The organism is Clostridium lacusfryxellense (genome assembly GCF_018861735.1).
GTDB lineage: Bacteria > Bacillota > Clostridia > Clostridiales > Clostridiaceae > Clostridium_AD > Clostridium_AD lacusfryxellense.
In genome coordinates, this window is sequence record NZ_JAHLEB010000001.1 from 173,015 (window position 1) to 230,685 (window position 57,671).

A 57,671-nucleotide genomic window follows, 5' to 3' on the forward strand; every position below is an offset into this window, starting at 1 on the left:
AGTTTTATTCTCATGGTTACTGTTAATGCATTAGCAAACATTTTACCCATTAATGGTATAACAACTGGTGGAGTTTCAGATTCATATCCTAATCTATTTGCACCTGCTGGAATTACCTTTGCAATATGGGGAGTAATATACCTATTGCTCGCTGGATTTGTAGTTTATCAACTGGGCCTTTTTAAGGGGGCTGATACTAAAGCTATAGTTAAGCTTATTGGCGGTTATTTTATTATATCTTCAATAGCCAATGCGGCCTCGATATTCAGTTGGCAGTATAAGATCATTCCACTTTCCATGGTTTTAATGATTATAATACTGATTTGTTTAATTAAAATCAATATCAAAATAAACTCCACACAACTAAGCATGAAGGAAAAATTATTTGTAAAACTTCCTTTCAGCGTTTATTTTGGGTGGATTACTGTAGCAACAATAGCTAATGCCACCACACTGTTTGTTAGTATAGGCTGGAATGGTTGGGGCATATCTGAACAAATTTGGACAATAGTTATTTTATTTGTTGGCCTTATTATTGGTATGATTACAACATTAAAAAATAAAGATATCCCATATGGCATAGTTATATTTTGGGCTTATTTAGGTATACTTATCAAACATGTTTCCTCAAGTGGGTTTGCTGGTAAATATCCTGGAATTATCACTACGCTAATAATTTCATTAGTTGTTATTTTCATAAACATATTATATGTTGCAAAGAAGGTAAGAAATATTGTTTAACTGCTATTATAATAACACAATTATAATATAGTTTAACATATCTAGTTAGAAATGGAGTGATAATATGAAAAATTCAATAGCGGTACTTAATAGTATAAAAGGTGGATTAATTGTATCCTGCCAGGCACTCGAGGATGAACCTTTGCATAGTTCCAATATAATGATGCATATGGCAAAAGCAGCTCTTATGGGTGGAGCAGTTGGTATTAGGGCAAATTCTCCAAATGATTGTTCTGAGATTAAACAAAATGTTGATTTACCTATGATAGCAATTTATAAGAAGGTTTATGGTAATTGTAATGTTTTTATAACACCTACAATTGAAGAAGTTAAAAAATTACTATTTATTAATCCAGAGATTATTGCAGTTGATGCTACAAATAGAGCTAGACCAGATGGTAAAATACTTAAAGAGTTTTTTATGGAAATAAAACAAGTATACCGTGGACTCATAATGGCAGATGTCTCAAATGTTGAAGAGGGCATAGAAGCTGAAAAAATAGGCTTCGATATTGTATCAACAACTCTTTGTGGTTATACAAATTATACGTTAGATAAACCAAAACCAAATATTGACTTAATAAAAAAATTAAAAGAAGTATTAAAGATACCAATTATTGCAGAAGGAAATGTTGACTCGCCAGAAAATGCTGTAAAATGTTTGGATGCAGGGGCCTATGCTGTAGTTGTAGGTGCAGCTATTACTAGACCACAACTAATTACTAAGAAATTTGTTGACACTATTAATTTTACTAATAAAACCACAACTAATTAATTAGCTGTGGTTTTAAGGTTAAGATATTACCAATATTTTATACATATATATAATCACTCATAACTGATTGAAGACCATGACTTTCAATTACATCAGATATTTCTGATACTGTTCGCTCATCCGAAATCTCAAATTGTTCATCACCTTTAGCATCTTCGTTATCACTATGACCTCCTATTCCAACTGAAACTCCAGCTGAAATTTTAGTTGCTGCAAGCCCAATTACATTATCACGAAAACCAGCACGTTCACGGGTTGATATAGTAATGTTTGCAAAAGGAATAAATATTCTATATGCAGTGATTATCTGTAGAAGCTGCCTCTCATGTACATCCTTTGGATTAATTTTATCATTATTGATTATTGGACGTAACCTTGGACATGAAAGAGCAATTTCAGCATGTGGATACTTCCGTTGAAGGAGGTATGCATGAAGTCCTGTTGCAAAAGCATCCTTTCGAAAATCATCTAGTCCCAGAAGTGCAGCAAATCCAACACCGCGCATACCACCTTTTAAGGCTCTTTCCTGTGAGTTAAAACGATAAGGGAAAACACGTTTGTGCCCCTCTAAATGTAATGTTTCATATTTATCTGCATTATATGTTTCCTGGAATACAGTAACAAAATCTGCACCACATTCATGAACATATGCGTATTCATCTGAGTTCATTGGATATACTTCAAGACCAACTACCTTAAAATATTTTCTAGCTATTTTGCATGCTTCACCAATATACTCAACATCAGACATACTACGACTTTCACCAGTGAGAATCAATATTTCTTGTAGTCCAGTTTTAGCAATACATAACATTTCTTTTTCTATTTCATCTGCATTAAGTCTTGCACGTTTAATTTTATTGTAGCAGTTAAAACCACAATAAATACAATAGTTTTCACAATAATTAGAAATATAAATTGGAGTAAACACATAAACTGAATTACCAAAATGCTTATGTGTTTCTACTTTAGCACGCTTAGCCATGTCCTCAAGAAAAGGAAATGCTGCAGGAGATAATAAAGCTGCAAAATCTTCACTATCTAATACGTCTTTATTAAGAGCACTAAGCACATTGTTGGCTGTATATTTTTTAGAATCATATTCCTGCATTTTTGAGATAACTTGATCCATAACACTAGATTCAATTACCTCCATACCTTCCATATACTTCATATGATCAACACGTTCTTCCATTTATAATCTCCTCCTTAATCTTCAATAAATCCAGTTAATGGTGATGAAGCCGAGGCACCGTTATAAATTACACTACCAAGCCCTGAAAGATATGCGCCTCTTCCTGCTTCTATTGCCTTTTTAAAAGCATTCGCCATAGCTGGAATATTACCGGCGGTCGCAATTGCAGTATTAGCCATAATGGCGCTAACTCCCATTTCCATAGCTTCACAGGCCTGAGATGGCCTCCCGATTCCTGCATCTACAATGATTGGAAGTTCAATTTCATCAACTAAAATTTTTATAAAATCACGTGTACATAATCCTTTGTTTGATCCAATAGGTGATGCAAGTGGCATAATAGCTGCAGCTCCTGCATTTACCATATCTCTTGCAACATTTAAATCTGGATACATATAAGGCATTACTATAAAGCCCTCTTTTGCAAGAATCTCGCAAGCTTTTAATGTTTCATAATTATCTGGTAGCAGGTATTTTGAATCACGAATAACTTCAATTTTAATAAAATCTCCACATCCAATCTCTCGCGCTAGACGTGCAATACGAACTGCTTCCTGAGCATTACGAGCCCCTGATGTATTTGGAAGTAATGTAACATTTTTAGGTATGTAATCCAAAATATTAGCGCTACCGCCCAAATTAGCACGACGTAATGCTAAAGTAATAATCTGCGCACCAGCATTTTCAACAGCTGCATTTATTAAATCAAGTGAATATTTTCCAGATCCTAATATAAATCGAGAATCAAATTCATGTCCACCTATAATAAGTTTATCAATATTATTTTCCATTTTTTATTCTCCTTTATTTTCCTAATCTTTCACTTTATACTTCTTCTATCCCGAGTATTAATCTTAAAAAAACGTATTTGCCTGATTTGCATATTCAAATCAGCCTCCGCCCATAAAACTCACAACTTCAATAACATCGCCGTCAGTTAATATTTTTTCATCATATTGAGTTTTTGACACAATATAATCGTTGCATTCAACTGCAATACAAGGAATTATATAACCTTCTCGTGTTAGATAATCAGATAACCTCAAATTATCTGCATTTCTTATTTCAATGCCATTTACGTGTATCATAATCTCACCCCCTAAAGTCTGGATACGACAAAAAAAGGTCTCGCGAAGAATTACACCCGTGGTGGTGTACCCCTTCGCGAGACCTTAGTCATCACTCTTTAAAACATTGTACCAACATAATTATATAATGTCAACATACTAATAGATTTGATTCTTTTTCAAAAATTTTTAATAGTTATGTCTTTAATACAAATTATACCCTTTATGATTTCATTAATTTATCAATTCTAGCCTGGTCAAAGCCCACAATAATCTTACCATTAATATCTATAACCGGAACACCTCTTTGACCCGATTTTTTAATCATTTCCATAGCAGCTTCTCTGTTTTTTGATACATCAACATCTTCAAATGCAAAATTTTTAGATCTTAGATAATCTTTTGTAATAGTACACCATGGACATGAGGGAGTTGAATATACTTTTATTAACATAAATTACCTCCTGGAAAATTAATTTTTAGGTAAGTATTTGATACCCCCTATAGGTATAATATATGCAATACATCCTAAAGGTGTAACAAGTATCTAAAAAATAATTATTATATTGACTTAATTATATAATATATAAGATATTTTAGTAATTAATGAATATATTTTGTAATGGAAGGTGATTTTATGTATGATGTAATTATTATTGGAAATGGTCCAGCAGGTATTTCAGCTTCACTTTATACTTCAAGAGCTAATTTAAAGACACTTGTAATTGCTAAAGCTGAAATAAATAGTTGTGAATTCTTACCACAAGAAAGAAAACCTCGAATGGTAAATATCGGATTAAACATGTTAGAAGAAGAGGTTATCTCTATTAAAAAGAGTGATTTTTTTGAAGTGGTTACTGCAAACAATAAATTTATAGCTAAATCATTGCTCATAGCAACTGGTCAGACTAATAAAAATTTGAAGGTTGATAGATTAAGTGACTTTGAAGGTAAAGGGGTAAGTCACTGTACTTCTTGCGATGGGTTTTTCTATGATGGGTTAAAGGTTGGGGTGCTAGGGTTTAAGGATTATGCAATTTATGAGGCTTTAGAACTTAAGGCCTATACAGAGGATATTACTATATTTACTAATGGAAGAGAGCTTGAACTTACGGATAGTTTCAAGAGTTATGAGAAAAGCTTTAAAATAAACTATAAAGGTATAAAGAGACTAGAGGGCAATGATTTTCTTGAGAAAATTATTTTTATTGATGATAAAACTGAATCCCTAGATGGAATTTTTATAGCCTATGAAAGTGCAGCAACTGTTGATTTTGCTAACAAGTTAGGTTTAGTTACTAATGGAGAATCTATTTCTGTTGATATAAACCAACAAACAAATGTTAAGGGAGTGTTTGCTGCAGGAGGTTCTACTGGCGATCATATGCAAATTAATAATGCAGTGGCGCAAGGTGCTATGGCAGGCAAAAGTGTAATTGAATATGTAAGAAATATAAGTAAAAAATAAAGCTCCGATTTGGAGCTTTATTTTTTTAATATTAAAAGCAAGTCCATATCAGAGATCAATAGTTTATAGGTAAAATAATTGTTATCTCAGTACCTTTTCCCATTTGACTCTTTAGTTCTACGAGGAAAATAAAATTGTTATTAAGTGTGAAAGTTCAAAGGTTTATATAAATGGTGAAAAAATTAAGAATCCAGATCAAAGCATGGGATATTTAATAATTAATATGCTATGGAGTTATGGTGATGAGATAGAATTAGTTATGGATATGCCAGTTAAAATAATGCATGAAAATCCTAAAGTTAAAATTAACCTCTAGGTTGGCTTTAATCTATGCTATTTATGAATGGTTAGAAGTAAATCAACCTAATTCAGAATTTCAAGGTGAATTACATCTGATACTAAAGGTCTTATGAAGTATACTTAGAATGTAACATAAACAGTTCAAAGATTTGATTCTACCTACTATCCATTCTTAGCGAAGCAACGAAAATAATGACCGGATACAACAAAAGGGCGGCTGTTGTAGCAGGCAATATGGTCGAATTATTAAAAGCATCTATATAATTGTAAATTGTTAACGATAATATATTTAGAAACATTGTGATGTAACTTATCTGTACAACAGATCTTTTTTTGAAAATAAAGAAAGTGATGAACAAATTATACAATAGATTTAACAAAGAAAGGATCATTCCATATTTGCCTGCTTCATTGTTTTGTATGAAGTACACAAAAGAGCTTAGAATTAAAACGATAGTGTATAAAAACCAGTTCAATTTCCAATGAATTAGTTCTCCTCGCAATGACTCTGATTTGAATATCTTTTCGAATTGATCTACATATTGTGTTTTCATCATTTGCACACTCCTATTTCCAATATGCTTAAATTATATCATAAATAGGGTCTTTCTATAAGCAAGATTACCAAAGTACTAAATCTCAATAAGCATTCATATTGTATCTTTGAAGTTTTTCTTATATATAACTTGCACGCCTCTTAATATAGGTAGTTCAACATTGTAATATTTAGGAGCATGAGATAATAAGTCTGCAGTTTGTACTTGAAGTAGATAAGGCATATTTGACTGCCCAATGAGTTCAATAGCCATAGAAACTCCTTCTGCTGTAGCTATTATTTTATAGTCATGGCATTTTATAAGCTTACATACTATTGATATTAGCTCATCTTCATATTCAAGCCTTTTTAGTATTAGCTTTGATAGTACTGCACTGATTTCTTCATGTCCCCAAAATCTTTCAGCCTCATCAGCAAAAACCTTTGCATAAGGCTTTCCAATATCGTGAAATAATGTAGTAAGTTTTAATATTAAATTAAAGTCCACTTTATTTACTGTTTCCTCTATGTGTTCATATACATTATATATATGATTAGGGTGAATTTGAGTGCAGTCAACACAGATTGAAAGCTCTGGAACTAATTTAAGAATTTCTTCTCGATTATTTTTTATGTTTTTACTTGATAAAAGAATTTGGTTTAACCTTTCTTTATCTTTTTTATATTGCATGATTAGCACCATTCCCTTCAAAATATTTTGTTTGAATAATTACTTTTTTATATTTTCAATTCATTATAAAATATAAACATTTATATGTATAATATATGTTATTGACGTATTTATAAATAAAATATATGAATGAGGTTAGAATATGAATTTACATGCACTGAGGTTATTTTACACAGTAGCAAAGATGGGTAGTATAACTATTGCAGCAGAGCAATTAAGAATTAGCCAACCGGCAATTACTTCTCAAATTAAAAAATTTGAAAATGAGAATAGCATAACATTATTTTTACCACAAGGTAGGGGGATTCGATTAACTGAAATAGGAAAACAGTTGGCAAAGGAGGCAAGTTTAATTTTTCAACAGGAAAATAGAATGGAAACCCTTATAGAGAATTATAAACAGGGTAAAACAGGCACTTTGAAAATAGCCGGTAATTATCTTACATCTAATTTTTTATTACCTAAATGGGCAGCAAGTTTAAAAAAACATAATGAAAATGTTAATATCAAAATTACAACACTTAATAGTGATGAGGCAGTTAATAGCCTTATAAGTTATCAAGCAGATATAGCTGTACTTGGTGGTGGAGCAACTAATTATTTCGACAAGATTGATGTAAATGAAATAATTGAAGATGATATATGGTTTGTGTCTGCTCCTGATCATAAATATGCTAATAAGGTAGTCAGCTTAAGTGAAATTATGTTAGAACCTTTTATAATGAGAGAAAATGGGAGTTATATGAGATCACTTTTGAAATCTATTTGTATCACAGCTGGTATTTCTTTTCCTAATACAATGCTTGAATTTAATGGATTGCATGAAACTCTTATGGCTTCTATGGCAGGCTATGGTATAAATTTCTGCTCATCCATAGCGGTTAAAGAACTTGTTGATATAGGAAAATTATCAAGAATACATGTTGAAAATATTAATCCTAAAAACAAAATTGTAATTTGTGTGCGTAAAAATGATAATAGATCACAGTTAGTTAAAGATTTTATCACAATTATCGAAAACCAAACCTTATAATTGCAACCGGTGTTTCATATGTTAGTCTAACAATCTAGATGTAAAATAAAGTAAAATGAGATATAATGTAAATATGGTAATTAGTATATAGAATAATAGCAATAAAGTTGATATTTATCTTGGATAATGAGGCAACGGGATATTATTTTATAATATAAAAAGGAGGAGTATTATGAATGAAGAAACAGCAATAGCATATGCAGTAGTGGCTATAAATGATATGTCATGCTCAAATGTTATTACACAGGAGACAACATCAGGATTAAGCATAATAACAGTTGAAAATATACTTAAATTTTTACCAGGTGAGATGTTGTCATTAATGGAACGTTTTACAGAGAAAGAGATAATGAAGGAAGCGGAAAGTTTAGAATGAGATTAAATTTTATAATCTTTTAACGAATAGAGGGGGATTTATATGGATTTTAAAAATAATTTTTCAAAAATCACTAAGTCGCTAAGTGAAAGTGCTTCCAATGTTGTACAAAAATCAAATGAATTAATAGCAGTATCTGCGTTGAATGGTGAGATTAATGATGAAGAAAAAAAGAAAGATATTATTTATATTGCCATAGGCAAGGTAGTTTATAACAGCTTTATTAACAAAGCAGAATTAAGTGAGGAAATCAAACAGAAATGTGAAGCTGTTCTTGAGCACAATGAACAAATAAAAATAATTATGGAAAAAATAATTAACGTAAAAAGAATTAAAAAGTGCCCTAATTGCGGAACGGATATGAATATTAGCATCAAATTTTGCCCTGATTGTGGAGTTATGCAGAAATTAATTGAGGATGACAATATAATATAAATATATATTAAATAAATGTAATAGAAAAAGCTTATTCCATAGAGCAATTTATGGGATAGGCTTTTTCTATACTGAGGGAAATTATTTGCCATATATAAATACCTTTATAGCATCTGTATAGATGATATATTTAGATGCTTTACACTTTATTGACAATACTTGTCCTTGAGAATAGAATAAATATAAAATAAAAAATGTAGTAGGATAATTATAAAGAATAGAAGGAGCTGATTTTATGTATAAAGAAATTTCAAAGTTGATCTTATATAATGATTTGGGAGATAACTGCATTTTATGTAATTTAGCAGATATTATTGAGGATTATAACTCAAAGAGCTGCACTAATGAAAAGATTGTAACCCGTATTTATAGGGAAATGAAACGTATTTTGGATTTAGCAACAAACTATGGGTTTGATAAAAATATATGGCACAATTATTTAGTTTTTCTGCTCATCACCAACGAAAATTCTTTTAGTATTACATGTGAAAAAGTAGGAGATAGTGATGGAACGGTGAATCACTTCGCAAAAAATGATTTTAAAATATTCAAGAACCTCTTTGATTATGATTTTTCGCATATTGAACAGGATTTAGATATAGATTGTTTTACGACTATTTCTAATTATAAAGCTATTGTAAAAAAAGAAAGAATGTATAATAAAAATGTTAGTGAGAAAGTTCAATATATCAGTACTTGCATTGAAAATGCAAAAGACGAGGAAGAAGTATTTCGTATTATAACAGGATTTTATAAAGATTTTGGTGTTGGAATGTTTGGACTGAATAAAGCATTTCGCATTGGTCACGCAGTTGGAAAGTTAGAATTTTACCCAATTACAAATATGGATGAGGTCATATTAGATGATTTAGTGGGGTATAAATTCCAAAAGGAAGAACTTGTTCTGAATACGCAAGCATTTGTAGAAGGAAGAACAGCCAATAATGTTTTATTGTATGGAGATAGTGGTACTGGGAAATCTGCAAGCATAAAAGCAATCCTTAATCAATATTATAACAGTGGTTTGCGAATGATTGAAATCTACAAGCATCAATTTCAGGATTTATCAGCTATAATAACTCACATTAAAAATAGAAATTATAAATATATCATTTATATGGATGACTTATCTTTCGAGGAATTTGAAATAGAGTACAAATTTTTGAAAGCTGTGATTGAAGGTGGAGTGGAAGTTAAACCAGATAATGTATTAATATATGCTACATCTAATCGAAGACACTTAATTCGCGAAACGTGGAATGATCGAAACGATATTGAAGTAAGAGGTGACGTCCATACTAATGATACTATGGAGGAAAAATTATCGCTAGCAAATCGATTTGGTGTTACTATTGGTTATTTTAAGCCTAGCCGAGTAGAATATCATGAAATTGTAAAAAAACTGGCTAAGAAGCACGAAAATATTACACTCTCTGAAAAAGAATTATGTGAAGAAGCGAATAGGTGGGAAATGCGTCATGGAGGTCCCTCAGGAAGGACTGCGCAACAATTTATTGATTGGTTGGCAGGGAAAATTTAAAATTTACATATAATGTATACAGTGGTAGATAATATAGGGATATTAAAGGAGAAAAACAATGAAAGACAATATGTATAACCTAGGGAATATGGATATTAAAAAGCTAATCATAAAAATGTCATTGCCAGCAATGTTATCTATGATTGTGCAAGCACTATACAATGTTGTAGACAGTATATTTGTTGCAAAAATATCAGAGCAGGCACTTACGGCTTTATCTATAGTTTTTCCAATACAATTGATAATAGTGTCAATATTTGTGGGGCTTGGATTGGGGATTAACTCATTTATGTCAAGAAAACTAGGTGAGGGTAACAAAGATGTTGCGATAAATACGGCGGAACATGGATTTGCAATAGGTATTGGTTTGTGGATTATCCTTGCAATTTGTTCGACATTTGTACCCCAAATGTTTTCTAAATTGTTTACAGACGATCCTGTTGTTATTAAGTATGCAGTACAGTACACTAGAATTATTATGCTATTTTCATTTGGTAGCATTATAGCAGAAGTTTGTATGAATATTTTAAGATCTACTGGTGACATGTTAAGTTCTATGAAAATACAATTATTAGGTGCAATAATCAATATTGTTCTTGATCCAATTCTTATTTTCGGATTGTTATTTTTCCCTAAATTAAGTGTGCAGGGTGCAGCAATAGCAACGGTGATCGGTCAAATAGGTTCTATGCTATATGCACTTAAATTGGTACTTAAAAATAATAATGGACTAAAACTAAATTTAAAGAAATTTCATCATAGTAGCAACATCACAGGTGAAATTTTTAAAGTTGGAATTCCTGCTATGTTTATGACAATGCTAGGATCTATAATGGTATCTGGTTTGAATTTAATTTTAGCAGGATTTTCTGGAACTGCTGTTGCAGTATTTGGAGCATACTTTAAATTGCAGTCTTTTATATATATGCCTGTATTCGGTTTGACTCAGGGGATCATGCCTATAGTTGGATATAATTATGGCGCCAAAAATAAGCAAAGGGTAATCGAAACTGTCAAGTATGGTTGCATATTTGCATGCACAATAATGCTGGTTGGTACTGCTATATTTGTAATATTCCCGAGGCAACTGCTTATGTTATTTAGTAGTACACCACAGATGGAGGCAATTGGGATAAAGTGTTTGAGAATTATCAGTATAGGTTTTATGTTTTCTGGAATAGTAATAGTTATTTCTACGATTTTTCAAGCACTTGGTAAAGCAAACGCAAGCCTTGTTATATCTTTTTCAAGACAGATTATTATTCTATTACCATTAGCATTTATTCTAAGTGATTTAATTGGATTAACGGGAATATGGATAGCGTTTCCAATATCAGAAGCAGTTTCTTTAATAATTTCGGGGTACTTTGTAATTAAAATATATCGAGAAAAAATTCGAGATTTAGGGCTGGAAATACAGGTTGATAGTAACTGATTTAATTTTTATAGGAAGCTTCTTTTCATTTAATGGCTTCTTCAATTAATTCAGTGGTTTTCTCTAATCCAAAGACCACACTATGTTCACCTTTAAATACAACATCCATAAAACTTAAACGCTTGTTGATAAAGTGAACAAGCGTTCCAACTAACAAAGCCGCTAAAATAGTTCCTTCTCTTATTCCATTTAGTCGATGAAAAAGAATGAGCGAAAAAAGTAAACCACAAATTAAAAGTGTAACATCGAAAGCTACTTTTAAATTTCCAAATTCCTTCTTCGTAACTATTGAGAGGGCACTAACGACTCCTTCACCAGCCATAAGTATAACATCAGCAGTCACTTCCATACTGACTCCAAGAGCAAGAATTAAACAACTAAGAGTAAATAATCCTATTTGGGCAAGATAATTGGTTACATTTATCCATGAAAACAATCCCATAGTAAAATCGGTAAAAAAGGCAAATATTAGAGCGACCACAACTTGAAGTAGCTGAATCAACTTAAATTGTTTTCTTAATAATAAAATTTGAAAAATAATAAATAATAGGTTCATTAAAAAAGTAAATTGCCCAATCGTCATAGGAAATCCCAAACTCAATACATATGGCACACATGAAATAGGAGACGTTCCTAAATAAGATCGAGTCGATAACGCAACACCGACCGCCATCATGAATAATCCTAAAATAAAAAATAAATAACGTTTCACTATTTCGAGAATTGACATTCTAAAGTATCACTCCCATGTTTTTTTTGTCCTGTTTTAATTAGATAAATTATCAAACATCTTTGTCAGTAGACTAAACGTCATTTCCTGCTGCTCAACTGAGAAACCTTCAAAGGCTTTCGTTTTCACCTCATCAAAAATTTTCATGACTTTTTGGGTCACTATTTCGCCTTCCGTTGTTAAAAAAACATGCCACGAACGTCGATTTCTATTTAGTTGTTTTCGTTCAATCAGATGAGCATCCTCCATTCTGGCTAGTAAATTAGTAACCGTTGCTGGTTTGATTTCACAAGCTTGGGCAATTTCTTTTTGCTCGCAACCATTGTGATATTCTAGAAACTCCAAAATTTTTGGTTGACCTGGTGACAATCCTAAGGTATTTGTTTGTTCCAAGATTTTTTTATTACAAAGGGTGTGACAAAGTCGTACTATGTAATGCAGTTCTTGATTCATATTTATTCCCTCCTATCGATTAGAACTATAACAATTAGAAAGCTAATCATTTTATTATACACATAAATATAAAGCGAGGCAACTTTTCAGGGATAATATATGCAAATACAAGGAGAATAAAACAGTATATGCCAGTGTGTTCTGTTATAATATATATAATGATCAAGGGTTTAAATAAATAAATAAATAAATAAAACAAAGATAGTATTTTATTTATACTATCTTTGTATACGAGGGTGTGCAATTATGGAAACTGAAGCAGAAAAGTCAACAATAAAACCAATAAGAAAGCGAAAAAAAATTGTATTAGGTATTATAATTTCTATATGTGTTTTGCTTATTATATACTTTGGGACGGCAATATATTTTATGAATCATTTTTATTTTGGTTCTACAATAAATAGCATTAGTGTTTCAGGTAAAAGTGTAGAGGATGTAAATGTACAAATGGCATCTGAGATTCAGAAATATCAGCTAAACATTAAAGAACGAGGCGATATAAATGAGCAAATTAGCGGGAAAGAAATTGGATTAAAGTATGGTGAAAATGATACATTTAAGGAGTTAAAAGATAAACAAAGTCCTTATAAATGGATTTTAGCTGTTTTTAATTCGAAAGATTATAAAATGATAGTTGGAGTTAAATATGATGAAAATTTATTGAAAGAGAAAGTGGACAAGCTCTCTTGTTTTGATAGTAGTAAAGTAGTTGAACCTAAAAATGCTAGCTACAAGTATACAGATAGTGGATATGTGATTGTCAATGAAGTTATTGGAAACAAGGGAGATAAAGACGTCTTATATAAGCATGCCATAGATTCAGTGAGCAAGGGCGAAACTACAATAGATTTGGAGTCAATTAATAATTACTATGTTAAGCCAGAATATACCTCAAAATCTAAAAAGGTAGTTGCTACAAAGGATTTGCTTAATAAATATGTAGCTTCAAAGATTACCTATACTTTTGGAGATGTTAAAGAAATTTTAGATGGTTCTACAATGAATAAGTGGGTTACAGTTGATAAGAATAATGAAGTAACATTTAATGAAAAACAAGTTGAAATCTATATTGATAGACTTGCTATTAAATATAATACAGTTGCTAAGACGAGAGATTTTGTTACATCAAAAGGAAAGAAAATTAAAATTGGTGGTGGTAGCTATGGTTGGGCCATTAATAAGGTTAAAGAAGTTAAGGATTTAACTTCAATTATAAGGGAAGGGAAATCTATAGAAAAGCAGCCAGCATACTATCAAACCGCTTTATCTCGTAGCAATGATGATATTGGAAATACCTATGTAGAAATAGATCTTTCAGGGCAACACTTATGGTTTTATAAAAATGGATCGCTTATAACACAGGGCGATGTTGTCACAGGTAATAATGGATCTGATAAAACTAGAACACCAGCAGGTGTTTATAAAATCGATTATAAGGACAGAAATGCAACACTTGTAGGTGAAAACTACGCATCTCCTGTAGAATATTGGTTGCCCTTTAATGGAGGAATAGGAATTCATGATGCAAGCTGGCGAACTAATTTTGGGGGACAGTTGTATAAGACAGGTGGATCCCATGGTTGTGTAAATTCACCATTCGAGGTAGCAAAAATAATATTTAATAATATAGAAGTAGGTACTCCAATTATTTGTTATTAATAAGGGTGCTATTTCAATCCTAGCCGATTAGAATATCATGAAATCGTAAAAAAACTGTTTACAGTTTATTCTATGGGGTCTGACCCCGTTACAGAAATTGGTAACGAAGTGTACAAGTTCTGTTTGTTAATTATAAATGAAACAAGAAAATATTTTAGAGATCTTGATGAGGATGGAATGCTTAAGGGGTGGAAAATAAATAGAAGGAAGCTTTTGGCTTCCTTCTCATGTTTGATGATATGATAGGATGAAAGAAGTATATATCACAAAAAAAGGAGATAAAAAGTATGTCAGATATCACTAAACAAGCTTTAGCACAATCATTAAAAAAATTAATGAATACTACTCCTTTAGCTAAAATTACAGTTAATAATATTGTTAAAGTGTGTAATTTAAATCGTCGTACATTTTATTATCACTTTCAAGATATTTATGCACTTTTAGAGTGGATTTTTAAAAATGAAGTTGGAAATGTAATGGAAGAAAATGTAACCTATAAGACATGGCAAGAGGGGTTTTTGAGAATATTTTATTATTTGAGTGAAAACCGCAAAATGGTGTTGAATACATATAATTCCATTGGTCGAGAACAATTAGAAACTCACTTATACAGTGCAGTGTACAACCTAGTTTTAAATGTTGTAGATGAAATTACCCTAGGAAAAGAAGTGCCCGAAAAAGGAAAGGAATTTGTAGTGGATTTTTATAAGGTTGCGCTTGTTGGCTTATTGCTTGAATGGATAAGAAAAAATATGATAGAAAATCCAGAGCAAATAATTGATAATCTTAATAAAATAATAAGTGGAGATACCTATAAAGCTTTATTATAATTTAAAATACTTTAATAGTAATATATATATATATAAGCTATGAAATTAAGTTATTAAACTCATATTTCATAGCTTTTTATTCTTTATATTTTGAAGAAGCTTAAATTAAACCTTCTAAACTTGTATCGCTTAATAATTTTTTGATAATTGCCTGGGCAGGTAATGGTCTTCCACTATACAAAGCTTTAATTGCTTTAGCAACAACACGTACATCGTATTGGCTAGGATATATTTCAGGTGGATTTTTTTCAAGTCCAAGTAAAGTATATACAGCCATAATAGCAGAGCGAACTGAATATTCAACAGTAAATACACAATCATCTTTAACTTCTGAAAATTGACCTAAAAATGCAAGGTTTGTACTGCCTGCAGGTACAACTTGTGGTCTATCTCCTTTAACGCGAGGCATAAATTGACTTGTAATATAAGGCATGATAGAAGGAATTACAATACATGTTTCAACGAATTCATGCATATCATTTTCATCAATTCCTAAATGATATAAAAGTTCCTGTAATAATTCGCTGCCAGTACAGTCTCTCATTTTCTTTTTAATGAAATCACCTTCATTGTTAGGGAATAAAGCATAGGCCCATAGAACTATAACATCATCAGGTTGATTAGTAAATTGAGGTTGTCTATTAACAGTAACACTTAATAACCAGTTTGAGTCTTTAACTGTTATTATTCCGCCAGTTGCAGTTTTATGTGGAGCTATCTCACGCCCAGCAAATTTCTCCATAAGTTTTCTCATTTTAGGACCTTTAGCAGTTATTGTATATGATTCCCATGTGCTTTTATCAATATCACCACAGAATACTTCTGGGTTACCGAAGGAAGCATCTTTTTTAGATATCTTTTTCCATAAACTCCAGCATGCACCTTCACTTGTATCTAATATAGGTGCTTTATCCATATTTCCAAGTGTAGCATTTTCAGTCATAGATCCATTAGTAAAGAATACTAAATCATTTTGCGTAGTTTTAATAAGTTCTTCTTTTTTACCATTACGAGTTAAATGAATTCCTGTAACTGTTTTTTTACCAGCAGTTATATCTATATCCAAATCAGTTACTTGTGTATTTAAGTTAAATGTTACTCCTTGTGACTCTAATAATTTTTTTAGTGGAAGAATCATTGAATCGTATTGATTATATTTAGTGAAAACTAACCCTTCCATTTTATTCATTCCTGGCATTAGATGAATAAAACGATGCATATAACGTTTCATTTCTGCAAGACTGTGCCAATTTTCAAATGCAAACATACTTCTCCAATATAACCAAAAATCAGTTTTCAAGAATGAAGTATCGAAAAATTCTTCAACAGTAACCGCTCCCAAAGAATCTTCTGTAGCAAGAAATAATTTAGTAAGTTGTTTAACATGGTTTTCTGCTAGTCCAAGAGTTGAAAAATCAAGCTTTTCTCCACGGTTAGCAATAGCACGACAGTTAGAGTGGTTAGGGTCAGCGTTATTTAATTCTCTAAATTCATCTAAAACAGTTCGTCCAGGCTCTTCTAATGAAGGTACTTTTCCGAATAAATCCCACATACATTCATAATGCTCTTCCATTTCTCTTCCGCCAAGTGCAACATATCCATCTTTTGCATTTCCAGCACCGTCCATAGAACCACCGAAAATATCTCTTTGTTCTAAAATAGTAATATTTTTACCGTCCATATGACCATCGCAAATTAGGTATTCAGCAGCCGCTAATGAAGCGATACCTCCACCAATTAGATATGCTTTTTTATTTTCAATTTCTTTAGGTTTTAATGTTTTAATTCTTTCATAATTTACCACAATTAATCTATCTCCTTTTAATTTAAAAATTTTAGTCTACATATAGAGAATTTAGTACTGAGTTTTTTATTTAGTATAGAAAACTTTTGTGTTGGATTGTCTATAACAATAATATGATTTTTATAAAGGAGAGTAAATCACCAAAAGAGGTAGAATGTGCAAATTTGCAACAAAACCTTTGATTTGTGAAAGTTAAATCTAATTGTAATAATTAAGTAAAAAAAAATTGGATATATACCAATAAAATACGGGCTTGATGGGCTTGAGAGAAAGTGTATTTAAAGGAGAAGAGCCAATGTTTCTAATGTAAGAAACATTGGCTCTTTTTCTTATGTCTAAAAATACTAAAGGAGGTTGAGGTAAATAAATACATCCAACAATATTATCGTTCCTAAATCGTGAACTCTTTAAATTGTAATCAGTTGATATTCCTTGCTGCCCAAATTCATCTTTACTGCATAATCAATTGATACTTTCCAATCAGTTTCAGGACTAACATCAGTGAAATGATCATGATGTACATGGCCGTTTTCACCTAAAATACTACCTGTTATAGCAGGCTGATTATTCACCGCATCTGCGCAAGCAACATCCAGTGCAACAGGGTCAAAGGAAGCAAACATACCTATATCAGGAACAATTGGTATATCATTTTCTCCATGACAGTCGCAGAATGGAGACACATCAATTACCAAACTTACATGGAAGTTTGGACGTCCACTTAATACTGCTACTGAGTATTCCACAATTTTTTTATTCAGGATATCATTAGATTCATCAGATGCAGGAAGAACTGCGTCCACTGGGCAAATGCCAATACAACGTCCGCAACCAACACACTTATTGTGGTTTATAGTTGCCTTTTTGTCTGTAATGGTAATTGCAGTATGGGCACAATTTTTAGCACATTGCCCACAGGCTACACATTTTTCATGATCGATAACAGGTTTACCGCTACTGTGCATCTCCATCTTACCTGCACGGGAACCGCAACCCATACCTATGTTTTTAAGTGCACCACCAAAACCAGTCAATTCATGCCCTTTAAAATGATTAAGTGTTATAAATATATCCGCATCCATGATGGCATGCCCAATTTTAGCCTCTTTCACATATTCTCCGCCCTTAACAGGAACTAAAACCTCATCGGTTCCTTTAAGACCATCACCTATTATCACATGACATCCTGTTGAAAATGGAGAGAATCCATTGACATAAGCAGACTCTATATGGTCAAGTGCATTCTTTCGACCACCAACATATAAAGTATTACAATCCGTAAGGAATGGTTTTCCGCCCAGTTCCTTCACAATATCTACCACTGTTTTGGCATAGTTGGGACGCAGATAAGCCAGATTTCCAGGTTCTCCAAAATGAATTTTAATAGCCGTAAATTTATTTTTAAATTCTATTTTACCAATGCCTGCTGTTTTAATAAGGCGGGTTAACTTCTGCTGCAAATTCTCTTCACCAGTCGCTTTCATAGTGGTGAAATATACCTTTGATTTTTCCATGTTCAATAACCTCCAAGATTCTATAATTTTATTAATAATTTCTTATATCTCTAACATAGCTTTTGCTATAGTTATAAACTTTTTACGTGTTTTCTCATCTTAATTATATATGAAATTGTAAAAAAAAGAAAATATGCACTTTTAGGATAGATACTATACAAAAGGTGAGTGTTAAGAGCAAAGCAAATTTGAAGATTTTACAATACATAAGAAAAGGCTGAGTTTTACATAAAAGTAAACTCAGCCTTTTCTTATATTATTTTAAAAATACATATATTTATGATGCTTCTTGTAAATCGGGAAGAATCTCTCCACGAATTTCTGCAGCAGTACGTATTTTATAATTTTTAAACATAATAGACCCTACGTAACCACTGAAAATACTAACTATAATACAACCTAAGGCTGTTAATAACACTTTAGAAGCTGAATTATATGCAAACATTACTGCAAACCCTGCTATAGGGGTTGCTGTTCCTGGAGAATTATTTACAAGTCCCATTAATGCAACTATCACTCCACATAAAGAACCACCTATAAAATTAGTAACATAAATTGGTATGGGGTTTGCTGTAGTTATATCAGCTTGTGTTAAAGGTTCTATAGCGACTGCAATTGTATCTTTTTTACTTCCAAATTTCATTTTTGTAAAGAATACGAAATTCATAAATGATGAACCAAATACTGCTAATGCGCCTATAGCCATAGGTGCACCGGTAAGCCCAAGCATTGCGGTTAAAGCCATTGAACTAAGAGGTGCAGTGGCAACAACTGTTATTGTTCCTCCAAGTACTATACCCATTATTATTGGGCTAGAACTTGACGCAGAAATTAAAATTCTACCAATATTTAATAGTGTGCCATCTACTATAGGAGTCATACAGTTTCCTATAAATCTAGTTAATGGAGCTGCAAAAACAATTATAACTATTAAGTCTAAGCCTCCTGGTAATTTCTTCTCTAGATACTTAACTACAAATGACATAAGGTATCCAGCTATAAATCCTGGTAATATACCAAGACCAGAACAAGATAGCCCAATCAATACCGCATATATTGGTGAAACTCCAAGAGCTAGAGGCACAAGTATTGCAGCGGCTACTCCTCCTAAACTACCATTAGATAAACCAACTTCTTTTAAAAATCCAATTTTTAATACATCACCAAAAAATGCAGAGTGAAAAGCTTCAACTAGAAAGCTTGCACAGGCAGCACTTGCTAGTGCACCCATCGCCTTCATTCCTTGAGGTGCTTTGTAACTGAAAAGTGTAAATAAAGCTAATACTAATAATAAAAGACCTGTTCCTATTAAAATACTCATTGTTGTTTCTCCTTATAATTCCGAATTTATTTTTTTGAAAATACCTTATCTTTAAGTGCTAGACCAGTTTTAGTAACAGCAAGGCCACCAAGAGCTGTTTCTCTTAAGGAAGCTGGTAAATCTATGCCGATTTTATACATTGCAGATAATGTATCATCAAATGGTATTTTTGAAGAAACACCAGCCATAACTAAATCAGCGGTAGAAAGTGCACTAATTGCACCAGCTACATTCCTTTTTGCACAAGGAATTTCAACTAGTCCTGCAACTGGATCACAAACAAGTCCTAATACATTTTTAAATACGATGGCACCAGCATTTAAGCTCATCTCCGGTGTTCCTCCCATCATTTCCACAACTGCAGCTGAGGCCATGGCAGCTGCAGAGCCACACTCTGACTGACAACCACCTTCTGCACCTGCAAAGGTTGCATTCATTCCAATAATCATACCAACTGCAGAAGCTGCAAATAATCCTTCAATCATTTCATCAGTACTTTTTCCAAGCTTTTCACCAGCAGTTAATATTACGGCTGGGAGTATCCCACAGGATCCAGCTGTTGGACATGCTACAATTTTACCCATAGAACCATTAACTTCTGAAGAAGATAACGCCATAGCCATAGCTTTTACAGCAGTGTCTCCTAAAAGTGATTTGCCAGATTCTAAATATTTTTGCAGTTTATAAGCATCTCCGCCAATAAGACCACTTAATGAATAGACTTCCTTTTCTCTTCCAGAAAGAGCGCCTTGTCTCATTACATCAAGAGTTTCTTTCATATGTTGATATAATTCTTCTCGCGTGTTATCCTTTTGCTCCATTTCAAGATTTATTGCATATTCACTTAATTTTATATTTTCTGTTTTACATATTTCGATAAGTTCACTAGCTGACTTTGCTATCATTATTTTTTCTCCTTGTTTCTGGATTAATAACTATTACTTTGTTTATTCCAGTAATTTTTTCTATGTTTTTTACTAAAGAATCGGGAACAATGCTATCTACTTCAAAAGTCATAGTTGCAGATTTTCCTTTTTCGCCTCTAACAAGTTTTAAAAAAGCAATATTAATTTTATCCTCATAAATAAGGTCTGACACTTTTGCTACTGCTCCTGGAATATCATCATGACAAGTGATAATAGTAGGATTTGCACCGGTTAAATGAACACTATTTCCGTTTATTTCATTTATTTCTACATTACCGCCACCAATAGACGAACCCATTATTTCAAAGTTATTATTATTAACATCTGTTATTAAAAATTTAACTGTATTTGGATGTGCTTGTCCAAGATCATACTCAATAAAATTTATTTTTAAGCCTTTACTTTCAGCAATTGAAATAGAATTTTTAAGATTATCATCACATGGTTCCATTCCAAGTATGCCAGCAACTAGTGCTCTATCAGTTCCATGGCCTTTGTAAGTTTTACCAAAAGAGCCATGAAGCAAGAATGTAACCTCTTTTATATCAGTTCCAACAATAGTCTTTGCTATTTTACCAAGTCTAGCAGCCCCCGCTGTATGAGAAGATGATGGACCGACCATTATAGGACCTATAATATCAAAAATACCAAAAATTTTCATGTTAAGTGTTTCTCCTTTCCGACCAATACAATTTATATTTTTTTATTTTATCTTACTTGCTAAATTAAGTGAGTAAGCGTTTTCTTTTATTTCAGCCATAATGTTAATTAACCTCACTCCCACGCCTTCATTATAGAAGCAGCAATTCAAAAACACTCAGTTAACATCAAAAAAAATATATAAGGATCTAAATATTTTTAATATTTAAATCCTTATATATTTCGGAAACACTAAAGTTTTTAGTTCATTTCACAATTAAGTAAAATTCCATCGAAAAATTTATTTACGGATATTTTTCCACCTGATTTTTTTATTCCTTTTATATGATCCATTTCAGCTTTTACGCTTGAAAAATTGAAAAGCACATTTGAATAAGTATAAAAGGTTTCATTCATATTATCTTCAATCCCTAGGCTTGCAATATTCTCAAGGCCTACTTTAATCGCGCGTCTTATCCTTTGTTTTATAATTTCAGAATTGTACCCATAAGAGCTAAACAGTTTATCTAAATTACACTCAGAAAAGGATTGTTTGTTTTCAATAAGGTATGTACATATTTTGATTATATCGGTTGTTCCCTTTTCACCAAGCATTCCAAGCATACTTAAAATTTGTTTTATTTCCTTTATGTTATTATTTATATCATTATCTGGCTGTACAGAACTTTTTAGCATTTTTTTAATATTAGATAACATTATTCGCATTTCAATATTTTCTGCAACTTTTGCTGTAACTTTTTCTACTTCAATTTTATTTATGGGTTTCTTTAAAAAAAACTCTATTCCTGATTTGTATGAATCCTCAACAAGCGATTTATCTAAAACCTGAGATATCATGATAAAACAAATATCTGGTCTTAACTTTTTAAGCTCACGTACAAGAGTATTCCCATCCATTTTAGGCATAAGAAGATCTACAAGCACAATATCAGGGGTTAATAAAAGTATTTGATTGAAGGCTGTTTCTCCATCGCTCGAACTACCTATAACTTCAAATGAATTATTCTCTTCTATTATATTGGTAAGTATTCTTACTATACTTATATCATCATCAACTATATAGTATCTCATACAGATACTCCTTCCATTTTATCTTGTTTAATTTTTATAGTAAATTCAGTTCCTTTTTCGGTAATAGAATGAACATCTATAGTACCTGAAAAAATATCATTAACAATACCTTTTACATGTGCAAGGCCTATCCCCCTGCAAATGTCGCCAGTTTCTTTGTTAAATTTAGTTGAGAATCCAGGATTGAATATATAATCAATATCTTTTTCTTTTATGCCTTTACCATTATCAGATACAACAAAAATACACTCTTCTTGGCTTTTCATAATTAAAACTTTAACATATCCATTTTTTGTTTTATCCATAGACTCTATACTATTGTGAATAAGGTTTCGTAATATGCAAACCAGATAAAAATGATCCACTACATTAAAATTATTCTTTATTTGAAATTCTAAGCTTACGTTAGAATTATTTTGTTTTAAAAATTCCCTTACATCCATTCCAATAATATTTACAATATCTTTAATATCCATTTTAACATTATCCGTTTTTTCTCCAACCATTTCTTCTAAACCCTTTATAACGCTTATATAATCTTTTTTTATTTCATGCACGTCTTTTGCTATATCAAGAGAAAGGTTTTTTAACTGTGTGGGATACTTTTGCTCCGATATTGTTTTGTAAAGCAGGTATGCTTTTTTCATAACACCTTCAATATCTGAATTATTTTTGTTCATAAAATATATTTCACTTTTCATACTCGAAGTTATTAAAATTAACTTTCTATATCTTTCTTCATGTTCTTCCTTTATTAGCAAAGACTTATAATATTTTATGAGCAATATTATACATACTGAAATTACAGCTCTTACAAATGCTATAATTACTAGCTCTTGAAACATCATATAACTGTAACCTTTAAAATGAATCATTGCACTTATTTCTAGAATGTTTGAAAGTAAATCACATAATAATGCACAAAAAAATAAGTCTGTAATTCCTTTCTTTTTCTTTTTCCAATACAATAAATAAAATAATATACCATATGAAAAATAGAACAAAACATTTGCCCCTATAAACCCAAGAGTAGTATGGAGATTGTTAGTATCGAAATATAAAAATATTCCCCTATAAAGTGGATAAATGATCCCAGTTACAAAAAGAATTTCTATAGGATTAAATTGTTTATAAAAATAAAGAAAAACAGGTAATATAGCAACAGAAAGGGCTACTATAAATCCAGGCACAAAAAAATTTATCTTAATCTGAGACGCCAAAGCAACCCCTATAGCAATAGTAAAAATAGATTTTATTTTTTTCATTTTATTAAATACTTCTTAAAAGTAGACTTATCTTATTTTTCATAATATTTTGCTCCTCAAAACTTCATATTTTAAACTTATTATAACATTATCTATTAAATAAAGTTCTTGCCTTCAAATATTTCTTTTATTTCTTCTCTGTTTTCAATGTTACCACAATACACAATAGGTTTATTATATCTCTGCAAACTTATAAATTCTGCATTATAGAGAGCTGTTTCCCTCTCACCATAATCCGTGCCTCCAGCAATTTTAAAGGGTTAATGGAACGGATCATTGAGAAAATGCAATTGAAGGTGGCCTAAGGGGCCTTTTTTTTTGTTTAATATCCCCTAAACTCGATGCAGCCACTTATGAAAATACATTCTTTAAATAAATATATAAAAATATAGAGAATTTGGATTATAATCTCCATATTCTCTATTCATAACTTTCTATAAAAAGGACTTTTTGCTCAGTCTGCCGGGGCTTTATATGAGCGGAGCGAATTTGCTACAGAAATTGGTAATGTAGTAGACAAGATCTCTTTGTTAATTTATCATTTTATTCCCATTGTAAAAATAGTTATCTAACATTTTTACCCTTCTTTGAAATATATAACAGACATATGAAAATAACAATTAATGAAATGATTAACGTAGTGATAATTCCAGCCTAAACTAACACTTGCAATAGTGCTAGGGGCTTCAATGCTCAGTGGCTGTGGTAGTAAATCTAAAGCAGTAAAGGCAGAAGAAGGGCCTGTTAAAATAACATTTTGGCATGGTATGGGGGGGACTTGGGTGTTTCACTTAACAAATTAGTAAAAGATTTTAATGATTCTCAAAAGAACATTATTGTTACTGCTCAATTCCAAGGAGATTATGATGCTGCACTTAATAAATTAAAAAGCTCACAAGTAAGTAATTCTGGTCCAGATGTTATGCAATGTTATGATATAGGAACTAGATTCATGATTGATAGCAAGGCTATTGTTCCGGTTCAAAATTTTATTCTATGCCTTTTAATTCATCAACACCAATACTTTATTACAATAAAACTGCGTTCAAAGAAGCGGGATTAGATCCAAATACACCACCTAAATCCCTAAGGGGGAGCTTCCCTTTGGGTAATGGACAAAGAGGATGAAGCAAAGCAACTGGCTTCTTGGGAATTTTTAAAGTTTATGGTATCTCCAGAGGAACAAGCATATTGGAATGCAAATACTGGATATTTCCCAGTTAATAAAAAGGCTTATGACCTTAAAGCAGTTAAAGATAATTTGGTTAAATATCCACAGTTTCAAACAGCTATAGACCAATTACATGCATCTAGTCCAGATTCAAGGGGTGCATTACTTGGTATATTTCCAGAAGCAAGAGCTACAACTGAAACAAATATTGAATCAATGCTAGCTGGAAAGCTTTCACCACAAGAAGCATTAGACAATGCGGCAAAAACAGTGAACGCTGCAATTGATAAATATAATAGAACTAATAAATAATAACATTTTAATTTGTGCTTAATAAAAAATATAGACACTTTATTATTTATAACCAAATAATAAGGTGTCTATAAGTATTAGTTTTTATTAATTAATTTTTCTAGAATTATCTCAGCTATTTTATGCTTTAATTATAAATAGTTTTGACAATTATTTTTATATTCGTATAGTAATGGATATCCTAATATTATATTATTGTGGCTGCATTACACCTGAAAAAACAAGCCATGCTAATATTGATTTTGCTACTAAACTAAGGATTATATAACCTCTTTCCCCATAGATATAGTTTTTCCATTTTCCTATCTTTAAATATTGTAGAATCATATTAATAGGAAACAAATTAAAGAATATAAAATATGAAGCAAATACTGCATAAACAAACCATGGTACTTTATCTAAGTTTGAATTACCAAATGCATACATAATTATTATAATCCAAGGCCCAAAACCAGCGATAGATAATAAATATATAGCTAAAAGTTTAAGAAATAAAACAACCGGAGGGATCTATGAATATTGAAAAAACAATTACCGCACTTAAGAAAAACAATTATGAGGTAAGCTTCTTTAAAACCGCCGAAGATGCGGCGCATTATTTAGACAGTAGCCTTAATAACAAATATATTGGATTTGGTGATTCTGATACTATGGTGCACATGAACTTGTTTGATAGACTTTCCTCACACAACAAGGTTGTTGATCCTAAGCATTGGGTGTCAGGGAAAACATTCGGTGATATTGCAACAGAGTGCCTGACTACAGAAATTTTTTTGACGTCAGTCAATGCTATCTCAGAATCAGGAGAGTTTGTTAATATTGATGGCACAGGTAATCGTGTAGCTGGATCGCTGTTCGGGCATAAGAAGGTATATTTTATTGTCAGCACAAATAAAATCTCGCATTCACTTGAAGATGCTATTTGGCGTGCCCGTAACATTGCTGCTCCTCGTAATGCTATGAGATTAGGATTGAGAACCCCTTGTGCAATAAAAGGAGATCGTTGTTATGATTGTTCCAGTCCAGATCGTATCTGCAATGGCCTTGTAATTTACTATAAAAAGATGCATAGCATGGATATGGAAGTCCTATTGATAGATGAAGAGCTTGGCTTCTAATATGCTTTAATTGGATGTGAAAGAATGGAAAAAGAATATTATTGTCCTGAGTGTAATTCAAGATTAGAAAAAATGATAGGTTGTGGATCAATAAGCTATTTTTGCAGAAAATGTAAAAAGTTAATATCAAGGAAAAGAATTTTAGTTATGAAAATAGCACTCTGAAAAAATCTTCAGAGTGCTATTTTACATATTTGTTTATTTGACTTTAAGCATAATAGTAGCGTTACTTCTATTCTTACCTTCTTCATTTACCGAGATGGTAAGCCCATATTTGGGGACTATTCTTCCTGCATCAGGAAGAAGTGAGCTCATATAGGACTTACTATCATTAAAGTTATTTTGTGGCTTAGTTATTTTGTCAGTAATTGTTTGAGTATCATAATCTAAGAACATATTTAGAGTTTTTACATTACTAAATGCTGCATCATGAATTTGATACCTTGTTGATGCAACTGTTGGTTTTATTGTTTTATCCGCGTAATTCCACATATTTATACTTTGGTCTGCATCTACAACGCCGAGATATCCCTGTCCTGGATGGTCACCTGTCCAGTTATCTGAGAAAGATTCATCCACATACCATACAAGTAAACCTGTATCATATGACATTAATGAAGTACCACGAGCAATATGTCCAAGTCCTAAGTCAGCTCCGACTTTATTACGCCATTCTAAGATATAGTATTGAGGAGAATACCTATTTCCATCACTTACAATAAACTTATCTAATGTAAACTTTGGTGATGCTTCTACGTTATCTGAGATTATAGCAGCTCCATCAGCTTCTACAGCTATATCATCAACATAGAGTCCAGGCATTGATAGTCCAGCATCTGTTATATAATTAAATGCTAATTGTACCTTTTGACCTGCAAATGCACTTAAATCAAAGTTTCCACTAACCCATCCATTAGAATTTCCTGTTATTCCATTCCCAAGGTTTGCTTCATTAGGATTAGTTGTAGTTGTTAAATTTCCTGGTACTGTTACCCATTCAGCAGTTCCTACTTTTACTTTTATATATGCATAATCAAAGTCCTGCTCAATATCATACCAAGTTTTAAATGTTAGTTTAGCAGTTGTTTTACCTGTTAGATCTAAATTAACTAACATTGAGTTATTCATATCATCGCCTTTACCGCTAAAATACTCTTTTATGCCACTTGTAGGAGTATTAATATTAGTAGTTTTTTCTGGCAAATTAACTTTTACATAATCATTATTTTTTCCTTTTATTGCAGCCTGATCAAGAATATATTTTGAACCATTTTTGGGGATGTTCTTAATATTGACTTCTGAACCCTGCATCCAATTTCCACCATAGGCTTGCTGAAAAATAAGCTTACCATATGGACTAAATCCCGTTGGTTCAGCCCCTGGTATTTTACCTGCCCAGCTACCTGATGCCATTATTGACCAATAACCAACAGGTTCGCCTACTCCACTATAATTTGTATCATATTCATCTGGAAGTCCTAAATCATGACCAAATTCATGACAAAACACGCCTGATGCTCCATCTTCTGGCATTATTGTATAAGCATAAGCAGCAAGCTGTCCATCAAAATTTGTACTATTAGATGTTGCTCCTGGTATAGCAACGGGACCAGTTGCTAATCTTGAACTATGTGACCATATAGAATCCGTTCCTAAAATTCCGCCACCAGCTTCTTGCCCAACACCAGCATGAATAACCATTAAATGGTCTATTATCCCATCTGGCTCGTTAAGGTTTCCATCTCCGTCAATATCGTATGTATCCTCTAAGTCATAATCAGCTAAATTCACACTAGCATCTGTTGCTGCTGTTTTAAGACCTTCATAAACGAAGGTATTTGCATGTATATTATTAGAAGTTGCTGAATCAGCACCATAATATGCAGCATTATTAGATGAGTTATACCATCCAAGAACCGTTCCATCCATTGTATAACTTCCACCTGATTGTTGCTCATAATATTGCTTCATTGATAATAATGTTTCTCCAGTTGGTGATACGTAACCATTTTTTCCAAATAACATATCTTGATAATGTTGTTGCGTATACTCTTTATAATACATGTCAGTTTCATCAGGAGATATCATATTATGTTTGTAGTCTGTGAAATCTTCTAGTAAAACAAGTATTTTATCTGACTTTACTGATCCATCCCACGTTCTCGAAGGTGTAGGCGGCTTTTTTTTGCTTTGTTTTGGATTTTTACTTTGTACATCCTTTTTAATTTTGTCTAGTGAAACCTGTTCTTGTTTTGTTAATTTAGAAGGATCACTTACAGATTTTTTTTCTTGGTCTTTTAAATATGCATGTACTACTTTAAGTGATTGTTCTTCAGTTGCATTTTTAGCTATTTTACCAGATTTCTTTAACATTTCAATGAGCTTGTCCTCATTTGCAATTGCAAGATCTACAGTACCCTTTTCCTCTAATTGAATCTGATTTCCTGACACAAGATTAGCATTACCCACGGATCTTACTGGTTTGAATGTCATTACATTTATTACTAAAGCAAATGACATAATCACACCTAGAAGTTTTTTACTTACCATTTAACAAATCGCCCCCAAAAATTAGTGCACAATGAAATATAAATATTTTCTGTACATTTTACTTAATTATACATTTAAACCTTTTTATAGTCAATATGAGGTTGTGGTGAGAAATTCTGTTTCCTAATTATAAATAGATACTAAATCTATTAGTTTATAATATATAATAATGAAGTTTTATTTTGGAAAGATGGTTTTAATTGAATCCAAAAAATAGATAGATATAAAGATAAAGTTTATAGCGAAACAAATTGTATTTATAATTTGTTTCGCGACCAATGGGGGTGTTTATGAGTGAAGCCAATTTACTTAAATTGCTAAGGTAAGTATTATCACAGTTATTTTCTAGTAGCTAGTTCTACGGCTTTGTATGCTCCATTGTAAATTCCTATTTTGTTTGCTTTTATTATATTATCGCAAAGCATAGTAAGTATTTCATCACTATTTAGCATTAAATCAAGCATTTGCAATGTTCTGCCAACCGTTTCACATTCTATTGTGCCATCCCCAACTTCTGCAGCTCGTACAGCACCCCAAGCTTCATGTCCACCTACTCTTTTTATAAGTAGTTTTGGTACTGGGTAGAAAGCAAGTTCACTTGGTTTTGTTATAAGAATATCGCAGGATCTCATCAAAAGATTTGAACTATAAACTGCTGCAAATATATCTTCATTATAAAAAACATGTATTCCGCTTATATCATTATCGAGAGCCCTTTTGGCAAAATCGCAGGTTTTATTCCAATCGTTAAAATAATTCTCAGACATTGATGCAAGCTCTGTGATTTCTTCATATAGTTCATCTAAGACGCCCTTGTGGTCTCCTACATTAATATAAAGAACCACCTTTTTTTCTTTTATACTGGGCATTAATTTTAATATTATTTCTGCAAAAATCTCTTTTTGCGCTCCAGCACCACCTACAGTAAGCAGAATTCTTTTAGCCTTCTTATTCTTAATCCGGCTAAGTCTCTTTTCACAGTCATAATCTAAATTTACTACTAATTCATGATCAATATAATGACCTACTTCATATATCTCATTATCGGGTATTGATTTAAGTATCTTTTTACCATCCATACCCTTTAGTGTTTTATATCCTAAAAAAGATGATGGAGTCTGAACCGTATGAATTGAACCTTCTGCAAGGTGAAGAGCCATAGGCCAATTGTCCGGAATCGCATTTACAACCTTTTTCATGCCAGCGTGAATAGCGGCTTGAGCGGGCCATACATGAGTTGCTATAAAAGGCATATCCTTTGGAAGTTCTCTGAAAATTGGTGTCATAAGTTCAGAGACCTTTTGATCCATAGCATTATAAGATAATTTTCTAAAGCCCTCTGAGTTAAGAGGCTCCCAATAAAACTTATTAAAAAGAGAATATTTTTGTGACCATCTAGATCCCATAGAATATAGTGAATTAAGGTGCGCGATTACCTTCCCCCCTGTAGTTTCACTGTATGAATTTAAATCAAACCAATAAGGGGTATAACCCATGGAATAGGCAGCGGAAGCGATTGCCATAGATATTCTATAATGTCCAAACCCCATTCTAATATTACCGATAATTACTCCTTTATTAGCATCTATACTTTCATTTCCTGCGGAAGTTATAATATTTTTTATTCCAATTAAAGGTGCTAATGTTGCGTTTTCTTGGACGCTTAAATGGTATACCGTATTTGAATCATCACCAAATTTTTTAATATGTTTATTTTTTGCTTTTACAGCTTTATTGTAGACTTTACTTGAAATTTCATTTCCGAAAATTATTTTTGATTTTTCCATTTTCTAATCTCCCTTAATAGTGAATACCCTACTCTCATAAGGATGTAACTTTAATGTGTTTTCCATTATAGTATCTTGATTTTCCTTGTAAAAATAAAGCTCTTTAAGTTCACTGAATTTATTATTGTCATAGCTTATACTTTTATTTTTTAAATTTATAATTGCTAAATATTTACTTTCACCTTGTGAATACACAACTTCAACAAGTCCATTTCTAAATGACTCTACATTATGTATCTTTTTTTCTTTTAAATCCATTATATTATCAAATATTAAATGATTTTTGCTATTATATTTTATTATATTATCTGATGTGAAAAGCAAACTACCAAAAATATGATTTACTGTAGAGAGTGTTTGTCTTTGTGTTTCAGTAAGAATTATATTATCCTCTCTAAGTAAAAATACATCAGGATCATTTAAAAATGCTCTTCCATTAAGCTGTCTTCTGCCTATGGCATTTCTTATAGCATTTAACGTAGATATCCTTTCTCTGTGAAGCATTCGCATAAAGGCTTTATCATTCCAATCAAGACCTACGTCACAACCAATTCTGCAATAATCCACTAGTCCAAAAGATGGGCCAAGCGGAACGCCACAACCAAGTATAAGTTTATCACCCACACATTCACGTAGAAACTCCATGGCCTGGGTCATAATTTGACCTCTTGTTTTAGTTTTACTTGGAACAAGACAAACAGCATACAAGAAATCAAGTTTCACCATATCATATCCCCATTCATCAAGCACCACTGAAAATACATTCTTAATATACTCTCTTACCTCTGGATTATATATATCAAGTGCATAAAATCTACTCCAATTGCTTCCGCCAAGGACAAGTTCACCATGACTATCTTTTAAAATCCAGTGTGGTTTTTCTTTGAAAATTTTAGAATTTGTTTCACAAACAAAAGGAGCAAGCCATATACCCGACTTATATCCCTTTGTTTTTATAGCATCAGAAATGTATTTCATGCCCCTAGGAAATTTACTTAAATCAATATCAAGCCAATCGCCAACATAGGTCTGATAACCATCATCTATCTGAAATATTTCTATATTTTTATCAAAGTCTTTAAAATGATTAAGATTTTCAATAATTATATCTTCATTTATATTTTGATAATAATTGTACCAACTTGTCCAACCTGTCATTGGTTTAGCTTTTGGTTTCTTTATATTCATCAAATCAAAGTATAGATCAAAAACATTATTTTCAGTACCATCTATAGATACAAGTTCAAAGGGTACATACTCAGAATTAATACTATGCCCTGTACAATCTTTATCTATAATTATCTTATTATTTTTAGCGAATTGCTGAATTATTGTATATCCATTTTTTTCAGTTAAGGAGCCAATAAAATTTATACTTTCTCCATTTCTTATATATGAATAGGTATAACCATGAAATTCTCCGGATTTTCTTGAATATTTTTTGAAAGTATAATCTCCATATTTATCAAACTGATACTTTTTTATAATCGGTGTTGCAAGTTTTGATATAGTAGAGAGTTTTTCATCAATGAAAAACTCTCTACTATCAGTCCAGGATTGATAACCATTAACGAATACCATATCATGCTCTTTAAAAGAATAATTTGTACTTATACAAAGTTTTTCAATTACTAGTTCTCTATTAGGAACTATTGAAACTTTTATCTTTTTATAACTATTAAATTTTTCAAAATTAACAATAGCTTTAAAGTCATCATTTGAAAAATTATCATTAAAAGTTACACTAATCTTCTTTTTATCTATATAATAACTAAAATTAATTTCCATATTTTCAAACATGAGATCACCTCTTTCATAGAATTCCACCGCCAAATAAGGTAGGGGAATTTATAATTATTTTAATGAGATTACATATTCTTACTCTTTGACTTTCCAACTTTTACAGGTGATGAAATCCCACTTAGAATCTTTTCTTCATTGTACATAAGAAGAAGTAATAGTCCCACAATACAGAGTCCAGCAGCAAAAACTCCAGTTAAACGTATTCCTATTTCATTGCTACCATTCCTCTTTAAAAGAAGCAATGCACTTAACATAAGCATTGAAAGAGTCTGTCCTACTTTTGACATAAATGTACGGGTACCAAAGAACATTCCCTCTCTTCTTACACCTGTTTTTATAGCATCATATTCTGCAATATCTGCAATAATTACGTTTGGAAGTATCCCAAAAATAGCCATTGGTATTGCTGCTAAAGCTACTAATAAGTAAGCTTGTGTTCCATTTGATATAGGAAGTTTCCCAAGAAAGGCGCCATATATATACACAACAATAAACATACAGAAGGCAATAATTAATAATTTTTTCTTTCCAAATTTTTTAGCTATTATATTAATTGGAACGTAGAATAGGAATGAACCTACACCAAGAAGTATAAATAAGGTTCCAAACATTGTATCAGGAAGTTTTAGTAATACAGTTACATAGTATAATAGTGAAGCTTGAAATGTGGTAATTGCAATCCAATATACTAAATCTGAAAGAACAAATACTGTAAATTCTCTATTTCTAAAGGTAGCTTTAATTGAATCTATCATTTTCAGCTCTGAAGGAACTGATTCACAATATCTTTTTTCATCAATTGCAAATACAGGCAATAAAAGAAAAATAAGTCCTATGAGTGCAAGTATTGAAAGAGCTAGTCTTATAGAAGTTTCCATACTATATCCCATTTTTAAAAATATGTTCCATAATTGAGGTGCTTGGGATGCAACTGCTGCTCCTAAAAACCAAGTAACTGATATAAAAGTAGAAAGATTTAGTCTTTCCTCAGGAGTATGTCCCAGTTCTGATAAAAGTGCGAAAAAAGGCGTTACATACATAGTTAAGAATAAGTAAAACAAAAGTAATGCAACCATAAGAAAAATTGCATTAATAGGACTCTCACCTTTTACTGGAGACCAGAACACCAGAACTGTACTTATAGCAAAGGGAATAGAAGCCTTTTGCATAAAGGAAATTCTTCTACCGTTTTTAGATTTACTTCTGTCACTTAATGTTGCAATCAATGGGTCTGTTACAGCATCAAAAAATCTTCCAACCATTGTTATGAGTCCTATTATTGTTAAAAACCCTAGAAATGCTACCTGTGGAATTACTGTCATAATACCTGATTCTTTAGTTGGTATATAATAGAAAATTAAATATGAACCTACTATCCCCGATAATAAGGACCAACCAAATTGACCTAATGCATAAGCAATTTGTTTTGATAATGGTAATTTTTCTTTCATGATTTACCCCCTTAATACTGTTAAATTTTTTATTAATATATTAAGAAACCAAAAGGCTCCCTATTACTTTACTAAATACAACATAGCCATATCTATAAGTATTTTTAACTGAGTTTCTCCTGGAATATTTCTGTCACTTTTTAGTATGGTACCTCTTAAAATCAGCTTTTGACACAAACTCATTAATGAGTGAGTTATTGTTATGTAAAAGGAATCATTATCAATAGCATTTTTAATGGATCCATCTTTTTTTCCTTGATCTATTGCATGAAAAATAGCCGATTTTGTATCAATTATTATATTCTCATAACTCATTAAATCTTCTATTGAAATAGATTCTTTTACTATGTAATTGTCAAAATGCTCTAAAAAGCTTATAAACTCAGGATATTTTTGGTATACCTCTATAAATAAATTTAATATTTCTCTAACTCTATCTGCGCCGTTAATAGTCATAAAGGTAGCCTCTGAAAATTTATTATACAAAATGCTGATTTTTTCTTCCCATAAAATAGCAGCTGCAGCTATTACTATCTCAGTTTTTGTTTTAAAGTACCTATATACTGTTGCAACTCCTATTTCAGCTCTTTCAGCTATATCAGTCATTTTAGAGTTATCTATTCCATTCTCTTTAAAAACTGAAATTGCAGCTATTACAACTTCTTTTTTTCTTTTTTTCTTTTGGTTTTCCATTTCTAAGTTTCTTTTTATTTTTAAATCCATTGTATATTATCTCCTTTTCCGTACACACGTTTAGCTTAATTATCAAGTCTGTGGTTTGGATAATTAATTTACTATTAATGTAATGATAGTCTGACTATCACTATAGTATATATATTATCAGTTATTTAGAAAAATGCAATGAAAACGTTTCGCAAGAATAAAATATTTATAGTTTATTACTGAAAAATTCAATTAGTAATGATATTAGTTTCTTACGTTCTAAAAGGAAACTAAGAAAGGTATTGAGAAAAAATGACAACTATTTTGATAAATATATGGACAAGTATACTGTTCAGAACTTTATATTCTAAAATCTCTAAGTAAAATGTTGCAGTTGAGCTAATCTAGTTACACTTAAAAATGTAAAGAAAACAATAACAAAACAAATTGTTTTTACAATTTGTTCATTTCACCCAGGGATTTTTATGAGCGAGGCGAATTTGCATGCACACATCTACGGATTTTAAAGGAAGAGGTGTGCATTTTTATAGGAAATGTGTATAATTAGCGATAATGAATTATTCAAAGCTTAAAAAAATAAAGACGTGGATATTAGAAGTGTTTAGAATTATAATGATATTAATAGCCATAATTTCTTTATGGAGGTTGGTCTGTTGATGGGTTTAGAACTGAATATGCAAAAGTTGCAAAAGAGTGGATATAATAAAAAAGACAAATATTAAAGGAGTATAACATATGGTTAGATCAATTATGAAAGACATATTCTTTCTTAATCAAAAATCACAACCTGCTACAAAAGCAGATGCCCAGGTGATACAGGATTTGCTTGATACGCTTAAAGCAAATAAAGAAGGCTGTGTAGGAATGGCAGCTAATATGATTTGTGTCAAAAAAAGAATTATCTTGATCAGTATGGGCGAGATGAACGTTCCGATGATTAATCCTGTGATAGTGAATAAATCGGGTCAATATATAGCAGAAGAAGGATGTCTTTCACTTATAGTAAATTAGAAGTAAAAACTTACAGCTTTTACTACGACCTCGGAGGCTGTTACATAAAATGGAAGTTTGTGTTTGCTAGTAGCTTAAGGATATAGGGCTCGAGAATAAATATTATTTTCGGGCTCTATTTTTTATGCTGAAAATTAAATTAAAACTATTGACATTAAGATTAAAAGAATGTATATTGTAAACAAGCAGTTATGTTGTATAAAACTAAATTGTACGCAATTGAAATGAAAAATATGACGAAGATTAATTTATGAAATTACAGGAATGTATTAACATATTTATTAATAATAGGTGTTAATACTGAAATAGTTACATGAATTGTTACTAATTATTAGATATTAAAAGGAGAGATTATTAATGAAAATTATAGCTTTAAAATTTTATAAAAATGGTGAGATGAGCGAGGCATTTGCTCTAGGTGGCTCTATGAAGAAAGAAGATGTGGACCAAAATAAAGTATATCCAGCTAGTTTACAGAATTATTTAATAGATACAGGAAAAGAACTTATTTTAGTAGACACAGGACTTCCAGTTGAAACAGCAGCTTTTGAACGAACCCCAAATCAAATGTTATACATGGGAGATAAAATTGCTGACTTTGTAACAGCTCTAAAAAATGTTGGATATAAACCTTCTGATATTGATAAAGTTATTATTACTCATAAACATCCTGATCATTCTGGAGAGATGAGATTATTCAATGACTCTAAAATTTATATATCTGAAACTGAAGCAAATGATATGAAATTAAATGAAAAAAATATAATCAAAGTTAATTTTGAGGATGGTAAATATAAAAATTTTGAGAGCAGTCAAATAATAGCTGATGGGGTTATAATGTTACCAGCACCTGGTCATACTAATGGAAATTCCATAGTTGTTGTAGAAGATAATGGATTATACTATATCATTCATGGTGATATAACTTACACAGATGAGGCGTTAAGAAGGAATGAACTCTCGGTTGTGTTTGAGGACAAAGATTTAGCTATTAAAAGTTTATTAAAGGTTAGAGAATTTATTAAGCAAAATGATACAGTTTATTTATCAACGCATACTCCTGAAGGTTTCAATTCTTTGGAGAAAAAATTGGTTATGAAATTATAATAAGTTGTTAAAGCATTTTAAGTTCGGTTAATACTAATAAAAATTAATTTTAAAAAAAAGGAGATTATAAATTGTTAAATTTTAATTATTCAATACCAACAGAAATATTTTTTGGAAAAGATAAAATAGATAAACTTGCAGAAAACGTAAAGAAGTATGGTTCTAAAGTTTTGCTTGTTTACGGTGGAGGTAGCATAAAGAAAAGCGGATTATATGGTAAAATCACAGATATATTTAACAAAAATGAAATAAACTTCTTCGAGTTATCAGGTGTAGAGCCTAACCCAAGAATATCAAGCGTAAAAAAAGGGATTGAAATTTGCAGAGAAAATAAAGTAGAACTTATACTTGCTGTAGGTGGAGGAAGTGTAATTGATTGCTCAAAGGTAATAGCAGCTGGCTATTACTATGATGGGGATGCATGGGATATTGTACTTGATCCAAGAAAAATAAATAAAGTTTTACCAATTGCAACTATATTAACATTAGCGGCTACAGGTTCTGAAATGGATGCAGGAGCGGTAATTACAAATCTAGAAACTTGCGAAAAATTAGGAACTGGGAATAAAGATATGGCACCTAAATTTTCAATATTAGACCCTACTAATACATTTTCAGTGCCTGCAAACCAAACAGCAGCAGGTACAGCAGATATAATGAGCCATATTTTTGAAGTGTACTTTAGTAATACAAATGAAGCTTTTATGCAAAATAGAATGGCAGAAGCACTTCTTAAAACCTGTATAAAATATGGAGAAATAGCAATGTCTGACCCTACAAATTATGAAGCAAGATCTAATTTAATGTGGACTTCAAGTCTTGCTATAAATGGTTTATTAAGTTACGGAAAAGAAACGGAATGGAGTGTTCATGCAATGGAACATGAGTTAAGCGCATTCTATGATATTACTCATGGAGTTGGTCTTGCAATTTTAACACCACATTGGATGGAGTATGCACTAAATGATAATACAGTAAACAAGTTTGTTGAATATGGAGTTAATGTTTGGGGACTTGATGATAACTCTGACAAATATGAAATAGCTCATAATGCTATTAAGAAAACAAGAGAGCACTTTGCATCATTGAGAATACCTTCCACTTTAAGAGAAGTTGGAATTAAGGAAGAAAAACTAGAAGAAATGGCAAAACAAGCTACTGTACGCGGAAAACTTGGAAGCTTCAAACCACTAGACGCACAGGATGTGTTAAATATATATAAAGCTGCTTATTAAAAAATACTAAATAATTATTTATAAGAGGAGAAAAAATATGAACTTAATTGAAATTTTAAACACACGTTATTCTGTAAAGGAGTTTGATTCTACAAAGAAAATTTGTGATGAGGATTTCATCAAAATTAAAGATCTTTTAAGACTTGCTGCATCTAGTGTTAATTGTCAACCATGGCACTTTGTAATTGCAAATACAGATGAAGGTAAAAAACAAATTAGTAAAAGTACTCAAGGCTTTTTTAATTTTAATGAAGCTAAAGTGTTAGGGGCATCTCATGTTGTTGTATTTTGTTCAAGAACTGATATGGATGAAGAATATTTGCTTCATGTATTAGAAAAAGAGGATGCTGATGGTCGGTTTACTGAGAAAGAATTTAAAGATAACCAACATATGGGACGTTCAAAATTTGTAAATATACATCGTGATGATGAAAAAGATTTACAAAATTGGATGGATAAACAAGTGTATTTAAACATGGGTAGTCTTTTATTAGGTGTTGCGGCTCTTGGCATTGATGCCGTTCCAATGGAAGGTTTTGATGCTAAAGTTTTAGATGAAGAGTTAGGTTTACGAAAAAAAGGATATACAGCAATTGCTGTAGTTGGATTAGGTTATCGCAGTGGTAATGATTTTAACTCTGAATTACCTAAATCTAGATTAAAAGAGGATGAAATCATTACTATCATTTAATAGATAAAAAACTTTAACTGTCTATTCCATTAGGGTAAATTTAACTAATGTGATAAATTAATGATTCAAGTCATAAATATTATATTAAAAAGGAGTAAAAATATGAATAAAAAAATATTATTAATATCTACAAGTGAAAACAATATGAATGGTCATCCAACTGGGTTATGGTTAGAGGAACTTGCAGAACCATACAATGTATTTAAAAAAGCCGGATTAGTAGTAGACATAGCTTCAATTTTAGGTGGAAAAGTAATATTGGATAAAGTTTCTATTCCAGATGGAATTCCGAGTGAATATGAAGCTGTCAACAAATTATTAGAGAATACACAATCTTTAGAAACTGCCATGAAAAATTCTTATGATGCTATATTATTTTCAGGTGGTCACGGTCCTTTAATAGACTTCGTAAATAATAAAAATATAGAAAAATTAATTTTAGATACTTATAATAATGGAGATATTGTATCTGGTGTATGTCATGGCGTTGCAGCTTTTGTTAACATTAAAAATAAAGATGGAAAATATTTTGTAGATGGTAAAAATTTAACTGCGTTTACTGATACTGAAGAAGTGCTTGCTGGTTTATCAGATAAAGTTCCTTTCGCAGTAGAAAGTAGATTAAGAGAGCAAGGGGCAATTATTGATAAAGGTGCAGATTTTGCTGAGAAAGTAGTTGTAGACAAAAATTTTATAACTGGTCAAAATCCTCAATCAAGCCATAAAATAGCTGAGATAATTTTAGAAAATTTAAATAATAACAAATAATATTATTTATAATAATATATAATTAATACTATAAGAACTCGCTGTCAAGCGAGTTCTTTGATTTGGGTAAAGTCGATTATAGTATTGGATAAATAGTAAAAGGATTTATGAATAAGTAATTATTGACAAAAATGTACTTTATATAAAGGTATTTAGAAATTAATGTAGAATTATAGTACTTGGAAACTTAAGTGATTAGAGGAAGTATATAAATGGATGAAATTCAAGGGTTTAAATAAATAAAACAAAGATAGTATTTTATTTATACTATCTTTGTATACGAGGGTGTGTAATTATGGAAACTGAGGTAGATAAGTCAACAATAAAACCAATAAGAAAGCGAAGAAAAATTGTTTTAGGTATTATAATTTCTATGTGTACTTTGCTTATTATATACTTTGGCACGGTAATATATTTCATGAATCATTTTTATTTTGGTTCTACAATAAATAGCATTAGTGTTTCGGGTAAAAGTGTAGAGGATGTAAATGAACAAATGGCATCTGAGATTCAAAAATATCAGCTAAACATTAAAGAACGAGGCGATATAAATGAGAAAATTAGCGGGAAAGAAATTGGATTAAAGTATGGTGATAATGATACATTTAAGGAATTAAAAGATAAACAAAGTCCTTATAAATGGATTTGGGCTGTTTTTAATTCGAAAGATTATAAAATGATAGCTGGAGTTAAATATGATAAAAATTTATTAAAAGAACAAGTGGATAAGCTCTCTTGTTTTGATAGTAGTAAAGTAGTTGAACCTAAAAATGCTAGCTATAAGTATACAGATAGTAGATATGTCATTGTGGATGAAGTTATTGGAAACAAAGGAGATAAAGACGTCTTATATAATCATGCCATAGATGCAGTGAGCAAGGGAGAAACAACAATAGATTTGGAGTCAATTAATTACTATGTTAAGCCAAAATATACTTCAAAATCTAAAAAGGTACTTGCTACAAAGGATCTGCTTAATAAATATGTAGCTTCAAAGATTACCTATACTTTTGGAGATGTTAAAGAAATTTTAGATGGTTCTACAATAAATAAGTGGGTTACAGTTGATAAGAATAATGAAGTAACATTTAATGAAAAACAAGTTGAAATCTATATTGATAGACTTGCTATTAAATATAATACAGTTGCCAAGACGAGAGATTTTGTTACATCAAAAGGAAAGGAAATTAAAATTGGTGGTGGTAGCTATGGCTGGGCCATTAATAAGGGTAAAGAAGTAAAAGATTTAACTTCAATCATAATGGAAGGGAAATCTATAGAAAAACAGCCAGCATACTATCAAACCGCATTATCTCGTAGCAATGATGATATTGGAAATACCTATGTAGAAATAGATCTTTCCGGGCAACACTTATGGTTTTATAAAAATGGATCCCTTATAACACAGGGTGATGTTGTCACAGGTAATAATGGATCTGATAAGACTAGAACACCAGCAGGTGTTTATAAAATCGATTATAAAGACAGAAACGCAACACTTGTAGGTGAAAACTATGCATCTCCTGTAGAATATTGGTTGCCCTTTAATGGAGGAATAGGAATTCATGATGCAAGCTGGCGAACTAATTTTGGGGGAGAGTTGTATAAGACAGGTGGATCCCATGGTTGTGTAAATTCACCATACGAGGTAGCGAAAACAATATTTAATAATATAGAAGTAGGTACACCAGTTATTTGTTATTAATAAGGGTGGACTTTTTCATTGTCCACATTATTTATTTATTATACAGTAGAACCCACAACTATTTAATTAGTTGTGGGTTCTGTACAAGTTTCCTCAAGTGGGTTTGGAGGTAATTAAATTAACTATCTATTATCCTAATTTTAGAACAGTTCTCTTTCAACTCGTCTTTTTAACTTGTTTGATTAATAGCCATTTGTCAAAGAAAGTGTTCAGATATAGAAATGGCATCATAAATACAAATTGTCCAGCGATTATGCCAAGGGTTGCATAACCTAATCCCATATCATTACCTCCAAATGGAAGTATTTTATAAACCTTCATCCATATTAATCCCATGATAGTTCCAACAACAACTACAATTGTAAGTCTTATTAAAAATCTTGTTCCTGAACTTTTAATCTTATCTTCTCCAGGAAAATCGAAAAATTGGTGGTGCCATAAAAGGGCGGTAGTGACAATAGATAAAACCAATGAAGCAATTACAAGATCTACAGGTTGTCCGTTAAGAAGATTTAAAGGTTCAAGAACTACTCTCAAAATGCCTCTAATTGCTAATGCTCCTACCCAAGAAATAGAGATACCAATTAAACCTTTCCATGGTTGATTTTCTGTAAATAATTTATAAGGATACTGCTCTCCACCTATCGCAGGGAATAAAAAGAGGAATATAAAAATTTGGCAGAAGGCTAATACTGATGGCTAAGATCCCATAGGGGTAATAAGTGCAATTACTCCACCTAATTGAAATTTTAAGAAACTAGGAATAACCATTGCCATCCATACAATTATGGCAATAGCTGTTGTTGTCATCATAACAACAAATCCATCTAAGGGAGCAGCTATTCTACCTGCAAAAGGCTATTTCCCGAATAGTGATACAATTGGAATCTGACAAATAAGTACAGGCACTGCATAGAAGTTAACTGCAGCCCATCCTTCTGTAGCAAGTAATTTTGGTGCCGATTTTCCTTCAATCTATTCTTGGAAAATCAGCTTTTACTAGTGGCTTAGTACTTCTGCCAGGTGCATTAATGATGGCAGTTATGATGCTTGTATCTGGACGTTTATTTGATAGGTATGGTGTAAAGAAATTAGCTATAACTGGTATTATTCTCTTGGTTAATCTGCCGTTGTTAATACGGCAAAACAAGTAGCAGGGGCTATTGGGACTGCAATATTGATAACTGTAATGTCTAATGTATCTGTTTCTAATGCTCCCAATAAAGCTCTGGCTAAAACAAACATGGAACTTTATAAGTCAGGAGTTAAAACTATGCCACATCTGCCTTTGAATCTGTATACTGATGTTTCTTTTACATTACAAAGCGAGCTATTGGCTGTGCAATACAAGCTTCAACAAAGAAAGAAATAGCGAAGTTACGAGGCCATTTGTAAAAAAACATACGAATAGGCTCCATGCTTTTTTATCCTCCTTGTTTAATATTTGGTCAAAAAATAAAGCACGAGACTAATGTATAGTCTCGTGCTGATTAATTATACGCACCAAATATTCTTTATATATATCATACATTAAAATAGAAAAAAATCAAGAATGGAATTATTGACAAAAATATTACCTTTTAGCTTAGAAAGAGATGGAGCCAGCAGATATATTTATCTGCTGGCTCCATCTCTTTGGGGTTATATAAATTTAATTTAATTAAAGGGGGCTCTAATTAAAAAAATCAATTGCTTTCTATGTACTTATAATAACAATCATTTGTGTCATTGTAGTGACAAAACTAAAGATTAATTGTAAATTAAAGTAATGGACTTTGAATTTATTGTGATTGAAGATTATCTAAATTTTTAACACTAATTGACATGAATAGCAATCTGTATAAAGGTGTTTGGGAATTAATATAGAATTATAGTACATGTGAAGTTAAGTATCCAGAGAGGATTTTGAGGAAGATATATATGCAACATTGTACAAATATTTTGTAAAACAAGAGACGTATTGTAATATATAAAGTATATAGAGACATCACTATTTAGGGAGGGAATGTAGATGAAAACTAAACAAAAAATAACATTTATAATGATACTCGTTACCATTATAATCGTTACTATTTTCCTTCCATCAATTAAGTCATTCTACAATCAAGCGATGAATAGACAATTTATAGAGAATGTCGGGAATAAGGCACTTTCAGCAAATATTCACATTGTTCAACTTGAGTATAGAAATGTTGAAAACACCAGTTCCATAGCTGTTTCAGCTGGAGCTAGTGTAGTGATTATCCGCAAGGAAGGCAATAGGTACTTTGCACTAACTGCCAATCATGTGATTTCTGAATTGGATGATGTAGATAAAACTCAAATCGTTGTTATGGGATATGAGGACTTGGATTTTAAAGATACACTAAATATGGGGATAAAGTAGCATCTATGAGTAATCCAGATGGTAAAAGAAACATTATTACTGCAGGCAAGATGGGAGGTAAGAAATTTTGGACCTATGAAGATGAAGCAGGAAAAATAAAATATTCAATCATGAAACATTCAGCTGTAATATCTAGAGGAAGTAGCGGCAGTGCTTTACTTAATGAAGATTTGGAGATTGTGGGCATAAATTTAGGTGGTAATGAGAATTTAATGCACCAGTTTACTTCTGGGATAGCGATGCCAAATGATCAACTTCATGATTTTTTAGAAGAATCGGAAGATTAAATTTTGGTGTAAAGGTAGTACTATAATTTTGTGGGGTCTTTAACAAGTTCCACAAGCATTTTCATTCCTATTATAACTTATAATGTTTATATATAGTTTGGACAAATTTGAAGTAAAGGGGAAAGATAATGAAAATTACATTTCAAAACTGTGAGTTTAAAGAAATCAAAGAAAAGGTTAGTCAATATTATACGGAAAATCGCATTACTGTTGACTCTTTTTGGGAAGACCAAGTACTAGAGTCTAGTACTTATATAATCCTGGCAGGTGTCAAAATCATTGGATTCTTTGCCATTCATCACAAACAATTACTTACGCTTTTTAATGTTGATATAGAATATATCCATTATGCAGAAGAGTTGTTTAACAAGGCAAAACATTATGAAGAAGTTTTCGAAGCTTTCATTCCTACAGGAGATGAGTTATTTTTGAGTTTAGCCTTAGATGACTTCAGCAAGATAGAGAAACAAGCGTATTTTTCAGTGGATTCTCAAAGAGAGATTAAATCGTATGAAATCAATAAAGATTATATACTCACATTAGCAACGGTAGGAGATATAGATTTAATAAAGCAATATAGCGATAACTTTTTTGAAGAAGCCTTAATATACCATGTAGAGGTTAGACATATTTATATTGCAAGGCTTTTAGATGAAGTAGTGGGCTTTGGCATCATAAATTATGGCCGAGTAGTTCCACACTTTGCAAGTATTGGCATGTTTGTACGAGCAGAATACAGATGTCAGGGAATTGCTACTAACATCCTTCTTTCCTTAAAAAAGGTGGTACATGCGAAAGGACTTCAGCCTATTTCTGGTTGTTGGTACTATAATCATAACTCTAAAAAGTCTGCACAAAGTGCCGGCCTGTGCAGTAAAAGCAGATTACTACGAATTCACTTTTAGAGGACGGTAGAAATAATTTACATTTGTTGGTGTGTCGACACGACCCCGTTGTAAAATTTTTAAGCAGCGTCGTACTTATTCTTGATCCAATGAATTAAAACTCCCAGCATTGCTGAGGGTTGTTATTATGAAACTGATAGAAGGAAGTTCACTTAAGAACTTCTTTCTAATATATTTACATATTTAATTTTTAATTAAGTAGAGTATAGTAATTTATATTTGTAAAGAACTATTTTTAATTAATAATGAATATTGAATTGTGGAACCTAATCGAGACTAGAAATCGTATCAGCAAAGTAAATACGCTAGAAATACTAAATATGAACTTTATAATTATATTAGTATAAACTAAAGGAATCTGTGTCTACTATAAAATAGTGGAGCAGGTATATCCTGAAAAAACAGAAAAATCTAATGATAAAGTACATTCGGCTACTTTCACTATCAATATTTACATTTTTTTATCTAAATAATATATGACAAATGGTATCGGTATTAAAAGTATGAATATATATATATATGTGAATAACCCTATACTATTTATTGAATCAAAACCAGTAGAAAAAATTGCTATTCCATCGCAAACATTATTTATAAATCTTGTAATATAAATCGTTAGAAAAACTTCTTTCGTTCTATACTTAAATAGTGCCAAAAAGAATAAGACTCCAAAGGAAAAGTTTCTAATTGAGTAAAAATAAAAAATTGTATATAGCCCTGAACCATTTAAAGTAACATTAAGAGAAGTAGCTTTTTGCATTGGGTCAATAATACCCCATATCCCTGACACTAATGCAAAAAGTCCAAAAAAAGCTGTATATATAATAATAATTTTTGGCAATTTTATCTTTTTCATAATTATTATCCTTTTTATTTCTTGAATTTATGTACTTATAATAACAGTTTTTTGTGTTGTTGGAGTGGGAAACTAAAGATTAATTGTATATTAAAGAAACTGATTTTAAAAAAATTATTGTATTTGAAGCTTTGATAAATTTTCAACAATTATTGATAGCAATGTTAATCTATATAAAAGAATTTGAGAATTAATGTAGAATTATAATATATGAAAACTTAAGTAATTAGAGGTCTAAATTTAACTCCTTAGAAATTTTTAAATTATTCGTATAAATGTATAGTGTATCCTTATTCAATTCGGCTACATCAAAAGTGTGCCCTCTATAGTCTACTTTTAAGTCTACTTTACATATATGTTGCAATTCACTTTTACTTACCTGTGTTATATACAATCTGTCTTTATATAACTCAAAACCAACTTTCAATGATGCACTATCATAAGACTGTAAATGATAATTATTTATGTCTTTATAACTCATAGCATAGTATGTGCCATTGTTACTGTTTTAGTTTTATTATATACTTGCACTACTGTTTTAGAACTGAATATTTTAAAAAATGTGGAGGATTACGTACAGCTAAACTAGTTTTATGGATGACAGCAGAAGAAATAAAGAGCGAAATAGTTTATGTTAAGCGTAGAAAGATATGGAGCCAGCAGATATATTTATCTGCTGGCTCCATATCTTTGGTTTATTAAATCAGAGCGTTTGCGTATATTAAAGGGACTGTGTAAAGATAAATCTGTATATAATCATTTAATTGAGAAGTTTAATGCTCTTAAATTTGACTTAATGGATTACTGGTTTTATGAGTTTAGTGACCGTCTTTATATGTCACTTCTTGTTTTAGATTCTATCTATGGGAAGGATGAAGAATCAAGAGAAAATGCAAAGAATAAGTTTGGTTTAGAACATGAAATATTAACACTTTTAAGTATGGAACACGGTCTAGAAGATATTGAGTTCGCCAATGAGTATAGAAAAGAAGCAGAAATAGAATAAAACAAAGATAGTATACTGAAAAAGGTAAGTCCATTCTCCAATCTTTTAAAGTAATACTATAATAAATGCTACAACTATCATAATCCTACTACTATATTGAATATAATTAAATGAAAGTAGGGGATTAAATGTTATTAACCAAAGCAACATTAGTTTTATTAAATAAGCAAATATCTCATGAGCTCAATAACCATAATATTTATCGCAACATTCAAGCTTATTTTTCTGATTTAGATTTAGATGGATGGGCATCATTTTTTGGGGTGCAGGCTGAAGGTGAGTATGATCATTATAAACATATTATTAGTTACTTAGATGAGAAGAATGCTAAATATGAGATAAATGTATCTGCTTATGATAATTATCAATTCAAGGATATTAAAGAAATACTTGAAAAATACTATGCTACTGAGATATTAACTACAAAAAAGATTTATGCTGTTTTAGAGCAGGCAAAGGCAGATAATGATCAGGGTACAATAGGTTGGTTATATACTATGCCTGTGTCTGAAGGTGGGTTATCACTAATTCATGAACAAATTGAAGAGGAAGATTCAGCATTATGCTTACAATCTGAGTTTATGCAGGGAATTGGCAAGGATGATCAATTGAATCAACAATGGATTCGTACAGTAAATGAAAATTTAATTCGCAGGCAGGTCTAAGTAAAAAGTAAATGTATGGAATTTTTAATGGAAGCCAAATGGCTTCCATTTCTATTAGTTTATTAAAATCATCTATTACTTAACCATGATACCAACCTGTTTTTACATTTACACTAACAATGCTTTGTTGTCCAGACACATCTGTATAGACTTGATAGAATCCTGGACCAATAGCACCAGCTGGAAGTTTTTCATAAATTTTATACTGAATACTTTCTTTTGTACGGGCATATCCCTGCTTTACTATATCATTTTCAAATTTTTCTTTTATTCCTGGCGCCCAATTATATGGATTAGAAAATCTTAGCTCGTGTGTTTTGACCCATGCATAATTATTTTTATATTTGATTTTGGACCATCCATATTGCTGATAACCATACCAGTTGTCTTGATCCATACCGATAGGTACGCCACCATATACTTCCATTGCTGTGCCAGCTTTAATTGTCCCTAATGTTTTATACGGTGTGCCTGGTGAAGATTTTACGACAATGGATTGGGCTGCAGAGGCTTTGTCATAATTTGCTGATTGTTCAACTGTATTTTTGATATTTAAAGTTAATTTTACTTTGCTACTATATCCACTTACAGTTCCTTGATAAGTGTAAGTTCCAGCCTTACTTGTATCAACAGTTGAAGGATTCCATGTAACATCAACCTCTTGTGTACTGCCATCAGTCATTTTTGTTGTTACTTTTGCTGGTAATGAATACTTATCATTTTGCTTTATTTATAAATACACTTAGAGACGAATTAAATAAATAAGATGATAATGGGTTTTTATTTAAAGAATCTAAGTTTGAAAAAGAAGTAAACGCATTAGGCTATGGACATCATGTTGATCATGATGGTTGGATATATAAAGGTGAAAAAATCGAAGGATTTTATCAATGGAATTTCAAACGTAGTATAGATATAAAAAAAGTTATTCTAAATGCTAGAAATGATAGTGGAGAATCTGTTGAACTAGGTGTTTTCGTAGTATAATTAAAAATTTGTGTGATACAAGTAATCAAGAACGAGAAAATAAAAGCAATAAAAACAAAGAAAAAATTGATGAATATATTGTTGGAAACTATAAAAATGAAAATTTAAGTATTTCACTTATCGCTGATCATTTTGATATGCACCCTTGCTATATTTCTAGAGTATATAAAGTGCAAGCTGGAGAGAGTATCTTAGACTTTATAAAAGTGGGAGACTTTCCTTTTGAAATGTCGTTAAAATTATAAGGTAGAAGCCTTGGAGGTACGAGAATTCTAAACTTTTTTTTATATTCTATTGAATTGTCCATGTACATATGATATTGTCGCTAGAAATTTGGATAGTTTTAGTTTAAATTGAAATTACGGCAAAGAACTGAAACTAAAAAAGAAAGGAGCGAATAAAGTGCAAACAGATATTAGCCAAAAATTACAAAAGAGAAGCTTTTTAAAAGAAGTAAAGAAAGATTTTAAGCTTAATAAGGGTCTTTACCTTTTAATAGTACCAGTAGTGATATTTTACTTAGTATTTCATTACAAACCAATGTATGGAGCTATCATAGTATTTAAGGATTTTCAACCTGCAAACGGAATATGGGGTAGCGATTGGGTAGGATTACAGAATTTTAAGGATTTTTTTCAAAGCTATTATTTTTGGAGAGTTTTAAAGAACACCATAGTAATAAGCTTATCTACCTTAGTCTTTGGATTTCCAGCACCTATTATTATTTTAGCATAATTCATGAATGAATTAAGGAATAAGTATTTCAGTAGAACGGTACAAACTAATTCACATTTTATGAATATTGTGTAAATGTTCTTGAGTTTACTTTAAATATTGTTCTGGATTTAATGATATTTCTTTTACATCTGAAAAGAACAATGAACAATGGTATCCATCAGCAACTGCATGATGAACCTGAATAGTTACTGGCATAATAATTTTATTACCTTCTTCAAAAAACTTCCCCCATGTTACCATTGGAAACAGAAAAGGACTATTTCCTTCATTGTTTACATTAAAAGATGTGTAATTAAACCAAGGCAGACATGAAACGATAAAAAAATTATTTTGAAACTTTGTAGTAAAATTAGTCTCCTGTTTATAACTGTTTAAAGCATTTTCCATATCTTCATAAAAATTTAAAAATTCATTATTAAATGACGTATACAAATCACTCATTACTTTATTCTTATCATTTAATACAGAATAACTTGGACCAATTTCATCAAAGAATCCTAATTTACCTTCTTCATCAAATGCCATTTTAAATTCTTGATAATTATTTATAACTTTTGAAACAACCCATGTAAAAGTTGGATAAAATCTCAACTTGTTAGTTTTTATGTAATTATAAAGATTTGTAATATCAATATTAACAGTTATACTGTATGTACATTTTGCATTATTAAAAAAATGATTAAAACACTCCTTCCTATCCCAAGTATTCATATTAATTATATTAAACCCCATAATTTATTCTCTCCTTGTATTTAAGTTTTATATTCGTATTTTTCTTTCTATCCCTCAAAATTACTAACTTTGTTATTTTACAATTTTTACTTCACAATTAATTACTATTGTTTCTGTATTTAATTATACAACGTAGTAATTTGATTATTCAAATATTTAACATAATTAAATATAAATTGCTTCCCTAATTTTAAAATCTTTTAACTTTGTATCAGAATGAGATGTATGCGACTGGACTAATAAATGTTTGGTTTTTACAGTATCCTTCTCTGTATTAAAAAACTGTAACCATTTAAACCAGTACATGTTTATCAATACCTATTTTCAGAATAAAATCTGTGTTAAGCAATACAAAGTTTATAGAGTTTATCTTGTTATTTCGTAAGCGTAAAATAGCCCATTATCCCAAATTCAGGATAATGAGCTATTTTACGCTTACGGTCTCCTCTATATTTATTTCTTACATGGATAGGTCTCACACGTATTGCGAACCACCATAAGGTTGTTACTCTTTGTTCTATATTTTTTAAGATTCCATTTAAAATGGATGAAAGATGTTATAACAATGGCAAAATAGTGTGTACCCATAGTAAGCTAAACGGCATTACCAAAACCATTGCTGGTATCATATCCGCAATCGGGAATTCCTTTAATCTGACCATTCTAAATCCCGTTGCAAGCATCAGGAATCCACCGCATGCTTTAAAGTCAGCAATCATACTTGGTGTTGTCAGTGGGAAAATAAATTTTGCTCCCAAAAATAACAAGAAGAAAATAATAAACTGAGGAACTGCCACAAAAGATACAACCAAACCAAGATTGCACGCAAAAATAGCAGCTGTAAAGAAGTCCAATATAGACTTTGAAATCAATATTGTACTATCTCCTGTCATACCTGCAGTAAGAGAACCATAGATACCAGTTCCACTTGCACAAAATAACACAATTATTGTTACGAGTGTTGATAAAAATTCTTCATGGGACAAATCAGATTTCTGATTCTTAAATAATTTTGCAATAGGTTTCTCCATCTGCATTGCACCTATGTTAATCCATTTTCCTAAATGTAGAGCAAGTCCTAGTCCTGTTCCAAGCACAACTGCAAAAATAACAGCTGGCATGTATTTCATAAGTCCAATAGAAATGTCTAAGCAAACTCTAAGGTTATTCTCAGATAAAATTAAGCTTAATATTCTATAATCTAATTATTGAGAAAATACATAAAAGGATGTGTAATAATGATAAAACCAAAAAGAATGTTAAGCGTAGCAACAATGATTTTAATTACAACTATGTCTATAACTATGATTACTGGATGTCAGAACAAAACAACTACTGTTCCCACAACAACTACTACAACTGAAAAAACAGGAACAGCTAATGCGGACCAAATGAAAACTAATAATGAAAATGTAGTTAAAGAGTTAATTACAGCTGGGACAATAACAAAAGATCAAGGAGATAAAATACTTGCAAAACTAACTGGTGGTATGAAAGCTGGTATGGATAATGGTGGACCACTAGCTTCTCTTGTTACTGATAAAACTATAACTCAAGAACAAGCTGATGCTGTAATGGCTAAATTATTTGGGGGAATGAAAGGAGGAAATGGTGGAGGTATGAGTAGTTTAGATACATCTGCCATAAAAACAAAATATTTAGATGTAGCCTATGCCAGTAAATCTTCAACAGAGAAACTAGATATTTATCTACCAAACAGCGGAACAGGTCCATTCCCAGTTATAGTTGCAATTCACGGTGGAGCTTTTAAAAGTGGGGATAAGGCAAGTGGCGAAACAGCTCCAATGCTTGCAGCATTAGAAAGAGGCTACGCAGTTGTAGCTGTAAATTATAGGTTAAGTGAAGAAGCTCAATTTCCAGCACAGATAAACGATATAAAAGCAGCTATACGTTTTGTAAAAGCAAATGCAAGTAAATATAATTTAAATGAAAGTAAAATAGCAACTTGGGGTGGCTCTGCTGGAGGAAGTCTTTCATCATTAGCTGGTACTTCAGGAGGAGTTGAGACTTTAGAGGGTGCAGAACTTGGGAATTCAGATAAGTCTAGTAATGTGCAAGCTGTTGTAGATTGGTTTGGACCAATTTATTTTTCAACTATGGATGCTGAATTTGCAAAGCTTGGTGTAACTCCAGCCATGGGAACTACAAGTTCAGCAACCTCTCCTGAATCTTCATATATAGGTAAGACTATAGGTACTGCTGAAGCTGAAGAATTGGTTAAAAAAGCAAGTCCCCAGACTTATATTAGTAATGATGATCCAGCGTTCTTTATTCAGCATGGTACTGTAGATAAAAATATTCCCATTACTCAATCAGAAAATTTTGCATCAAAGCTTAAAGCCGTAATTGGAGACAGTAAAGTTACTTTTGAAAAAATAGTAGGTGCAAGCCACGGTGGAGCACAATTTGAAACTACTGAAAATGTTAATAAAGTTTTAGATTTTCTTGATAAGTATCTTAAATAACTATACATTCCTGTCTCAAAATAGAAGTTAGATTCTTTTTTGAGACAGCTTTTTTTTTAGATATTTCTTAGGCTTTTAAAATTAAAAATATTTTATTTTATTGCTTTGACATACGGTATTGTGGTTTAATAACTATAATAAATATATATTTCAAATAATAATTAAAACTATAAGGAGATTTTTATGAGCTCAATAAATAAAAAACAAATCAATATTCTCGTAGTCGATGATGAAGAAAGTATTGTTACATTTATTAAAATGGGCCTAGAGGGTGAAGGCTATTCTGTTCATGTGGCTTTTGATGGTGAGGAGGCTATTTCTATTGCTAAAGAGATAAATCCTCATGTGATTATTCTAGATATAATGCTTCCAGGAATCAATGGCTATGATGTTTGTTCAGAAATAAAAAAATATATTACTACCTCAATAATTATGTTAACAGCAAAAGAAGATATAGATCATCGTGTAAAAGGGCTGAATTTAGGTGCTGATGACTACATGGTTAAGCCATTTAGCTTCAAGGAACTACTAGCACGTATTAATGCTAGATTACGAAATAACTTTCCGGAGCTTCTAGATATAATTCAATTAGGAGATTTTATTATAGATGACGGTGCTCATGAGATTTCTTTTAAAACAAAATCATTGCAATTATCACCCACAGAATATAATCTACTTAAATTTTTACTTATAAATAATAAAATGGTATTGAGTAAGTCTATAATTCTTGAAAAAGTATGGAACTTTGATTTTAATGGCCAAGATAATATTGTAGAAGTATATATAAGATACCTTAGAGATAAACTTTGTGATAATGACCATTCTATCATTCGTACTGTAAGAGGAGTTGGCTACAAGGTGGTTATATAATGAAAAAAATTAAGACAAATAGTTTAAAATATAAAATTCTATCTAGATTCTTCATAATATTAATTTTATTGCTAGTAATAATAGAAATATCTCAGTATTTCACTATGAAGAAATATTTATATAGCAGTAAAGAACAACTTTTACAATCACGTTTGCATAATTTAAGTACTGATGAGTTGCTAGGTGCTGAAACACCTGAATCAGTATCTCAAAATGCAGCTTACTTTATTTCTAAGGTAATTGATGAGAGTATGAGTGTATCTATTATTGATGCTACTGGTAATATTATAACTAAATCTAATACAACAAATAAGGATTTAAGACCTAGTACAGACAAAGAAATAGATATTTTGGACAAATCTTACTATTTACCACCGGGCAATAATCTTCACAAAATTAATAAAGTTATCATTCCTGTACCAAAAATGTCGGATTATGATTATAAAAAAATAATGTATCTTGATGGAATATTAGAAGGAAACTATAGAATTTTAAAAGATGAAAATAAGGATTGGCAAATAGTTGTATGGAGCAAGATAGGAAATCTAAAATCTCCTTCAGGATTAATCCAGGTTAGCACAACCATAACTGATGTTAATGCCATACTTTACCGTCAGATTTATGTATATATAGGAATTTCTATCTTAATAGTATTTATCGGTGGTGTGCTTGGAATATTGACAGTTAACCGTACCCTAAGACCGCTTTATAATATGACATCTACGGTAGAACAGATTAATGTAGATGTCCTAGATACTAGGTTGCCCGTAAATACTGAACAGATAGAAGTAGATAAATTATCAACTGCATTTAATAATATGATTGAAAGAATAGAAATTTCTTTTCAAACGGAACACTATATAAGAGAGAAAATGCGTCAATTCGTATCTGATGCTTCTCATGAACTTAGAACGCCACTTACTTCTATTCATGGTTTTGTAGAAGTTTTATTGAGAGGGGCTGCTAAGGATGAAAAAAAACTTGGACTAGGTTTAAATACTATATTATCTGAGAGCGAACGTCTAACTAAATTAGTAAATGATCTTTTATTTCTAACAAAATCGGATCAGCAAGTGCCTATAGAAATGAATACAACTAATCTTAAAGATATTGTTAAAGAAATCTATCCTCAACTTCAAATGATGGCAGAGAAACGAAAAATTGAATTAGATTTAAATTATAATGCATTAATATATGTAAATGCTAATCAAATAAAGCAAGTTATTTTCAATTTGGTCCAAAATGCCGTACAACATACGGATGAAAAATATGGAGTTATAAATATTGCAATAGAATCTTCAGAAAAATCCTTAGCTAACTGCGTAACCCTTAAAATTACTGATAATGGAACTGGTATTCCTAAAGAACATCTTAACAATATATTTGACAGGTTTTTTAGAAGTGAATCTCATAGGTCTCGCAAGCATGGTGGTTATGGATTAGGACTTTCTATTGTAAAATCAATAGTAGAGGCTCATAATGGTAGAATTGAAGTAAAGAGTGACCTTAAGCAAGGAACTACATTTTTAATACATTTAGAGAAAAAATAAAGAAAATAAAGGCGCCACCCACATGGCAAGTGGCATCTTTAATAAATCCAAACATAAATTGATTACTATGTTACCAATTTATGTATTTTGCCAGATTTATCATCCAGGTAGACAGTCGACAAAACTAGTAATTTTCATGTTGTCCTTGCATATTCGGATAATTCTACTGTTAGGCAAGTTATCTCTTAAATCTTTAGCTATTTTTAGTGAATTGCCTGTTCCACTAAAATAATATATTGTTGTACTCATTAAATCATCTCCTGATAAATAAATTCATTATTATACTAGCATATAGATAATTCATTTACACTTTTGATCTAATTAAACATATTTTATAGAGTTATCTAAAGAATATGCTTTTTTTATTTCTAATTGACAAATAAAAGATAGATGCTATAATTAATTTTATCAATGTATAGTATATATATAAGAATTGTAAGGATTGAATATTTTTAGGGAGATTAAAATAAAATTATCAAAAAGTTGTGAAAGCTATATATAAAGAAATACAACCACAGACTAAGGAAGTAGAAAACGGTAACTTCGTAACATGTCGTTTATACTAAATAAATACTAACACTAGGAGGAGTTATAAATTATGAATTATTTAAGAGAGTATGGAATTGCATTTATTACGTTTATTACAATTGATTTATTTTGGTTGGGCATATTTGCTAAAAATATTTACAAAAAGCATCTCGGTTTTATAATGAGCAGCAATCCAAATTGGCTAGCGGCAATAGGTTTTTATTTATTATATATAGTTGGAATTCTATTTTTCGTTGTGAATCCAGCCATTGAAAAGGGAAGTTGGAAATATGCCTTGTTTGCTGGAATATTTTTTGGATTTATAACTTATGCTACTTATGATTTAACTAATTTAGCTACACTAGCAAACTGGCCAATTAAAATAACGATTATTGACCTAATTTGGGGTAGTACCATTTGTGGAACAGTGTCGTGGGTTACTTATACTGTTATAACAAAAATGAAGTGGATGTTATAGACTAGCACATATGTGTATAAGTACAAACCAATTTTAAAAAAATCTACAAAAAAAATTTATATGAAGGACATGCATAAGGAAACCTATGTATTCCTTCATTTTTTTCATTTAAAAGCCTTGTTTTCGAACAATATATATAGAAATATATAATAAAATAGGACTACTAGTAAAATTTAAAAAAACAAGTAGAACTCGTCATTTTACCACAAGATTTTATCAGTGGGCGGAAGATGAAGGAGTAAAAGTAACTTGTAATGGAGTGGCTTGAAATTTCCAAGGTTTCCTCGTGCGGTGGCTTGGTTTGCCATTTTTTTTTGATTTTAAGCAGATAGCAGGTACCATAGCAATGGGATAAAGACATTCCCCTAACTCAATTCCTCTACTAGTAGTTTTATATTTCTAAATTCTGATGGTCCATTCCATACATTTAATCCGAATTTTCCTATTTTATAATAATCTTGTTGTATATTATCACACACTAATATACCGTTTATCCACAAGCTGATACGATTTCCTTGTAATTTCACTTTTAACTTATATATATTGTACTGTGCTTCATCAACATTACCCTTTGCAAGTTCAACATCTGTAATAGCACCATTTTCATCTGGCACCCGTGCAACTAATTCCCACGCACCCCATTTTCCTACCTTAGCAATAATGCCTCCTTCTTTAAAGAAATCATCGCTTTGAGAAAATAATACTATACCTGCAACATCACCATTCGCGGGATTTTGGTTGTGCCAATCACCTAAAATCTTAGAATCGATTTCTAAAGTATATGAGCTTTTATTAATATCTATATTTTGATCTGATATTGCAAAACCATTTTGCTGCTTACCAGCATTTACTACATAACTGTCATTAGCAACATATATATTTCCTGGTGTCTGATCAAAAGTTAAAGCTGATCCTTCAATACTTGTAGCATTATTTGATGTAGTACTCTTAAGAGTTACATTTTTAAATTCTGTTGTTCCGCCAAATACATTTAATCCAAATCGTCCTGTTTTATAATAATCTTGATTTGTATCACATACTAATTCACCATTAATCCAATAACTAATATGTTTTTCCTTTAATTCCACTTTTAAATTGTACTTATTATCTTTTGTTTTTGGAACTATGCCCTCAACAAGATCCTTAACTTTTGGATTACCATTATCATCAAACTCTCCTGTAAACACGAATACTCTATAATTACCATATTTATTAACATTAACTATAATAGATCCTTTTTTAGGGTCCTCATTTTGTGATAATAATACAAGTCCAGCAGTATTACCTGTATCTAAAAGATTAACTTCGGTCATTAAAGTATATGTTAATTCTTTATCGGCATTTGTTTGTTCTGCTACTGCGAATGCATCACCTTCATTGTTTCCCACATAAGAACCATTCTTGACATACCAAGAGCCACTAGTGCTAAAATTAGTTAACTCTTTAATAATATCACTTGTATCCTTACCATAAACATTTAAATCAGCTGTTTTTTGGGCCTTTGCATCTTTGGAAGTAGCAGTTAGTGTTGTATTTCCTACTTTTTTTGTTATAAATGTAGTTTTTGCATCATCTTGACTTACAATTTCTAAAACCTGGGGATCTGAAAATTTCCATGTAACACCTTGAGCTGCTTTTGAAGGAAGCGTAGTTGTATAAATAGAAAATTCATCGCCTACAATTTTTTCTAGCTTTTCTTCACTTAATGATACTAAAACAGAATCTTTCCCCTTAATATCATTGTTCCAAATACCACTCAATGGGTAATATTTAATTGTAGCTTTTGTTTCTCCTCCAAGTGAGTATAATTCAATTCCTTCACTTGAACGATTAGGGAAAATTTGAACTGCACCACATATCTCTCCGTTATTTCCATATAATTCTACAGATGATGAATCTACGAAAATATGCAATTGAATTTTACCATCTTGTGTTTTATTTATATTACTACTATATGCCTGTAAAAAAGCACTTGAATTA

60 protein-coding genes and 3 pseudogenes (2 of these 63 running past the window's edge) are annotated in these 57,671 nt (G+C 31.1%); 34 read left to right on the plus strand and 29 right to left on the minus strand.

Features of this window, described 5'->3' with window-relative positions:
* Together KPL55_RS00855 and KPL55_RS00860 are read left to right on the plus strand one after the other, a co-directional pair.
* Nucleotides 1–741 carry the 3' portion of a TspO-related membrane protein gene (locus tag KPL55_RS00855; RefSeq protein WP_216304810.1) on the plus strand. 48 nt of this gene lie to the left of the window's left edge, so only the last 741 of its 789 coding nucleotides appear in the window; the start codon falls outside the window, past its left edge; it ends in the stop codon at nucleotides 739–741.
* Nucleotides 742–805: 64 nt separating this feature from the next.
* Nucleotides 806–1,516 (plus strand): N-acetylmannosamine-6-phosphate 2-epimerase, encoded by a 711-nt coding sequence (locus KPL55_RS00860; protein WP_216304811.1) that lies wholly within the window; start codon nucleotides 806–808, stop codon nucleotides 1,514–1,516.
* Between the two features lie 37 nt (nucleotides 1,517–1,553).
* Here the strand turns inward: KPL55_RS00860 and thiH are convergent, their stop codons facing one another.
* The 4 genes from thiH to KPL55_RS00880 form a co-directional block, all read right to left on the minus strand.
* Nucleotides 1,554–2,711, minus strand: a complete 1,158-nt coding sequence (thiH, locus tag KPL55_RS00865) for a 2-iminoacetate synthase ThiH (RefSeq protein WP_216304812.1) — start codon at nucleotides 2,709–2,711, stop codon at nucleotides 1,554–1,556.
* 14 nt (nucleotides 2,712–2,725) lie between these two features.
* Complete coding sequence (locus tag KPL55_RS00870) at nucleotides 2,726–3,502, minus strand: thiazole synthase (RefSeq protein WP_216304813.1); 777 nt, start codon at nucleotides 3,500–3,502, stop codon at nucleotides 2,726–2,728.
* Between the two features lie 99 nt (nucleotides 3,503–3,601).
* A complete protein-coding gene (gene thiS, locus KPL55_RS00875; protein WP_216304814.1) occupies nucleotides 3,602–3,799 on the minus strand; it encodes a sulfur carrier protein ThiS in 198 nt (65 codons plus the stop codon).
* A gap of 202 nt (nucleotides 3,800–4,001) precedes the next feature.
* The gene (locus KPL55_RS00880) at nucleotides 4,002–4,232 is read right to left on the minus strand and encodes a glutaredoxin family protein (protein ID WP_216304815.1); all 231 of its coding nucleotides are present in this window, start codon (nucleotides 4,230–4,232) and stop codon (nucleotides 4,002–4,004) included.
* A 183-nt stretch (nucleotides 4,233–4,415) separates the two neighbouring features.
* On the opposite strand from KPL55_RS00880, the gene KPL55_RS00885 reads away from it, so the two are divergent.
* Nucleotides 4,416–5,246 carry an NAD(P)/FAD-dependent oxidoreductase gene (locus KPL55_RS00885; protein ID WP_216304816.1) on the plus strand — a complete coding sequence of 277 codons (831 nt, stop codon included), beginning with the start codon at nucleotides 4,416–4,418 and terminating at the stop codon, nucleotides 5,244–5,246.
* Between the two features lie 139 nt (nucleotides 5,247–5,385).
* Nucleotides 5,386–5,562 (plus strand): beta-L-arabinofuranosidase domain-containing protein, encoded by a 177-nt coding sequence (locus tag KPL55_RS25865; RefSeq protein ID WP_312887188.1) that lies wholly within the window; start codon nucleotides 5,386–5,388, stop codon nucleotides 5,560–5,562.
* A 634-nt stretch (nucleotides 5,563–6,196) separates the two neighbouring features.
* On the opposite strand, the gene KPL55_RS00895 is transcribed toward KPL55_RS25865, so the two are convergent.
* The gene (locus tag KPL55_RS00895) at nucleotides 6,197–6,772 is read right to left on the minus strand and encodes an HD domain-containing protein (protein ID WP_216304817.1); all 576 of its coding nucleotides are present in this window, start codon (nucleotides 6,770–6,772) and stop codon (nucleotides 6,197–6,199) included.
* Between the two features lie 142 nt (nucleotides 6,773–6,914).
* Here KPL55_RS00895 and KPL55_RS00900 point away from each other — a divergent pair, with 142 nt between their 5' ends.
* The 5 genes from KPL55_RS00900 to KPL55_RS00920 all read left to right on the plus strand — a co-directional run bounded on the left by KPL55_RS00900 (nucleotide 6,915) and on the right by KPL55_RS00920 (nucleotide 11,591).
* Nucleotides 6,915–7,805: a LysR family transcriptional regulator gene (locus tag KPL55_RS00900; RefSeq protein WP_216304818.1), complete on the plus strand. Its 891-nt coding sequence runs from the start codon at nucleotides 6,915–6,917 to the stop codon at nucleotides 7,803–7,805.
* A 172-nt stretch (nucleotides 7,806–7,977) separates the two neighbouring features.
* On the plus strand, nucleotides 7,978–8,181 hold the full coding sequence (locus KPL55_RS00905; protein WP_216304819.1) for a hypothetical protein: 204 nt from the start codon (nucleotides 7,978–7,980) through the stop codon (nucleotides 8,179–8,181).
* Between the two features lie 42 nt (nucleotides 8,182–8,223).
* The gene (locus KPL55_RS00910; RefSeq protein WP_216304820.1) at nucleotides 8,224–8,616 is read left to right on the plus strand and encodes a hypothetical protein; all 393 of its coding nucleotides are present in this window, start codon (nucleotides 8,224–8,226) and stop codon (nucleotides 8,614–8,616) included.
* 235 nt (nucleotides 8,617–8,851) lie between these two features.
* Entirely contained in the window at nucleotides 8,852–10,156 is a 1,305-nt protein-coding gene (locus KPL55_RS00915) for an ATP-binding protein (RefSeq protein WP_216304821.1), read from the plus strand.
* 58 nt (nucleotides 10,157–10,214) lie between these two features.
* Complete coding sequence (locus KPL55_RS00920) at nucleotides 10,215–11,591, plus strand: MATE family efflux transporter (RefSeq protein ID WP_216304822.1); 1,377 nt, start codon at nucleotides 10,215–10,217, stop codon at nucleotides 11,589–11,591.
* A gap of 25 nt (nucleotides 11,592–11,616) precedes the next feature.
* Here the strand turns inward: KPL55_RS00920 and KPL55_RS00925 are convergent, their stop codons facing one another.
* Nucleotides 11,617–12,321, minus strand: coding sequence for a YczE/YyaS/YitT family protein (locus KPL55_RS00925; RefSeq protein ID WP_216304823.1), 705 nt, complete (start codon nucleotides 12,319–12,321; stop codon nucleotides 11,617–11,619).
* Nucleotides 12,322–12,357: 36 nt separating this feature from the next.
* Nucleotides 12,358–12,774, minus strand: coding sequence for a MarR family winged helix-turn-helix transcriptional regulator (locus tag KPL55_RS00930; protein ID WP_216304824.1), 417 nt, complete (start codon nucleotides 12,772–12,774; stop codon nucleotides 12,358–12,360).
* A gap of 246 nt (nucleotides 12,775–13,020) precedes the next feature.
* Between KPL55_RS00930 and KPL55_RS00935 the strand changes: the two genes are divergently transcribed.
* Nucleotides 13,021–14,433 carry a L,D-transpeptidase family protein gene (locus KPL55_RS00935; RefSeq protein WP_216304825.1) on the plus strand — a complete coding sequence of 471 codons (1,413 nt, stop codon included), beginning with the start codon at nucleotides 13,021–13,023 and terminating at the stop codon, nucleotides 14,431–14,433.
* A 287-nt stretch (nucleotides 14,434–14,720) separates the two neighbouring features.
* Nucleotides 14,721–15,263: a TetR/AcrR family transcriptional regulator gene (locus tag KPL55_RS00940; RefSeq protein ID WP_216304826.1), complete on the plus strand. Its 543-nt coding sequence runs from the start codon at nucleotides 14,721–14,723 to the stop codon at nucleotides 15,261–15,263.
* 100 nt (nucleotides 15,264–15,363) lie between these two features.
* Here the strand turns inward: KPL55_RS00940 and KPL55_RS00945 are convergent, their stop codons facing one another.
* The 8 genes from KPL55_RS00945 to KPL55_RS26510 form a co-directional block, all read right to left on the minus strand.
* The gene (locus tag KPL55_RS00945; protein WP_216304827.1) at nucleotides 15,364–17,067 is read right to left on the minus strand and encodes an oleate hydratase; all 1,704 of its coding nucleotides are present in this window, start codon (nucleotides 17,065–17,067) and stop codon (nucleotides 15,364–15,366) included.
* 407 nt (nucleotides 17,068–17,474) lie between these two features.
* Nucleotides 17,475–18,581 carry a DUF362 domain-containing protein gene (locus tag KPL55_RS00950; RefSeq protein ID WP_216304828.1) on the minus strand — a complete coding sequence of 369 codons (1,107 nt, stop codon included), beginning with the start codon at nucleotides 18,579–18,581 and terminating at the stop codon, nucleotides 17,475–17,477.
* A gap of 277 nt (nucleotides 18,582–18,858) precedes the next feature.
* Complete coding sequence (locus KPL55_RS00955) at nucleotides 18,859–19,902, minus strand: PTS sugar transporter subunit IIC (RefSeq protein ID WP_216304829.1); 1,044 nt, start codon at nucleotides 19,900–19,902, stop codon at nucleotides 18,859–18,861.
* Nucleotides 19,903–19,928: 26 nt separating this feature from the next.
* Nucleotides 19,929–20,807 (minus strand): L-serine ammonia-lyase, iron-sulfur-dependent, subunit alpha, encoded by an 879-nt coding sequence (gene sdaAA, locus KPL55_RS00960; RefSeq protein WP_216304830.1) that lies wholly within the window; start codon nucleotides 20,805–20,807, stop codon nucleotides 19,929–19,931.
* Nucleotides 20,788–21,489, minus strand: coding sequence for an L-serine ammonia-lyase, iron-sulfur-dependent subunit beta (sdaAB, locus tag KPL55_RS00965; RefSeq protein ID WP_216304831.1), 702 nt, complete (start codon nucleotides 21,487–21,489; stop codon nucleotides 20,788–20,790). Before sdaAB ends, sdaAA begins: the two co-directional genes overlap by 20 nt.
* 239 nt (nucleotides 21,490–21,728) lie before the next feature.
* Nucleotides 21,729–22,559 carry a DNA-binding domain-containing protein gene (locus KPL55_RS00970; RefSeq protein WP_216304832.1) on the minus strand — a complete coding sequence of 277 codons (831 nt, stop codon included), beginning with the start codon at nucleotides 22,557–22,559 and terminating at the stop codon, nucleotides 21,729–21,731.
* A complete protein-coding gene (locus KPL55_RS00975; RefSeq protein WP_216304833.1) occupies nucleotides 22,556–23,824 on the minus strand; it encodes a sensor histidine kinase in 1,269 nt (422 codons plus the stop codon). The genes KPL55_RS00970 and KPL55_RS00975 overlap by 4 nt, the downstream gene beginning before the upstream one ends.
* 95 nt (nucleotides 23,825–23,919) lie before the next feature.
* A complete protein-coding gene (locus KPL55_RS26510) occupies nucleotides 23,920–24,075 on the minus strand; it encodes a glutamate mutase L (RefSeq protein ID WP_312887189.1) in 156 nt (51 codons plus the stop codon).
* A gap of 438 nt (nucleotides 24,076–24,513) precedes the next feature.
* Here KPL55_RS26510 and KPL55_RS00985 point away from each other — a divergent pair.
* Nucleotides 24,514–25,307, plus strand: a pseudogene (locus KPL55_RS00985) (extracellular solute-binding protein).
* A gap of 192 nt (nucleotides 25,308–25,499) precedes the next feature.
* On the opposite strand, the gene heR reads toward KPL55_RS00985, so the two are convergent.
* Nucleotides 25,500–25,817 carry a heliorhodopsin HeR gene (heR, locus tag KPL55_RS00990; RefSeq protein ID WP_216304956.1) on the minus strand — a complete coding sequence of 106 codons (318 nt, stop codon included), beginning with the start codon at nucleotides 25,815–25,817 and terminating at the stop codon, nucleotides 25,500–25,502.
* 2 nt (nucleotides 25,818–25,819) lie between these two features.
* Between heR and KPL55_RS00995 the strand changes: the two genes are divergently transcribed.
* Nucleotides 25,820–26,425: a lactate utilization protein gene (locus KPL55_RS00995; RefSeq protein ID WP_216304834.1), complete on the plus strand. Its 606-nt coding sequence runs from the start codon at nucleotides 25,820–25,822 to the stop codon at nucleotides 26,423–26,425.
* 24 nt (nucleotides 26,426–26,449) lie between these two features.
* Nucleotides 26,450–26,590 carry a YfgJ family double zinc ribbon protein gene (locus KPL55_RS01000; RefSeq protein WP_216304835.1) on the plus strand — a complete coding sequence of 47 codons (141 nt, stop codon included), beginning with the start codon at nucleotides 26,450–26,452 and terminating at the stop codon, nucleotides 26,588–26,590.
* Between the two features lie 33 nt (nucleotides 26,591–26,623).
* On the opposite strand, the gene KPL55_RS01005 is transcribed toward KPL55_RS01000, so the two are convergent.
* From KPL55_RS01005 to KPL55_RS01025, 5 genes are all read right to left on the minus strand, one after another.
* Nucleotides 26,624–28,975 carry an immune inhibitor A domain-containing protein gene (locus KPL55_RS01005; RefSeq protein ID WP_216304836.1) on the minus strand — a complete coding sequence of 784 codons (2,352 nt, stop codon included), beginning with the start codon at nucleotides 28,973–28,975 and terminating at the stop codon, nucleotides 26,624–26,626.
* Between the two features lie 338 nt (nucleotides 28,976–29,313).
* The gene (locus KPL55_RS01010) at nucleotides 29,314–30,762 is read right to left on the minus strand and encodes a DUF6937 domain-containing protein (RefSeq protein WP_216304837.1); all 1,449 of its coding nucleotides are present in this window, start codon (nucleotides 30,760–30,762) and stop codon (nucleotides 29,314–29,316) included.
* Nucleotides 30,763–30,765: 3 nt separating this feature from the next.
* Nucleotides 30,766–32,562, minus strand: coding sequence for a glycoside hydrolase family 36 protein (locus tag KPL55_RS01015; RefSeq protein WP_216304838.1), 1,797 nt, complete (start codon nucleotides 32,560–32,562; stop codon nucleotides 30,766–30,768).
* A 68-nt stretch (nucleotides 32,563–32,630) separates the two neighbouring features.
* Nucleotides 32,631–34,016: an MFS transporter gene (locus KPL55_RS01020; protein WP_216304839.1), complete on the minus strand. Its 1,386-nt coding sequence runs from the start codon at nucleotides 34,014–34,016 to the stop codon at nucleotides 32,631–32,633.
* Between the two features lie 63 nt (nucleotides 34,017–34,079).
* Complete coding sequence (locus KPL55_RS01025; RefSeq protein ID WP_216304840.1) at nucleotides 34,080–34,739, minus strand: TetR/AcrR family transcriptional regulator; 660 nt, start codon at nucleotides 34,737–34,739, stop codon at nucleotides 34,080–34,082.
* Nucleotides 34,740–35,435: 696 nt separating this feature from the next.
* On the opposite strand from KPL55_RS01025, the pseudogene KPL55_RS01030 reads away from it, so the two are divergent.
* From KPL55_RS01030 to KPL55_RS01055, 6 genes and pseudogenes are all read left to right on the plus strand, one after another.
* Nucleotides 35,436–35,699 (plus strand): annotated as a pseudogene (locus KPL55_RS01030) (peptide deformylase); the annotation flags it as partial.
* A gap of 369 nt (nucleotides 35,700–36,068) precedes the next feature.
* Nucleotides 36,069–36,818: an MBL fold metallo-hydrolase gene (locus tag KPL55_RS01035; RefSeq protein ID WP_216304842.1), complete on the plus strand. Its 750-nt coding sequence runs from the start codon at nucleotides 36,069–36,071 to the stop codon at nucleotides 36,816–36,818.
* 71 nt (nucleotides 36,819–36,889) lie between these two features.
* Nucleotides 36,890–38,053 (plus strand): iron-containing alcohol dehydrogenase, encoded by a 1,164-nt coding sequence (locus tag KPL55_RS01040; RefSeq protein ID WP_216304843.1) that lies wholly within the window; start codon nucleotides 36,890–36,892, stop codon nucleotides 38,051–38,053.
* Nucleotides 38,054–38,090: 37 nt separating this feature from the next.
* A complete protein-coding gene (gene nfsB / locus KPL55_RS01045; protein WP_216304844.1) occupies nucleotides 38,091–38,744 on the plus strand; it encodes an oxygen-insensitive NAD(P)H nitroreductase in 654 nt (217 codons plus the stop codon).
* A 102-nt stretch (nucleotides 38,745–38,846) separates the two neighbouring features.
* The gene (locus KPL55_RS01050; RefSeq protein WP_216304845.1) at nucleotides 38,847–39,512 is read left to right on the plus strand and encodes a type 1 glutamine amidotransferase domain-containing protein; all 666 of its coding nucleotides are present in this window, start codon (nucleotides 38,847–38,849) and stop codon (nucleotides 39,510–39,512) included.
* A gap of 295 nt (nucleotides 39,513–39,807) precedes the next feature.
* A complete protein-coding gene (locus KPL55_RS01055) occupies nucleotides 39,808–41,217 on the plus strand; it encodes a L,D-transpeptidase family protein (protein ID WP_216304846.1) in 1,410 nt (469 codons plus the stop codon).
* Between the two features lie 156 nt (nucleotides 41,218–41,373).
* On the opposite strand, the gene KPL55_RS01060 is transcribed toward KPL55_RS01055, so the two are convergent.
* On the minus strand, nucleotides 41,374–41,754 hold the full coding sequence (locus KPL55_RS01060; protein ID WP_216304847.1) for a hypothetical protein: 381 nt from the start codon (nucleotides 41,752–41,754) through the stop codon (nucleotides 41,374–41,376).
* Between the two features lie 416 nt (nucleotides 41,755–42,170).
* Here KPL55_RS01060 and KPL55_RS01065 point away from each other — a divergent pair, with 416 nt between their 5' ends.
* From KPL55_RS01065 to KPL55_RS01085, 5 genes are all read left to right on the plus strand, one after another.
* Nucleotides 42,171–42,371 (plus strand): hypothetical protein, encoded by a 201-nt coding sequence (locus KPL55_RS01065; RefSeq protein WP_216304848.1) that lies wholly within the window; start codon nucleotides 42,171–42,173, stop codon nucleotides 42,369–42,371.
* Between the two features lie 35 nt (nucleotides 42,372–42,406).
* Nucleotides 42,407–42,589 carry a hypothetical protein gene (locus KPL55_RS01070; RefSeq protein ID WP_216304849.1) on the plus strand — a complete coding sequence of 61 codons (183 nt, stop codon included), beginning with the start codon at nucleotides 42,407–42,409 and terminating at the stop codon, nucleotides 42,587–42,589.
* 639 nt (nucleotides 42,590–43,228) lie between these two features.
* Nucleotides 43,229–43,603, plus strand: a complete 375-nt coding sequence (locus KPL55_RS01075) for a hypothetical protein (protein ID WP_216304850.1) — start codon at nucleotides 43,229–43,231, stop codon at nucleotides 43,601–43,603.
* A 5-nt stretch (nucleotides 43,604–43,608) separates the two neighbouring features.
* Entirely contained in the window at nucleotides 43,609–43,890 is a 282-nt protein-coding gene (locus KPL55_RS01080) for a S1 family serine peptidase (RefSeq protein ID WP_216304851.1), read from the plus strand.
* 128 nt (nucleotides 43,891–44,018) lie between these two features.
* Nucleotides 44,019–44,795 carry a GNAT family N-acetyltransferase gene (locus KPL55_RS01085; protein WP_216304852.1) on the plus strand — a complete coding sequence of 259 codons (777 nt, stop codon included), beginning with the start codon at nucleotides 44,019–44,021 and terminating at the stop codon, nucleotides 44,793–44,795.
* A gap of 451 nt (nucleotides 44,796–45,246) precedes the next feature.
* Here KPL55_RS01085 and KPL55_RS01090 read toward each other — a convergent pair whose 3' ends face one another.
* Both KPL55_RS01090 and KPL55_RS01095 read right to left on the minus strand, forming a co-directional pair.
* Nucleotides 45,247–45,651, minus strand: coding sequence for a hypothetical protein (locus KPL55_RS01090; protein ID WP_216304853.1), 405 nt, complete (start codon nucleotides 45,649–45,651; stop codon nucleotides 45,247–45,249).
* A gap of 226 nt (nucleotides 45,652–45,877) precedes the next feature.
* A pseudogene (locus tag KPL55_RS01095) lies at nucleotides 45,878–46,138 on the minus strand (UCP033725 family protein); the annotation flags it as partial.
* A 38-nt stretch (nucleotides 46,139–46,176) separates the two neighbouring features.
* On the opposite strand from KPL55_RS01095, the gene KPL55_RS25875 reads away from it, so the two are divergent.
* The 3 genes from KPL55_RS25875 (at nucleotide 46,177) to KPL55_RS01105 (ending at nucleotide 47,322) form a co-directional block, all read left to right on the plus strand.
* Nucleotides 46,177–46,353, plus strand: a complete 177-nt coding sequence (locus KPL55_RS25875) for a hypothetical protein (RefSeq protein ID WP_246599259.1) — start codon at nucleotides 46,177–46,179, stop codon at nucleotides 46,351–46,353.
* A gap of 10 nt (nucleotides 46,354–46,363) precedes the next feature.
* Complete coding sequence (locus tag KPL55_RS01100) at nucleotides 46,364–46,657, plus strand: hypothetical protein (RefSeq protein WP_246599260.1); 294 nt, start codon at nucleotides 46,364–46,366, stop codon at nucleotides 46,655–46,657.
* Between the two features lie 128 nt (nucleotides 46,658–46,785).
* A complete protein-coding gene (locus KPL55_RS01105) occupies nucleotides 46,786–47,322 on the plus strand; it encodes a ferritin-like domain-containing protein (protein ID WP_216304855.1) in 537 nt (178 codons plus the stop codon).
* Nucleotides 47,323–47,401: 79 nt separating this feature from the next.
* On the opposite strand, the gene KPL55_RS01110 is transcribed toward KPL55_RS01105, so the two are convergent.
* On the minus strand, nucleotides 47,402–48,052 hold the full coding sequence (locus KPL55_RS01110; RefSeq protein WP_312887190.1) for an Ig-like domain-containing protein: 651 nt from the start codon (nucleotides 48,050–48,052) through the stop codon (nucleotides 47,402–47,404).
* Nucleotides 48,053–48,317: 265 nt separating this feature from the next.
* Between KPL55_RS01110 and KPL55_RS01115 the strand changes: the two genes are divergently transcribed.
* Together KPL55_RS01115 and KPL55_RS01120 are read left to right on the plus strand one after the other, a co-directional pair.
* The gene (locus KPL55_RS01115) at nucleotides 48,318–48,554 is read left to right on the plus strand and encodes a hypothetical protein (protein ID WP_216304856.1); all 237 of its coding nucleotides are present in this window, start codon (nucleotides 48,318–48,320) and stop codon (nucleotides 48,552–48,554) included.
* 157 nt (nucleotides 48,555–48,711) lie between these two features.
* Nucleotides 48,712–49,044, plus strand: coding sequence for an ABC transporter permease family protein (locus tag KPL55_RS01120; protein WP_216304857.1), 333 nt, complete (start codon nucleotides 48,712–48,714; stop codon nucleotides 49,042–49,044).
* An 87-nt stretch (nucleotides 49,045–49,131) separates the two neighbouring features.
* Here KPL55_RS01120 and KPL55_RS01125 read toward each other — a convergent pair whose 3' ends face one another.
* Together KPL55_RS01125 and KPL55_RS01130 are read right to left on the minus strand one after the other, a co-directional pair.
* Nucleotides 49,132–49,779, minus strand: a complete 648-nt coding sequence (locus KPL55_RS01125) for a CatA-like O-acetyltransferase (protein ID WP_216304858.1) — start codon at nucleotides 49,777–49,779, stop codon at nucleotides 49,132–49,134.
* A gap of 557 nt (nucleotides 49,780–50,336) precedes the next feature.
* Complete coding sequence (locus KPL55_RS01130) at nucleotides 50,337–50,909, minus strand: DUF554 domain-containing protein (RefSeq protein WP_216304859.1); 573 nt, start codon at nucleotides 50,907–50,909, stop codon at nucleotides 50,337–50,339.
* 108 nt (nucleotides 50,910–51,017) lie between these two features.
* On the opposite strand from KPL55_RS01130, the gene KPL55_RS01135 reads away from it, so the two are divergent.
* The 3 genes from KPL55_RS01135 to KPL55_RS01145 all read left to right on the plus strand — a co-directional run bounded on the left by KPL55_RS01135 (nucleotide 51,018) and on the right by KPL55_RS01145 (nucleotide 54,685).
* Entirely contained in the window at nucleotides 51,018–52,265 is a 1,248-nt protein-coding gene (locus tag KPL55_RS01135; RefSeq protein WP_216304860.1) for an alpha/beta hydrolase, read from the plus strand.
* Nucleotides 52,266–52,448: 183 nt separating this feature from the next.
* Nucleotides 52,449–53,135, plus strand: a complete 687-nt coding sequence (locus KPL55_RS01140; RefSeq protein ID WP_216304861.1) for a response regulator transcription factor — start codon at nucleotides 52,449–52,451, stop codon at nucleotides 53,133–53,135.
* On the plus strand, nucleotides 53,135–54,685 hold the full coding sequence (locus tag KPL55_RS01145; RefSeq protein WP_216304862.1) for a sensor histidine kinase: 1,551 nt from the start codon (nucleotides 53,135–53,137) through the stop codon (nucleotides 54,683–54,685). Before KPL55_RS01140 ends, KPL55_RS01145 begins: the two co-directional genes overlap by 1 nt.
* 99 nt (nucleotides 54,686–54,784) lie before the next feature.
* Here KPL55_RS01145 and KPL55_RS01150 read toward each other — a convergent pair whose 3' ends face one another.
* Nucleotides 54,785–54,934, minus strand: a complete 150-nt coding sequence (locus KPL55_RS01150; protein WP_216304863.1) for a hypothetical protein — start codon at nucleotides 54,932–54,934, stop codon at nucleotides 54,785–54,787.
* Between the two features lie 349 nt (nucleotides 54,935–55,283).
* On the opposite strand from KPL55_RS01150, the gene KPL55_RS01155 reads away from it, so the two are divergent.
* Nucleotides 55,284–55,691: a DUF2177 family protein gene (locus KPL55_RS01155; protein ID WP_216304864.1), complete on the plus strand. Its 408-nt coding sequence runs from the start codon at nucleotides 55,284–55,286 to the stop codon at nucleotides 55,689–55,691.
* 365 nt (nucleotides 55,692–56,056) lie between these two features.
* Here the strand turns inward: KPL55_RS01155 and KPL55_RS01160 are convergent, their stop codons facing one another.
* Nucleotides 56,057–57,671, minus strand: the 3' portion of a protein-coding gene (locus KPL55_RS01160; RefSeq protein WP_216304865.1) for a glycoside hydrolase family 32 protein. The gene runs 1,385 nt beyond the window's last position; the window shows 1,615 of its 3,000 coding nt (coding positions 1,386–3,000); its start codon lies beyond the right edge, outside the window; its stop codon occupies nucleotides 56,057–56,059.

Excerpts from the sequence above, each read along its gene's own strand:
- KPL55_RS01140 (WP_216304861.1), top strand. The coding sequence starts at position 52,449 with ATGAGCTCAATAAATAAAAAACAAATCAATATTCTCGTAGTCGATGAT.
- sdaAB (WP_216304831.1), bottom strand. The coding sequence starts at position 21,489 with ATGAAAATTTTTGGTATTTTTGATATTATAGGTCCTATAATGGTCGGT.
- KPL55_RS01090 (WP_216304853.1), bottom strand. The coding sequence starts at position 45,651 with ATGAAAAAGATAAAATTGCCAAAAATTATTATTATATATACAGCTTTT.
- KPL55_RS00930 (WP_216304824.1), bottom strand. The coding sequence starts at position 12,774 with ATGAATCAAGAACTGCATTACATAGTACGACTTTGTCACACCCTTTGT.
- KPL55_RS01075 (WP_216304850.1), top strand. The coding sequence starts at position 43,229 with ATGAAAACTAAACAAAAAATAACATTTATAATGATACTCGTTACCATT.
- KPL55_RS00920 (WP_216304822.1), top strand. The coding sequence starts at position 10,215 with ATGAAAGACAATATGTATAACCTAGGGAATATGGATATTAAAAAGCTA.
- KPL55_RS01155 (WP_216304864.1), top strand. The coding sequence starts at position 55,284 with ATGAATTATTTAAGAGAGTATGGAATTGCATTTATTACGTTTATTACA.
- KPL55_RS01020 (WP_216304839.1), bottom strand. The coding sequence starts at position 34,016 with ATGAAAGAAAAATTACCATTATCAAAACAAATTGCTTATGCATTAGGT.
- KPL55_RS01000 (WP_216304835.1), top strand. The coding sequence starts at position 26,450 with ATGGAAAAAGAATATTATTGTCCTGAGTGTAATTCAAGATTAGAAAAA.
- KPL55_RS00915 (WP_216304821.1), top strand. The coding sequence starts at position 8,852 with ATGTATAAAGAAATTTCAAAGTTGATCTTATATAATGATTTGGGAGAT.
- KPL55_RS00925 (WP_216304823.1), bottom strand. The coding sequence starts at position 12,321 with ATGTCAATTCTCGAAATAGTGAAACGTTATTTATTTTTTATTTTAGGA.
- KPL55_RS01080 (WP_216304851.1), top strand. The coding sequence starts at position 43,609 with ATGAGTAATCCAGATGGTAAAAGAAACATTATTACTGCAGGCAAGATG.
- KPL55_RS00870 (WP_216304813.1), bottom strand. The coding sequence starts at position 3,502 with ATGGAAAATAATATTGATAAACTTATTATAGGTGGACATGAATTTGAT.
- KPL55_RS01055 (WP_216304846.1), top strand. The coding sequence starts at position 39,808 with ATGGAAACTGAGGTAGATAAGTCAACAATAAAACCAATAAGAAAGCGA.
- KPL55_RS01130 (WP_216304859.1), bottom strand. The coding sequence starts at position 50,909 with ATGAAATACATGCCAGCTGTTATTTTTGCAGTTGTGCTTGGAACAGGA.
- thiS (WP_216304814.1), bottom strand. The coding sequence starts at position 3,799 with ATGATACACGTAAATGGCATTGAAATAAGAAATGCAGATAATTTGAGG.
- KPL55_RS00880 (WP_216304815.1), bottom strand. The coding sequence starts at position 4,232 with ATGTTAATAAAAGTATATTCAACTCCCTCATGTCCATGGTGTACTATT.
- KPL55_RS01085 (WP_216304852.1), top strand. The coding sequence starts at position 44,019 with ATGAAAATTACATTTCAAAACTGTGAGTTTAAAGAAATCAAAGAAAAG.
- KPL55_RS01145 (WP_216304862.1), top strand. The coding sequence starts at position 53,135 with ATGAAAAAAATTAAGACAAATAGTTTAAAATATAAAATTCTATCTAGA.
- KPL55_RS00935 (WP_216304825.1), top strand. The coding sequence starts at position 13,021 with ATGGAAACTGAAGCAGAAAAGTCAACAATAAAACCAATAAGAAAGCGA.
- KPL55_RS00905 (WP_216304819.1), top strand. The coding sequence starts at position 7,978 with ATGAATGAAGAAACAGCAATAGCATATGCAGTAGTGGCTATAAATGAT.
- thiH (WP_216304812.1), bottom strand. The coding sequence starts at position 2,711 with ATGGAAGAACGTGTTGATCATATGAAGTATATGGAAGGTATGGAGGTA.
- KPL55_RS00860 (WP_216304811.1), top strand. The coding sequence starts at position 806 with ATGAAAAATTCAATAGCGGTACTTAATAGTATAAAAGGTGGATTAATT.
- KPL55_RS01135 (WP_216304860.1), top strand. The coding sequence starts at position 51,018 with ATGATAAAACCAAAAAGAATGTTAAGCGTAGCAACAATGATTTTAATT.
- KPL55_RS01070 (WP_216304849.1), top strand. The coding sequence starts at position 42,407 with ATGTCTAATGTATCTGTTTCTAATGCTCCCAATAAAGCTCTGGCTAAA.
- KPL55_RS00995 (WP_216304834.1), top strand. The coding sequence starts at position 25,820 with ATGAATATTGAAAAAACAATTACCGCACTTAAGAAAAACAATTATGAG.
- KPL55_RS00885 (WP_216304816.1), top strand. The coding sequence starts at position 4,416 with ATGTATGATGTAATTATTATTGGAAATGGTCCAGCAGGTATTTCAGCT.
- KPL55_RS01105 (WP_216304855.1), top strand. The coding sequence starts at position 46,786 with ATGTTATTAACCAAAGCAACATTAGTTTTATTAAATAAGCAAATATCT.
- KPL55_RS01005 (WP_216304836.1), bottom strand. The coding sequence starts at position 28,975 with ATGGTAAGTAAAAAACTTCTAGGTGTGATTATGTCATTTGCTTTAGTA.
- KPL55_RS01015 (WP_216304838.1), bottom strand. The coding sequence starts at position 32,562 with ATGTTTGAAAATATGGAAATTAATTTTAGTTATTATATAGATAAAAAG.
- KPL55_RS01050 (WP_216304845.1), top strand. The coding sequence starts at position 38,847 with ATGAATAAAAAAATATTATTAATATCTACAAGTGAAAACAATATGAAT.
- KPL55_RS01010 (WP_216304837.1), bottom strand. The coding sequence starts at position 30,762 with ATGGAAAAATCAAAAATAATTTTCGGAAATGAAATTTCAAGTAAAGTC.
- KPL55_RS00895 (WP_216304817.1), bottom strand. The coding sequence starts at position 6,772 with ATGCAATATAAAAAAGATAAAGAAAGGTTAAACCAAATTCTTTTATCA.
- KPL55_RS00970 (WP_216304832.1), bottom strand. The coding sequence starts at position 22,559 with ATGAGATACTATATAGTTGATGATGATATAAGTATAGTAAGAATACTT.
- nfsB (WP_216304844.1), top strand. The coding sequence starts at position 38,091 with ATGAACTTAATTGAAATTTTAAACACACGTTATTCTGTAAAGGAGTTT.
- KPL55_RS00975 (WP_216304833.1), bottom strand. The coding sequence starts at position 23,824 with ATGAAAAAAATAAAATCTATTTTTACTATTGCTATAGGGGTTGCTTTG.
- KPL55_RS00910 (WP_216304820.1), top strand. The coding sequence starts at position 8,224 with ATGGATTTTAAAAATAATTTTTCAAAAATCACTAAGTCGCTAAGTGAA.
- KPL55_RS00900 (WP_216304818.1), top strand. The coding sequence starts at position 6,915 with ATGAATTTACATGCACTGAGGTTATTTTACACAGTAGCAAAGATGGGT.
- KPL55_RS00955 (WP_216304829.1), bottom strand. The coding sequence starts at position 19,902 with ATGAGTATTTTAATAGGAACAGGTCTTTTATTATTAGTATTAGCTTTA.
- sdaAA (WP_216304830.1), bottom strand. The coding sequence starts at position 20,807 with ATGATAGCAAAGTCAGCTAGTGAACTTATCGAAATATGTAAAACAGAA.
- KPL55_RS01025 (WP_216304840.1), bottom strand. The coding sequence starts at position 34,739 with ATGGATTTAAAAATAAAAAGAAACTTAGAAATGGAAAACCAAAAGAAA.
- KPL55_RS01125 (WP_216304858.1), bottom strand. The coding sequence starts at position 49,779 with ATGGGGTTTAATATAATTAATATGAATACTTGGGATAGGAAGGAGTGT.
- KPL55_RS00950 (WP_216304828.1), bottom strand. The coding sequence starts at position 18,581 with ATGGAAAAATCAAAGGTATATTTCACCACTATGAAAGCGACTGGTGAA.
- KPL55_RS00940 (WP_216304826.1), top strand. The coding sequence starts at position 14,721 with ATGTCAGATATCACTAAACAAGCTTTAGCACAATCATTAAAAAAATTA.
- KPL55_RS01035 (WP_216304842.1), top strand. The coding sequence starts at position 36,069 with ATGAAAATTATAGCTTTAAAATTTTATAAAAATGGTGAGATGAGCGAG.
- KPL55_RS01150 (WP_216304863.1), bottom strand. The coding sequence starts at position 54,934 with ATGAGTACAACAATATATTATTTTAGTGGAACAGGCAATTCACTAAAA.